At 71.6% G+C, this 56,355-nt stretch carries 51 protein-coding genes and 1 pseudogene (1 of these 52 running past the window's edge); 21 read left to right on the top strand and 31 right to left on the bottom strand.

The window, feature by feature from the left end:
* Window positions 1-499, bottom strand: partial view of a TetR family transcriptional regulator gene (locus tag ACFYW5_RS27010; protein WP_389419678.1) — the 5' portion only. 50 nt of this gene lie to the left of the window's left edge; the window shows 499 of its 549 coding nt (coding positions 1-499); its start codon is at window positions 497-499; its stop codon lies off the left edge, out of view.
* A gap of 215 nt (window positions 500-714) precedes the next feature.
* Window positions 715-2,310, bottom strand: coding sequence for a choice-of-anchor Q domain-containing protein (locus ACFYW5_RS27005; RefSeq protein WP_389419677.1), 1,596 nt, complete (start codon window positions 2,308-2,310; stop codon window positions 715-717).
* Window positions 2,311-2,828: 518 nt separating this feature from the next.
* Between ACFYW5_RS27005 and ACFYW5_RS27000 the strand changes: the two genes are divergently transcribed.
* The 13 genes from ACFYW5_RS27000 to ACFYW5_RS26940 all read left to right on the top strand — a co-directional run bounded on the left by ACFYW5_RS27000 (window position 2,829) and on the right by ACFYW5_RS26940 (window position 19,222).
* Entirely contained in the window at window positions 2,829-3,542 is a 714-nt protein-coding gene (locus ACFYW5_RS27000; protein ID WP_389419676.1) for a GntR family transcriptional regulator, read from the top strand.
* Window positions 3,539-4,780 (top strand): hypothetical protein, encoded by a 1,242-nt coding sequence (locus ACFYW5_RS26995; protein WP_389419675.1) that lies wholly within the window; start codon window positions 3,539-3,541, stop codon window positions 4,778-4,780. The genes ACFYW5_RS27000 and ACFYW5_RS26995 overlap by 4 nt, the downstream gene beginning before the upstream one ends.
* Window positions 4,777-5,718 carry an ABC transporter permease gene (locus ACFYW5_RS26990; protein ID WP_389419674.1) on the top strand — a complete coding sequence of 314 codons (942 nt, stop codon included), beginning with the start codon at window positions 4,777-4,779 and terminating at the stop codon, window positions 5,716-5,718. The genes ACFYW5_RS26995 and ACFYW5_RS26990 overlap by 4 nt, the downstream gene beginning before the upstream one ends.
* Window positions 5,719-5,729: 11 nt before the next feature.
* Window positions 5,730-6,602, top strand: a complete 873-nt coding sequence (locus ACFYW5_RS26985) for an ABC transporter permease (RefSeq protein ID WP_389419673.1) — start codon at window positions 5,730-5,732, stop codon at window positions 6,600-6,602.
* Between the two features lie 256 nt (window positions 6,603-6,858).
* Window positions 6,859-8,451: an ABC transporter substrate-binding protein gene (locus tag ACFYW5_RS26980; protein WP_389419672.1), complete on the top strand. Its 1,593-nt coding sequence runs from the start codon at window positions 6,859-6,861 to the stop codon at window positions 8,449-8,451.
* 9 nt (window positions 8,452-8,460) lie between these two features.
* Entirely contained in the window at window positions 8,461-10,374 is a 1,914-nt protein-coding gene (locus tag ACFYW5_RS26975; RefSeq protein WP_389419671.1) for a dipeptide ABC transporter ATP-binding protein, read from the top strand.
* A complete protein-coding gene (locus ACFYW5_RS26970) occupies window positions 10,362-11,525 on the top strand; it encodes a mandelate racemase/muconate lactonizing enzyme family protein (protein WP_389419670.1) in 1,164 nt (387 codons plus the stop codon). Before ACFYW5_RS26975 ends, ACFYW5_RS26970 begins: the two co-directional genes overlap by 13 nt.
* Window positions 11,522-12,376: an SDR family NAD(P)-dependent oxidoreductase gene (locus tag ACFYW5_RS26965; RefSeq protein ID WP_389419669.1), complete on the top strand. Its 855-nt coding sequence runs from the start codon at window positions 11,522-11,524 to the stop codon at window positions 12,374-12,376. The genes ACFYW5_RS26970 and ACFYW5_RS26965 overlap by 4 nt, the downstream gene beginning before the upstream one ends.
* 11 nt (window positions 12,377-12,387) lie before the next feature.
* On the top strand, window positions 12,388-13,125 hold the full coding sequence (locus ACFYW5_RS26960; protein ID WP_389419668.1) for a ribonuclease activity regulator RraA: 738 nt from the start codon (window positions 12,388-12,390) through the stop codon (window positions 13,123-13,125).
* Window positions 13,126-13,208: 83 nt separating this feature from the next.
* The gene (locus ACFYW5_RS26955; RefSeq protein ID WP_389419667.1) at window positions 13,209-15,191 is read left to right on the top strand and encodes a hypothetical protein; all 1,983 of its coding nucleotides are present in this window, start codon (window positions 13,209-13,211) and stop codon (window positions 15,189-15,191) included.
* 52 nt (window positions 15,192-15,243) lie between these two features.
* On the top strand, window positions 15,244-16,623 hold the full coding sequence (locus ACFYW5_RS26950) for an FAD-binding oxidoreductase (protein WP_389419666.1): 1,380 nt from the start codon (window positions 15,244-15,246) through the stop codon (window positions 16,621-16,623).
* Complete coding sequence (locus tag ACFYW5_RS26945) at window positions 16,620-17,699, top strand: (Fe-S)-binding protein (RefSeq protein WP_389419665.1); 1,080 nt, start codon at window positions 16,620-16,622, stop codon at window positions 17,697-17,699. The genes ACFYW5_RS26950 and ACFYW5_RS26945 overlap by 4 nt, the downstream gene beginning before the upstream one ends.
* A gap of 38 nt (window positions 17,700-17,737) precedes the next feature.
* On the top strand, window positions 17,738-19,222 hold the full coding sequence (locus ACFYW5_RS26940; RefSeq protein ID WP_389419664.1) for an aldehyde dehydrogenase (NADP(+)): 1,485 nt from the start codon (window positions 17,738-17,740) through the stop codon (window positions 19,220-19,222).
* Window positions 19,223-19,242: 20 nt separating this feature from the next.
* On the opposite strand, the gene ACFYW5_RS26935 is transcribed toward ACFYW5_RS26940, so the two are convergent.
* From ACFYW5_RS26935 to ACFYW5_RS26880, 12 genes are all read right to left on the bottom strand, one after another.
* The gene (locus tag ACFYW5_RS26935) at window positions 19,243-20,235 is read right to left on the bottom strand and encodes a LacI family DNA-binding transcriptional regulator (RefSeq protein WP_389419663.1); all 993 of its coding nucleotides are present in this window, start codon (window positions 20,233-20,235) and stop codon (window positions 19,243-19,245) included.
* A gap of 125 nt (window positions 20,236-20,360) precedes the next feature.
* A complete protein-coding gene (locus tag ACFYW5_RS26930) occupies window positions 20,361-22,517 on the bottom strand; it encodes an alpha-galactosidase (RefSeq protein WP_389419832.1) in 2,157 nt (718 codons plus the stop codon).
* Window positions 22,518-22,566: 49 nt separating this feature from the next.
* Entirely contained in the window at window positions 22,567-24,600 is a 2,034-nt protein-coding gene (locus ACFYW5_RS26925) for a beta-galactosidase (RefSeq protein ID WP_389419662.1), read from the bottom strand.
* Window positions 24,597-25,490 (bottom strand): carbohydrate ABC transporter permease, encoded by an 894-nt coding sequence (locus tag ACFYW5_RS26920; RefSeq protein WP_389419661.1) that lies wholly within the window; start codon window positions 25,488-25,490, stop codon window positions 24,597-24,599. Before ACFYW5_RS26920 ends, ACFYW5_RS26925 begins: the two co-directional genes overlap by 4 nt.
* On the bottom strand, window positions 25,487-26,398 hold the full coding sequence (locus ACFYW5_RS26915; RefSeq protein ID WP_389419660.1) for a carbohydrate ABC transporter permease: 912 nt from the start codon (window positions 26,396-26,398) through the stop codon (window positions 25,487-25,489). Before ACFYW5_RS26915 ends, ACFYW5_RS26920 begins: the two co-directional genes overlap by 4 nt.
* A 64-nt stretch (window positions 26,399-26,462) precedes the next feature.
* Window positions 26,463-27,824: an ABC transporter substrate-binding protein gene (locus tag ACFYW5_RS26910; RefSeq protein WP_389419659.1), complete on the bottom strand. Its 1,362-nt coding sequence runs from the start codon at window positions 27,822-27,824 to the stop codon at window positions 26,463-26,465.
* 440 nt (window positions 27,825-28,264) lie between these two features.
* The gene (locus ACFYW5_RS26905) at window positions 28,265-29,128 is read right to left on the bottom strand and encodes a MurR/RpiR family transcriptional regulator (RefSeq protein ID WP_389419658.1); all 864 of its coding nucleotides are present in this window, start codon (window positions 29,126-29,128) and stop codon (window positions 28,265-28,267) included.
* Between the two features lie 217 nt (window positions 29,129-29,345).
* Window positions 29,346-30,644: a cyanophycinase gene (locus ACFYW5_RS26900; RefSeq protein WP_389419657.1), complete on the bottom strand. Its 1,299-nt coding sequence runs from the start codon at window positions 30,642-30,644 to the stop codon at window positions 29,346-29,348.
* 65 nt (window positions 30,645-30,709) lie between these two features.
* Window positions 30,710-31,948, bottom strand: a complete 1,239-nt coding sequence (locus ACFYW5_RS26895) for a M20 family metallopeptidase (protein ID WP_389419656.1) — start codon at window positions 31,946-31,948, stop codon at window positions 30,710-30,712.
* The gene (locus tag ACFYW5_RS26890; protein WP_389419831.1) at window positions 31,945-32,697 is read right to left on the bottom strand and encodes an amino acid ABC transporter ATP-binding protein; all 753 of its coding nucleotides are present in this window, start codon (window positions 32,695-32,697) and stop codon (window positions 31,945-31,947) included. Before ACFYW5_RS26890 ends, ACFYW5_RS26895 begins: the two co-directional genes overlap by 4 nt.
* A gap of 32 nt (window positions 32,698-32,729) precedes the next feature.
* Window positions 32,730-33,710, bottom strand: coding sequence for an amino acid ABC transporter permease (locus ACFYW5_RS26885; RefSeq protein WP_389419655.1), 981 nt, complete (start codon window positions 33,708-33,710; stop codon window positions 32,730-32,732).
* Window positions 33,711-33,712: 2 nt separating this feature from the next.
* Entirely contained in the window at window positions 33,713-34,660 is a 948-nt protein-coding gene (locus ACFYW5_RS26880; RefSeq protein ID WP_389419654.1) for an ABC transporter substrate-binding protein, read from the bottom strand.
* A gap of 264 nt (window positions 34,661-34,924) precedes the next feature.
* Between ACFYW5_RS26880 and ACFYW5_RS26875 the strand changes: the two genes are divergently transcribed.
* Together ACFYW5_RS26875 and ACFYW5_RS26870 are read left to right on the top strand one after the other, a co-directional pair.
* Window positions 34,925-35,983: a hypothetical protein gene (locus ACFYW5_RS26875; protein WP_389419653.1), complete on the top strand. Its 1,059-nt coding sequence runs from the start codon at window positions 34,925-34,927 to the stop codon at window positions 35,981-35,983.
* 392 nt (window positions 35,984-36,375) lie between these two features.
* Complete coding sequence (locus tag ACFYW5_RS26870) at window positions 36,376-37,542, top strand: alkane 1-monooxygenase (RefSeq protein WP_389419652.1); 1,167 nt, start codon at window positions 36,376-36,378, stop codon at window positions 37,540-37,542.
* A gap of 9 nt (window positions 37,543-37,551) precedes the next feature.
* Here ACFYW5_RS26870 and ACFYW5_RS26865 read toward each other — a convergent pair whose 3' ends face one another.
* The 8 genes and pseudogenes from ACFYW5_RS26865 to ACFYW5_RS26830 form a co-directional block, all read right to left on the bottom strand.
* Window positions 37,552-38,031 (bottom strand): MarR family winged helix-turn-helix transcriptional regulator, encoded by a 480-nt coding sequence (locus tag ACFYW5_RS26865; RefSeq protein WP_389419651.1) that lies wholly within the window; start codon window positions 38,029-38,031, stop codon window positions 37,552-37,554.
* A gap of 10 nt (window positions 38,032-38,041) precedes the next feature.
* A complete protein-coding gene (locus ACFYW5_RS26860) occupies window positions 38,042-39,103 on the bottom strand; it encodes an alkene reductase (RefSeq protein ID WP_389419650.1) in 1,062 nt (353 codons plus the stop codon).
* A gap of 118 nt (window positions 39,104-39,221) precedes the next feature.
* Window positions 39,222-40,130: pseudogene (locus tag ACFYW5_RS26855) on the bottom strand (NADP-dependent oxidoreductase).
* A 44-nt stretch (window positions 40,131-40,174) separates the two neighbouring features.
* Window positions 40,175-40,630: an LLM class flavin-dependent oxidoreductase gene (locus ACFYW5_RS26850; protein ID WP_389419649.1), complete on the bottom strand. Its 456-nt coding sequence runs from the start codon at window positions 40,628-40,630 to the stop codon at window positions 40,175-40,177.
* 418 nt (window positions 40,631-41,048) lie between these two features.
* Entirely contained in the window at window positions 41,049-41,273 is a 225-nt protein-coding gene (locus tag ACFYW5_RS26845; protein ID WP_389419648.1) for a hypothetical protein, read from the bottom strand.
* 60 nt (window positions 41,274-41,333) lie between these two features.
* Complete coding sequence (locus ACFYW5_RS26840) at window positions 41,334-41,504, bottom strand: hypothetical protein (RefSeq protein ID WP_389419647.1); 171 nt, start codon at window positions 41,502-41,504, stop codon at window positions 41,334-41,336.
* Window positions 41,505-41,535: 31 nt separating this feature from the next.
* Window positions 41,536-41,730: a hypothetical protein gene (locus ACFYW5_RS26835; protein ID WP_389419646.1), complete on the bottom strand. Its 195-nt coding sequence runs from the start codon at window positions 41,728-41,730 to the stop codon at window positions 41,536-41,538.
* Between the two features lie 272 nt (window positions 41,731-42,002).
* Window positions 42,003-43,190 (bottom strand): glutamate--cysteine ligase, encoded by a 1,188-nt coding sequence (locus ACFYW5_RS26830; RefSeq protein ID WP_389419645.1) that lies wholly within the window; start codon window positions 43,188-43,190, stop codon window positions 42,003-42,005.
* A gap of 180 nt (window positions 43,191-43,370) precedes the next feature.
* Here ACFYW5_RS26830 and ACFYW5_RS26825 point away from each other — a divergent pair, with 180 nt between their 5' ends.
* From ACFYW5_RS26825 to ACFYW5_RS26815, 3 genes are all read left to right on the top strand, one after another.
* Entirely contained in the window at window positions 43,371-43,925 is a 555-nt protein-coding gene (locus tag ACFYW5_RS26825; protein ID WP_389419644.1) for a hypothetical protein, read from the top strand.
* Between the two features lie 261 nt (window positions 43,926-44,186).
* Window positions 44,187-45,047: a SigB/SigF/SigG family RNA polymerase sigma factor gene (locus tag ACFYW5_RS26820; protein ID WP_389419643.1), complete on the top strand. Its 861-nt coding sequence runs from the start codon at window positions 44,187-44,189 to the stop codon at window positions 45,045-45,047.
* 32 nt (window positions 45,048-45,079) lie between these two features.
* Complete coding sequence (locus ACFYW5_RS26815) at window positions 45,080-45,385, top strand: DUF5133 domain-containing protein (RefSeq protein WP_389419642.1); 306 nt, start codon at window positions 45,080-45,082, stop codon at window positions 45,383-45,385.
* A gap of 105 nt (window positions 45,386-45,490) precedes the next feature.
* Here the strand turns inward: ACFYW5_RS26815 and ACFYW5_RS26810 are convergent, their stop codons facing one another.
* Window positions 45,491-45,850 (bottom strand): STAS domain-containing protein, encoded by a 360-nt coding sequence (locus ACFYW5_RS26810; protein WP_389419641.1) that lies wholly within the window; start codon window positions 45,848-45,850, stop codon window positions 45,491-45,493.
* Between the two features lie 261 nt (window positions 45,851-46,111).
* Between ACFYW5_RS26810 and ACFYW5_RS26805 the strand changes: the two genes are divergently transcribed.
* A complete protein-coding gene (locus ACFYW5_RS26805; RefSeq protein ID WP_389419640.1) occupies window positions 46,112-46,765 on the top strand; it encodes a beta-glucanase in 654 nt (217 codons plus the stop codon).
* A 32-nt stretch (window positions 46,766-46,797) separates the two neighbouring features.
* Here ACFYW5_RS26805 and ACFYW5_RS26800 read toward each other — a convergent pair whose 3' ends face one another.
* Window positions 46,798-47,079 carry an amphi-Trp domain-containing protein gene (locus tag ACFYW5_RS26800; protein WP_389419639.1) on the bottom strand — a complete coding sequence of 94 codons (282 nt, stop codon included), beginning with the start codon at window positions 47,077-47,079 and terminating at the stop codon, window positions 46,798-46,800.
* A 193-nt stretch (window positions 47,080-47,272) separates the two neighbouring features.
* Here ACFYW5_RS26800 and ACFYW5_RS26795 point away from each other — a divergent pair, with 193 nt between their 5' ends.
* The gene (locus ACFYW5_RS26795; protein ID WP_389419638.1) at window positions 47,273-47,794 is read left to right on the top strand and encodes a MarR family winged helix-turn-helix transcriptional regulator; all 522 of its coding nucleotides are present in this window, start codon (window positions 47,273-47,275) and stop codon (window positions 47,792-47,794) included.
* A gap of 85 nt (window positions 47,795-47,879) precedes the next feature.
* On the opposite strand, the gene ACFYW5_RS26790 is transcribed toward ACFYW5_RS26795, so the two are convergent.
* The 6 genes from ACFYW5_RS26790 to ACFYW5_RS26765 all read right to left on the bottom strand — a co-directional run bounded on the left by ACFYW5_RS26790 (window position 47,880) and on the right by ACFYW5_RS26765 (window position 53,816).
* Window positions 47,880-49,700, bottom strand: coding sequence for a PP2C family protein-serine/threonine phosphatase (locus ACFYW5_RS26790; RefSeq protein ID WP_389419637.1), 1,821 nt, complete (start codon window positions 49,698-49,700; stop codon window positions 47,880-47,882).
* Window positions 49,684-50,760 (bottom strand): ATP-binding SpoIIE family protein phosphatase, encoded by a 1,077-nt coding sequence (locus ACFYW5_RS26785; protein WP_389419830.1) that lies wholly within the window; start codon window positions 50,758-50,760, stop codon window positions 49,684-49,686. The genes ACFYW5_RS26790 and ACFYW5_RS26785 overlap by 17 nt, the downstream gene beginning before the upstream one ends.
* Window positions 50,757-51,203, bottom strand: coding sequence for an ATP-binding protein (locus ACFYW5_RS26780; RefSeq protein ID WP_389419636.1), 447 nt, complete (start codon window positions 51,201-51,203; stop codon window positions 50,757-50,759). The genes ACFYW5_RS26785 and ACFYW5_RS26780 overlap by 4 nt, the downstream gene beginning before the upstream one ends.
* On the bottom strand, window positions 51,200-51,619 hold the full coding sequence (locus ACFYW5_RS26775) for an STAS domain-containing protein (RefSeq protein WP_389419635.1): 420 nt from the start codon (window positions 51,617-51,619) through the stop codon (window positions 51,200-51,202). The genes ACFYW5_RS26780 and ACFYW5_RS26775 overlap by 4 nt, the downstream gene beginning before the upstream one ends.
* The gene (locus ACFYW5_RS26770; protein WP_389419634.1) at window positions 51,616-52,506 is read right to left on the bottom strand and encodes an STAS domain-containing protein; all 891 of its coding nucleotides are present in this window, start codon (window positions 52,504-52,506) and stop codon (window positions 51,616-51,618) included. The genes ACFYW5_RS26775 and ACFYW5_RS26770 overlap by 4 nt, the downstream gene beginning before the upstream one ends.
* Window positions 52,507-52,643: 137 nt before the next feature.
* Window positions 52,644-53,816: a PP2C family protein-serine/threonine phosphatase gene (locus ACFYW5_RS26765; protein ID WP_389419633.1), complete on the bottom strand. Its 1,173-nt coding sequence runs from the start codon at window positions 53,814-53,816 to the stop codon at window positions 52,644-52,646.
* A gap of 197 nt (window positions 53,817-54,013) precedes the next feature.
* Here ACFYW5_RS26765 and ACFYW5_RS26760 point away from each other — a divergent pair, with 197 nt between their 5' ends.
* Entirely contained in the window at window positions 54,014-54,448 is a 435-nt protein-coding gene (locus ACFYW5_RS26760; RefSeq protein ID WP_389419632.1) for a MarR family winged helix-turn-helix transcriptional regulator, read from the top strand.
* A gap of 265 nt (window positions 54,449-54,713) precedes the next feature.
* Here ACFYW5_RS26760 and ACFYW5_RS26755 read toward each other — a convergent pair whose 3' ends face one another.
* Entirely contained in the window at window positions 54,714-56,087 is a 1,374-nt protein-coding gene (locus ACFYW5_RS26755) for a PP2C family protein-serine/threonine phosphatase (RefSeq protein WP_389419631.1), read from the bottom strand.
* Window positions 56,088-56,355 lie beyond the last annotated feature (268 nt).

Genomic DNA, 56,355 nt, shown 5'->3' with positions numbered 1-56,355 from the left:
CGGGATCCTCCCCCGGGAGGAGCAGATGGCTGATGGTCATCCGTACGGTGATGTCGGTCGCGAGGGCGACAAGGTCCTCGTCCCGGTCGGGGAAGCGCTCCGTGAGCCATGCGCGCAGCAGGACCTGGGCGGCGTCGAAGATCGGGTCCGCGCGTGCGGTGAGGTAGGGCAGCAGGCTGTCGGACCCCTCCCTGGCCGCCATGACCACAGCGCGGATGAGCGGGTTGCGGTGGGCCTCCGTGAGGACGAAGAAGACAGCGCTCTCCAGCGAAGCACGGGGATCCGGGAGCCCGGGGTAGAGGGTCAGGGAGACGCTGTGCAGAAACTCGTGCGTCTCCCTGATCACCAGGGCACGGCCCAGGCCCGCACGGTTGCCGAACTCCTTGTACACCGAGGGCCGCGACACCTCGGCCGCCGTCGCGACGGCGGACAGGCTCACCTTGTCCCAGCCCGAGGCGCACGTCAGGTCGCGTGCGGCGTCCAGTACGCGCTGCCTCATGTGCTTGCGCCAGGCGACGCGTGGCGGATCGGGTATCGCTCGGTCGGTGTCAACGTGCTCTGTCCTGTTCATGTGCGCCGCCATGGCCCGAGTCTGGCAGGACCACCTGGCCGCGGATGCTCCGGTGGAGGAACCCGCGGCCAGGTGGTGGGGGCCCGCTGCCCGGGCGGGGGGGGTGCCGGGGCAGCGGGGGCAGGGAGGGGATCCGGGTGCCGTCAGCTGCGCTTGCGGCGGAGCAGGAAGATGATCCCTCCGCCCAGCGCCAGCGTCACGGCGGCCAGTCCGAGGGGTACGGCCACGCCGGCACCGGTCCGGGCCAGCGGTTCGCTGTCACCGGCTGCCCGGGAGTCGTTCCCGCTGCCCGGGCTCGTCTCGTCCGAAGGGCTCCCGCCAGCCGCCTCGGTGGCCGCGGCGCCGGGTGCCTGCGAGGCGTCGGTCCCCGCAGTGGGAGCGGCTCCCGCCCCGGAGGCGGGGGCCTCGCCGGGTGCCGCATCGGCCGCCTTCGCGGCGTACGCCCCGCGGTCGGGTGCGTCGGCGGATCGGCGGGCGCCGGTGATGTCCGTGGTGACCTCGGCCAGTGGCATGCCCGAACCGATGGCGGGAGAGCCTTCGCGCAGCCGGAAGTCGGCGCCGGACCGGGCGCCGGGTTTGACGAACCCGGGGTCGGCGATGATGTCGTGCGAGCCCTTCACCTCGGGCGCCTTGCCGCCGTAGTAGACGTTGTAGTCGTAGAAGACGTCGACGTTCTTGCTTGCGGAGTTGGTGGCCTGGCCCGGGCGGCCGTAGGAGACGTTGTTGAGGAGCCGCACGTCCTTGCTGTCGTGGGCGAAGATGTTGGCGTAGCTCTCCATGCGGGTGCTGCGGCCGTTGTGGTAGGCCGTGTTGTGCAGGATGTCCACGTGCTGGCTCTTGAAGGAGTGGATGCCCGAGCCGCCGTTGTTGTAGGAGACGTTGTTGGCGACCAGGACCCGGCCCTGGTAGTCGGGGCCGCTTTCGCCGGCTTTCGACTTGTCCTTGAGGGTGTCGATGATGATGCCGTTACCGTCCGAGTAGCACTTGCAGCGCTCCCACTTCACCTTCGTCTCGTTGTCGTGGACGGTGTTGTTGGTGACGCGGATCTTGTACTTCCTGGGGTCGCCGCGGTCGATGTCGCGCGCGGCCAGGATCGAGATGCCGCTGGTGGCGAAGACGGTGTACCACGAGGTGGAGTAGACGTGGTTGCGGTCGATCGTCATGTAGTCGGCGCCGCGTGAGCCGATGCCCAGGCCGGGGCAGTGGTGGACGGTGTTGCCGACGATGTCGATGTGGTGGGGTGTGGCGCCCGACGACTTGTTCGGTTCGGCCCAGATGCAGTTGCCGTTGTACTTCCCGTCCTTGGTGCCGGCACCCCGCTCCGCGTCCGCCAGGGACATGGTGGCGCTGCTGCCCTTGACCTCCAGTCCGCGCACCACGATGTGCGCGGCACCGCTGATGCGGATGCCGTTCCACGCGGCGACGGTATGGATGACGGGGCGGTGTCCCGGGTGCGCTTGGAAGGTGATGGGTGCTCCGGGTCGGCCGGAGCGGGAGATCACCAGCACGTCCGAACCGCCCGGGCGCTCCGTGTAGGTGCCGTGCATGATGGAGACGGTGTCCCCGGGGGCGGTGCTGTCAGCGGCCTTCTGCAGGGTGCGGAACGGCTTGGCCGGCGACGTTCCCTGGTTGCTGTCGGAGCCGCTGGGGCTGACGTAATACGTACGGGAAGCGGCCTGCGCCACCGGCGAACCGGCGAGGCCGAGGGGTATCGCCGCGCCGACGAGTACTGCTGACACTGCGTATGCGCCTGTGCGTTTCATTGCTGCCTTTTCTTCGAGGATGCTCGCGCGGACGCCGCTCCGCCCCGGCCCCCACGGGACCGGCTGGAAGACCATGGGTCGCGCAAGACCTCACGAGCGGTCCGGGAAGCAACGCCGATGCACGCGACCGCGGTGCGGGGAGGCACATTGGGATGTCACACCTGGCCTGCGCATGACGATTGCGCCCCTGCGCTCCTCCGGACTCTTCTCTCAGGAGGCGCGGCAGCTCACGATCGCCCGACCGGCAGGCCCTGGCCCCGCGGTCGCGGAATGTCGGCAGCCCGATGCGTCGCCGACTGCCCACCCGCGGCGTCACTCACCCAAGTCCGCTTCGTGGGGGGTGAGTTGCGCAAGTGACGTTGGCAGACTCCGGCTCCGGACGCAAGCCGGAACGAGTTGTCAACGTTCTGACCACCTGTCAGCTCCGCACGGAATTTCACGAAGGTGACATCAAAGGGTTGCGCATTGGCATCGTGGTATACCAGCATGCCGCCATGCCAAGCATCGATTACGAGACACCGGGCACCCCGCCCCCTCCCCCCGCCGCGCTGCCCCCCTTGAGGCAGCCCGCCTCCCGCACGGACCGGGTACGCGACGCGCTGCGGCAAGCGATCCTCGACGGGGCGCTGCCTCCCGGGCGTGCCCTGGTGGAGCGGGAACTCGCCGAGATGTACGGCGTTTCGAAAACCCCGGTGCGTGAGGCGCTCAAGCAGTTGCAGTCGACCGGGCTGGTGGAGATCAACGCCTACCAGGGGGTGAGCGTCCGCAAGCCCGACGACCGGCTGGTGCGGGAGCTGTACACCGCCCGGTGCGCGGCCGAGCCCGAGGCCGTCCGGCTGGCCGCCGAGCAGCGCGGAGCCGCGGTGTATCCCGAGGCGCGGCGCGCGCTCGACGAAGCGGCCGTACTGATCGGGTCCGGGGAGACGCAGGGCCTGGGCATCGCCAACCGGCGTTTCCACCGCGAGCTGTACACCGCCTGCGACAACAGCTTCCTGTGCGGTTTCCTGGACCAGCTGCAGGACCTGACCGCCTTCGTGGCGGGACTGGGCTGGCGGCTGCGGGCGACCTTCGAGGAGGAGGCCGCCGAGCACGCGGCCATCCTGGAGGCCATGGAACAGGGCGACGCCGACCGGGCCGAGCAGCTGACCCGCGCCCATATCCGCAAGGCGCAGCAGACGCTGTCCCGCACGCTCGGGGATGAACGGTGAAGACCGAGATCTTCGCCCACCCGGTGTCGTTCCGCCGCGCACCGCAGGCCGAGGCGGAGCGGTTGCGGTCCGCGGGCGTCGACCGGGTGCGCCTGGCGTACGCCTACCACGGCGGACGCTGGCTGCTGACGACGAGCGACCCGGCGGCCGTAGTGGACTTTCCCGCCGGCCGCTGGTTCGCCCGGCGCGACGACCGCTCCGGCGACGGAACCGGGCTGTCCCTGCCCGTGCTCGGGAACGAGGCGGTGGAGGCGACCACGGCCCTGGTGGCCGCCGGTGTCGCCGTGACGGCCTGGCTGGTGGGGCTCCACCAGTCGGGCCCGGCGACCGCCCGGCCCGACCTGGCCCTGCGCAACGCCTTCGGCCACCCCTACCGGCATGCGCTGTGCCCCGCCCAGCCCGAAGTGGTCGACTACGCCCGCACTTTGGTCGCCGAAGCGGCCGGGCAGCCCGGAGTGAGCGGCCTGGAACTGGAGGCGTTCGGTTACCTGGGCTGGCAGCACCAGAGCGCGCACGACAAGTGCGGGGCGGCACTTCGGCCGGTGGACCGCTGGCTGCTCTCCCTCTGCTTCTGCTCGGCCTGCACCGACCGGTTCGCCGCGGCCGGCATCGACGCCGCCGAGACGGCCGCACGGACCCGGGCCGCCGTGCTCGCCCAGCTGGCCGAACCGCGCCCCGCCGACGGCATCGCACAGGACGCCGTCACCGCGCTGGGCCAGGACCTGCACGACACCGTCCTCGCCGTACGGGCCAACATGACCACCGACCTCGTACGGGCGGCGGCCGAGGGCTCGGCGGGGCTGCCCCTCTCCGTCCGCGCCACCGACGACCGGTACGCCTGCGACGGGAAGTCCTCCGGCGACCTGCGCGCACTGGCGTCCGCCGCCGGCTCGCTCACAGTCACGAATCTGGCCGGGGACGCCTCCGCTCTGCGACACGACATCGTCGCGGCCGGCGAGACGGGGGCCGAGGTGGCTGCCGGCTGGCACTTGGGCGCCGCACGGACCCACACCGAGGAAGAGCTCATCGACATCGCTCTGCAGGCCCGCTCCCACGGAGCCAGCGCCCTCGTCCTCTACGCCTACGATCTCGCCCCCGCACCGCGGCTGGAGTGGTTGCGCCGCCTGCCCCGGGGGCCGGTGGCCGGTGCCCCGGCCACGTACGAAAGGCGGCACGAAAGCCCCCACGACAGCCCGCACGACAGCCCGCACAACAGACAAACGGAGCCGGCAAGATGACCGGATACCTGATACGCCGCCTACTCCAACTCATACCCGTCGTCTTGATCGTGTCACTGGTGCTGTTCCTCCTGCTGCGCCTGATGCCCGGCGACCCCACTCTGGACATCCTGGGCCAGGAGGCCAGCGCCCAAGACCGGGCGGCACTCCGCGCCGAGCTGGGCCTGGACGCCCCCCTATGGCGCCAGTTCACCGACTGGCTCAGCGGCATGGCCCGCGGCGACCTCGGCGCCTCCTGGCTCACCGGCGAAGAGATCGGCACCGTCCTCGGCGAACGGCTCGCCGCGACAGCCGAACTCGGCATCATCGCCCTGCTCTTCGCCCTGTTCATCGGCATCCCCGCCGGAGTGCTCGCCGCCGTGAAACGGCGCACACCCACCGACACCGCGCTCAACTCCGCGGGGCTCCTGGCCCTTTCCGCGCCGCACTTCTACCTGGCGGCCCTGCTCATCCTCGTCTTCGGACTGTGGCTGAAGTGGCTCCCACCCTCCGGCTATGTGCCGTTCACCGAGGACCCGGTGGAGAACCTGCGGCACATGGTGCTGCCCGCGGTCACCATCGGCTCCACCATCGCGGCCGTCACCATGCGCCAGACCCGCGCCGCGCTGCTGGCCGTATTCAACGAGGACTACATCCGCACCGCGGAGGCGAGCGGACTGTCCCGTCGCCGGATCGTCGGCGTCTACGCCCTGCGCAACGCCATCGTCCCCGTGGTGACCGTCGTGGCCCTGCAGATCGGAGCCCTGATGAGCGCCACCGTGGTGACCGAGACCGTCTTCACCGTTCCCGGCATGGGCACGCTGATCGTCAACGGCATCTTCAGCCGGGACCTGCCCGTCGTCCAGGGCGCCGTCCTGATGGTGGTGGTCTTCGTCCTCCTGGTGAACCTGCTGGCCGACCTGATCTACGCGTGGCTCGACCCGCGCATCACGTACTGACAGGAGCGACGATGGCCACCGAAACCCTCACCCCGGCCGCGCGCCGCCCGGTCCTGGACCGGCTGCGCCGCGACCGCCGCGCCCAACTCGCCCTGCCGATCCTGCTGTTGCTGGCTCTGGCCGCCGCTGCCCGGCCGTTCATGACCGAGCGGATGCGGGCCACCGACACCGACAACCTCCTCGCCGGCCCCAGCGCGCAGCACTGGCTGGGCACCGACGAACTCGGCCGGGACGTCCTGGCCCGCATCACCGCCGGGGCACTGGTGACCGCGGAGGTCGCCACCGTCACCGTGGGCGCGGCCCTCGTGGCGGGAACCGTCCTCGGCCTGCTGGCCGGATACCGCGGCGGATGGCTGGACGCCGTCATCATGAGGACGTCCGACGGGCTGCTCGCCTTCCCGCTGCTCGTGCTCGCCCTCACCGTGGTCGCCGCCCTCGGCCCCGGGCTGCGCAACGCCCTCATCGCCATCGCCGTCGTGACCACGCCCCGCTTCGCCCGGGTGGTCCGCGGAGAGGTGCTGTCGCTGCGGACTCGCGAATGGGTCTCGGCCGCGCGCATCGTGGGCGTACCGCAGTCCGCCATCATGCGCCGCCACCTGCTGCCGCACCTGGCGGGCACCCTGCTGGTCTTCGCCGCGCTCCAGGTGTCCACCGCGATCATGGCCGAGGCCGCCCTCAGCTTCCTCGGCCTCAGCGTCCAGCCCCCGCAGCCCAGTTGGGGCGCCATGGTGGCCTCCGGCACCGACCATCTCAGCGCCAGCTGGTCGCTGAGCGTCTTCCCCGGCCTGGCCATCCTCCTCACGGTCGCCGCGTTCAACATGCTGGCCGACGCCCTGCGCGACGCGCTCGACGCGCATCGGCCGCAGCTGACGCCACCGCGCTGACGCGATCGCGCCGCCTGCAGAACAGAACAGCGGCCTGCGCGGTCCTACCGCAACGGAACCACACCCGTGGCGGTCTCACCGCCCACCGAAAGACCACATCCCTCACCGACGCACCAACCCGCGTCCCACCCCTCCGGCGCCCTCTGCCGCGCCTGTCGGCCCACCCGCCAGGGCCCCTAGGAGCGGGCCCCCTCCGGCCCGCCTCCCCCGCACCCCGCACCCCGCACCCGCGATCCGCACAAGGAAGTGCCCTGCCATGCCCCTTTCCTCACGTATCTCCCGGTCCTCCCTCAGCCTGCCACGCCGTGCCGTCCTCGCCGGTGCCGCCGCCACCGCGGCCACCGTCACCCTGTCCAGCGTCTCCGGATGCAGCGGCGACTCCGGTTCGTCCGGTGGCTCCTCCGGCACACTGACCGCGGGATTCGACAACGAACCGGTCACCCTCGACCCGGCGCTCAGCGCCGCCATCTCCTCCGACCGCAACGTGCTCAACCTCTTCTTCGACGCGCTGCTGCGTCAGCTCCCGGACGGAACGTTCGAGCCGGCCCTCGCCACCAAGTGGGACGCCACCGACTCCGCGGTCACCCTCACCCTGCGCGAGGGGGTGAAGTTCCATGACGGGACGCCCTGTGATGCCGAGGCCGTGGTGTTCAACCTGCGCCGGGTGATGGACCCTGCCACCCTCTCCACCAAGGCCGCCGCGCTGGCCAAGGTTGCCTCCGTCGAGGCGGCGGACCCGAAGACCGTGAAGATCACGCTCAAGTCGCCCGACCCCCTGCTGCTCACCCACCTCGCCCACGAAACAGGAATGATCGCCTCCCCCGCCGCGATCAAGAAGCACGGCGCGGACTTCAGCCGCAACCCGGTCGGCACCGGTCCCTTCACCTTCGCCCAGTGGCGGTCCAAGGTGCAGCTGACCGCTGAGCGCAACGACACGTACTGGGCGAAGGCCGCCGACGGCAGCGCCCTGCCGAAGCTGGACAAGGTCATCCTGCGCTTCGTCACCGAGGCCAAGGTGCTGCGCGCCGAACTGTCCACCGGCGGTGTGCAACTGGTGCGCGCGCTGCCCCCGGAGGAGTACAAGCAGCTCAGCGGTGACCAGCGGATCGTCATCAAGGACGGCGGGGTGCGCCGCGCCTACTACGTCGCCCTCAACGTCACCAAGGGCCCCTTCAAGGACCCTGCCGTGCGCGCCGCGTTCGCCCGCGCCGTCGACCGCCGCGCGGTGGGCAAGGCGGCGGCCGGTGACGAGTACGACATCGCCCCGTCCTTCGCGACCTCCTCGGACTGGTTCTACGACGACTCCATCGCGCCGCTGCCCCAGGACCCCGGCAAGGCGCGCCAGGCCCTGGAGGACGCCGGGCTGCGCGGCGAGGTGCCCATCACCGTCGTCGCCCGCCGACGCGCGCCCGACCCCACCATCGCCGAACTGCTGCAGAGCCAGCTCACCGAGGTCGGCTTCGCCCCCAAGGCCGAAGTGCTGGAGTTCCAGACACAGCTGGACCGCATGAAGAACCGGGACTTCGACGCGGCCCTCCTGGTGATCGACATCCCGCGCCTGGACCCGTCGCTGGCGTTCGACCCCTACTTCACCAGCGACGGATCGAACAACTGGTCCGGGCTGGACGACCGCACCCTGGACGCCCTGCTCGCGGACGCCGCCGACACCGGCGACAGGCCGGCGCGCAAGAGGGCCTACGCCGATGCGCAGCGCCGCATCATCGACAAGAACTACTGGGTCTTCCTGCACCAGGCGAAGTCGCCCCTCATCCACAGCAGCCGGCTCAAGGGCGTCCAGCTCGACGTGGACGGCCAGTGGCGGCTCGCCGAAGCCCACCTGGGTGCGTGAGGAACGCACATGTCCCTCCTCGAGATCCAAGACTTGAGCGTCACCTTCAACGGCACCCCGCCCAGTCCGCCGGTGCGCGCTGTGGACAGCGTCGATCTGCACCTGGAAGCCGGCGAAACCCTCGCCGTCGTCGGTGAGTCCGGCTCCGGGAAGACCGTCACCGCCCTGAGCCTGCTCGGGCTGAACCCTCCCGAACCCGTGTGCAGCATCACCGGCTCGATCCGGCTGGACGGCACCGACCTGCGCGCCCTCGACGGCAACGAGTGGCGGGCCGTACGGGGCCGGCGCGTGGCCATGGTCTTCCAGGACCCCAGCTCCGCGCTCAACCCACTGCTCACCATCGGCACCCAGATCGTGGACGCGGTACGGGCCCATGAGCAGCTCACCCGCGAACAGGCCCGCCGACGTGCCGTGGAGGCCCTGGAGCTGGCCCGGATGCCGGAGCCGGAGAGCCGGCTGCGGCAGTACCCGCACGAGCTGTCCGGGGGGATGCGGCAGCGCGCCGCCATCGCCCTGGCCATCGCGGCCCGCCCCCGGCTGCTGATCGCCGACGAGCCGACCACCGCCCTGGACGTCGCCGTACAGGCGGAGATCATGGCGATGCTCCGCTCCCTGTGCGTCGACCTCGGCATGGGGCTGATCCTGATCACCCACGACCTCGGTGTGGTCGCCGAACAGGCCGACCGGGTGGCGGTGATGTACGCGGGCCGGGTCGTGGAGAGCGGCCGGGCCGCGCACGTCCTGAAGCAGCCGAGGATGCCGTACACCCAGGCGCTCCTCGCGGCCACGCCCCGGCTCGACGCCGCCGCCCGTACCCGGCTGGTGTCCATCGAGGGGCAGCCGCCCCGGCTGCGGGACCGGCCCTCGGGGTGCTCCTTCGCTCCCCGGTGCCCCGTCGCCGTGGACGACTGCACGACGACCGCGCCGCCGCTGACCGTCTTCCCCGGAGACCACGCCGCGGCCTGCCTGTTCGCGGACGCTCCGGTGGAACTACCCACCGCACCGGCCGCGGTCGCGAGCGACCCCGAGCCCGTGGCCCCGGCCATCGCCGCGGAGCCGCTGGTGGAGTTCGACGCGGTCGACCTGCGCTATCCGGTCCGCGGCGGGGCCCTGCGCCGGGTCACCGGCCATGTCCACGCCGTCCAGGAGGTCAGCCTGCGGGTCGAGGCGGGCCGGACCCTGGCCCTGGTCGGGGAGTCCGGCTCCGGCAAGACCAGCCTCACGAAACTGCTCCTGCGCCTGGAGCGCCCGTCCGGCGGCACCGTCCGCTACGACGGCATCGACGTCACGCGCCCCGACGCGGCCGGGCTGCGGCGGCTCCAGCGGGAGGTGCAGGTCGTCTTCCAGAACCCCTACGCGAGCCTGGACCCCCGGCTGACCGTGCGGCAGGTCCTGGAGGAGCCCCTGCGGGTGCACGGCCTCGACGCCGACGAGGCCGTCCTCACCGGGCTGCTGCGGGACGTCGGCCTGGACTCCTTCGCCCTGGACCGCTTCCCCTCCGCCTTCTCCGGCGGCCAGCGTCAGCGCATCGCCATCGCGCGGGCCCTGGCCCTGCGCCCGCGGCTGATCGTGTGCGATGAGGCGGTCAGCGCTCTGGACGTGTCGATCCAGGCGCAGGTGCTCAACCTGCTCGCCGACCTCCAGGCGGAGCACGGCATGGCCTACCTCTTCATCACGCACGACCTGGCCGTGGTCCGCTCGGTCGCCCACCGCATCGCGGTGATGCGGCACGGCCGGATCGTCGAGGAGGGCACGGCGGAGGACATCTACGCCGCCCCCGCCCACGAGTACACCCGCGCACTGCTGTCCAGCGCCCCCGGCCGCAACGGCCCCCCGGCGTCCGCCGGCGCCCGGCAGCCCACCGCATCGATCTCGCAGAACATCTCGCAGAACAAGGAACGGAGCCCCCTGTGGCGAAGGTGACCAGGGTCAGCCTGACCTCGATCAACACCCCCCGGCACAACAGCATCACCTGCGGCCACATCCTGGTCGAACTCCACACCGACGACGACTCCCTCGTCGGCGTCGGGGAGATGTCCGACCTCCAGCACCTGCCGCGCTTCCACTTCGACGTGCCGGAACTGGAGGCCACCCTCAACGAGATCCTGGTGGGCCTGGACGCCCTCCAGCTGACCGAGGTCGAACGGCGGCTGGAGGCCAACTTCCCCCAGGCCGGCTACATCTACGACAAGAGCCGGGCCATCAAGTGCGGCGTCGACATCGCCTTCTGGGACCTGGCGGCCAAGCAGCTCGGGGTCCGGGTGTGCGACCTGCTGGGCGGTGCGGTCCGCGAATCCGTCCCCATCGCCTACCCGATCTTCCGGCAGCAGCACGAGGAGGACGTCGAGCGCAACCTCGCCATGGTCGAGCGGCGCATCGCGGAGGGCTTCGAGTTCTTCCGGGTGTACGTGGGGCGCCGGCTGGACCTGGACGAGCGGTTCCTGCGCACCGCCCGCGAACGGTTCGGCGACCGGATCGCCATCAAGTCGCTGGACTTCTCCAACCTGCTGGACGCCAAGGCGGCCTGCAATTTCGCCGAGAAGGTCGCCGACGTGGGCTTCGACCTCGTGGAGGCTCCGGCCCCCAACCACGACGTGCGCGGGCTGGTGTACGCCCGCAACCGTCTGCCCGTACCGATCAGCGAGCACGTCTACGGCTTCCGGTGGGCGCTGGACCTGGTCGCCGCCGACGCGGTCGACGTGTTCAACGTCAGTGTCATCGCGATCGGCGGCATCACCCCGGCCCGGCGCATCTTCGCCATCGCCGAGGCCGCCGGGAAGTCGTGCCTGGTCGGCACCACGCAGGAACTGTCCATCGGGACGGCCGCCGCGGCCCATGTCGCCATGGCGATGGCGCCGGTCACCGTGCCCAGCGACCCCGTCGGCCCACTGCTCTACACCCGCGACGTGGTGTCCGACCCGGTGCGCTACATCGACGGCCGGCTGCACGTGCCGTCGGGCCCCGGCCTGGGCATGCAGCTCGACCCGGAGCTGGTGAAGGCGTCGGCGGGCCCGCTCACCTGGGCCGCCACCAGCGCCGCCGCCGTCGTCGACCGGCAGGAGGTCGCACGATGACGGGCCCCGCCGCTGCAGGGCCCAGCGCGGGCGGACGGTTCGCCGGCCGGGTCGCCCTGGTCACGGGCGGGGCCCGCAACATCGGCCTCGCCATCGCCGTACGGCTGGCCGCCGAGGGTGCCGCCATCGCCGTCAACGGCCCCGACGAGCGGGAGGCCGAAGCGGCGGCGGCAGCACTGCGCGAGGGCGGGGCACGCGCTGTCGCCTGCCCGGCGGACGTCTCCGACCCGGCGCAGGTCGACGCCTGCGTCGCCCGCGCGGTGGAGGTGCTGGGCGGCCTGGACATCCTCGTCAACAACGCCGCCGCGGCGATGCTGGGGCGCGGTCGCCTGCTCGACCTGGATCCGGCGGACTGGGACCGCAGCTTCGCGGTCAACGCCCGCGGAACGTTCCTGTGCACCGTCGCCGCGGCCCGGGTGATGCCGGCCGGCGCGGCGATCGTCAACATCTCCTCCGTCGGCGCGACCCGCGCCCACCGCTCGGCCGTCGCCTACGACGCCTCCAAGGGCGCCGTCGAAGCCACCACCAGGGCCACGGCCCTGGAACTGGCCCCCGTGGGCATCCGCGTCAACGCCGTCGCGCCGGGCCCCGTCATCAACGACCGCTACGAACTGCTGGACGCCGCGCAGAAGCGCGCCCGCGTCCAGCCGGTGCCCCTCGGCCGCATGGGCGACGGTTCCGACGTCGCCGCGGCCGTCGCCTTCCTGGCCTCCGCCGACGCCTCGTTCATCACCGGCCAGGTGCTCACCGTCGACGGCGGGCTGACGGCCCAGATCAGGCCGCCCGGCACCGACCCCAGCCTCGACTCCCCCGCCACCACCCCGGCGCACGCCACCGCCGACCAGCCCTAAGGACCCGCATCATGACCGAGACGCCCCAGGCGCCGCTCAACCCCGACGACCTGGCCGCTCTCCGCGAGGCCAGCACTGCCACCATCACCACGCAGCTGTTCAAGCACGGCCTGCGCAACACCTTCCTCGCCGGCCTCACCCGCGTGACCGCCGACGCGCCGCGCATGGTCGGCGAGGCGTTCACCCTCCGGTACATCCCGGCGCGCGAGGACATCGACATCCTCGACGTGTACGACGACTACGACCACCCCCAGCGCGCCGCCATCGAACAGGTCGGGCCCGGCCAGATCCTCGTCGTGGACTGCCGGGGCGAGGGCCGCGCCGCGTCGGCGGGCAACATCCTGCTCACCCGGCTGTCCGTCCGGGGCGCCGCCGGACTGGTCACCGACGGCACGCTGCGCGACATCGAGGAGATCGGGCGCCTCCCGCTGCCCGTGTACGCCACCGGTGCCGCGGCGATGACCAACCTGGCCCTGCACCACGCCGTCGACCTCCAGGTCCCCGTCGGCTGTGCCGGTGTCGCGGTCTACCCGGGCGATGTCCTGGTCGGCGACGCCGACGGCGTGGTCTGCATTCCCCGCCACCTCGTCGCGGTGATCGCCCGTCAGGCGCGGGAACAGGAGCGGCTGGAGGAATTCATCACCGAGCGGGTCGCCGCCGGTGCACCCCTGCGCGGCACTTATCCCGCGGACGCCGAGACCCTGCGCGCCTACGAGGAGTCCCTCTTCGCCCCGTCCGCCCAGGACTGACCCACCCACTTCCCGCGGCGGGCGGAACCGCCGCGGGCCGGCCGTCCGGCCGGACCAGCCTCCGAGGAAGAAGGCAGGAACACATGGTCACCCCCTCCCCCACCGTCAGGCGGCCCTTCGCCGTCCTGATGGCCGGCGCGCTCGTCGGCGGCCTGATCTCCGTCGCCACCGCCGGTCCGGCCACCGCGGCCGACATCACCGGCGACTTCGACACCACCGCACCCGGCAGCACCCCCGCCGGCTGGCAGGTCACCGGCGCGGCCGGTGATGCCGCCGTGCAGGACGTGCCCGGCACCGTGGACCGGAGCCTGCGGCTGCGGGACACCTCCACCAGCGCCCCGGTCACCGCGAGCACCACCTTCGGCACCACCACCTCGACCGTCGTCGCGGGCTTCCGGCTGCGCGCCGCGCAGACCTCCGCGACGATCGGCGTGCACCTGGACGGCAGCGGCGGACACAGCGTCACCGTCGCCCTGGGCACCGACGGGCGCATGTACACCTACAACGCGGCCGAGCGCGTCGACCTCGGCGCGTACACGGCCGACCGCTGGTACGACATCCGCGTGGTCGCCCACCCGTCCTCGGGCACCGCCGACGTGTGGGTGGACGGCTCGCGCAAGGCCAAGGGCGTGGCGTTCCGGACCGGCACCAGGGCCCTGGGCAGCATCGCGGCCGGTACCTCCACCGCCGGCACGGGCACCGCCTGGCTGGACGACGTCCGCACCACCACCGAGAGCGCCCCGCAGGGCTGGCCCCGCCTCGGGTCCGTCGCCCCGCGCACCGCCTGGGAGGTCGGCGCCTCCCCGCTCATCGTCGGCGCCGAGACCCTCGACCGCGACTACACCGACTACCAGGCCTTCGCGCCCTACCTGGGCAAGCTCGGCGCGACCAGCACCCGGCTCCAGGGCGGGTGGGCGAAGACGGAGAAGACCAAGGGCGTCTACGACTGGACCTGGCTCGACCGGATCGTCGACGACGCCCTCAGCCGGGGCGTCAAGCCCTGGATGCAGCTGTCCTACGGCAACGGCGCCTACACCGGCGGCGGCGGGTCCGGCCTCGGCGGCCATCTGCCCACCTCCCCGGAGGCCCTGGCCGCGTGGGACGCCTGGGTGACCGCCATGGTCAAGCGGTACGAGAACCGGGTCACCGAGTGGGAGATCTGGAACGAACCCAACCTGGCGGGCATCCCCGTCGGCGACTACACCGACTTCTTCATCCGCACCGCCCGGCTCATTCGCGCCGAACAGCCCGACGCGGTGATCTACGGGCTGTCCGAGGCCGGCATCGACGTGCCCTACACCCGGGACTTCCTCGTCCGGCTCGCCGAACGGGGCAGGGCCGACCTCCTGGACGGCATCAGCTACCACCCGTACAACCCCAACCCCGACGACGCGTGGACCTACGGGCAGGTGCAGAAGATCCGGGACCTGATCGCGCAGTACGCGCCCGGGACCGTCCTGCGCCAGGGCGAGAACGGCGCGCCCAGCAGGCCGGGCAGCTTCGGCGCCCTGGGTGACCTCGACTGGACGGAACTCAGCCAGACCAAGTGGGTCCTGCGCCGCGTGCTCAACGACCTCGGACGCGACATCAGCACCAGCGTCTTCAGTATCTCCGACCTGCACTACCCCTCGAAGATCAACAGCAAGGGGCTGCTGCAGACCAACACCGACAAGAGCATCCGCTACGCCAAGCCCTCGTACTACGCCGTGCAGACCGTGGCGTCGGTCCTCGCCGGCACCAAGCCGCTGCCCGGCTACCGTTGGAGCACGACCCCCGACACCCCGCTCACCGTGCAGGCGTTCGCGAAGCGCGACACCGGCCGGCAGATCGTCAGCGTCTGGTCCGGCACGGCCAAGCCCAGCGAGAGCACCGCCCGCACCGCCACCGACCTCACCTTCACCGGCGGGGACTTCGCCGATCCGGTCTACGTCGACGTCCGCACCGGCGCCGTCCACGACATCCCGGCCGCCAACTGGTCGGCGCAGGGCAGCACGTACACCTTCAAGGACATACCGGTGTACGACTCGCCCGTGCTCATCGCGGACCGTTCCGTCATCAAGTTCTAGCGCCCAGCCGGTCCCCGCCCCCGCCGGGCGGGGACCGGCCCAGGAGGCAACCGTGCAAGCCCCTGTCCGAGCCGCGCTGAAGTCGATCGTCGGCGACGCGCACTACCGCGAGGCGGACGGCGACCTCGTTCCCTTCAGCCGGGACGCCACCCCGCTGTTCACCGCACAGCCCGACGCCGTGGTCTTCCCCGCCGACACCCAAGAGGTGTCCGCCATTCTGGAACTCGCCACCCGGCACGGCGTTCCGGTCGTGCCGCGCGGCGCCGGATCCAACCTGTGCGCCGCCACCGTCGCCCTGCGCGGCGGCATCGTCCTGGCCCTCACCCGCCTCGACCGCATCCTCGAAGTCGCCCCGGCCGAACTGCTCGCCCGCGTCCAGCCGGGCGTCACCAGCGCGGCACTCGCCGACACGGCCGCCGGGCGGGGTCTGCTGTGGGCACCCGACCCGGGCAGCCGCACCGTCGCCACCATCGGCGGCACCATCGCCACCAACGCGGGCGGTCTGCGCGGCCTCAAGTACGGCGTCACCCGCGATTACGTCCTCGGCCTGGAGGCCGTCCTGCCCACCGGAGAAGTGATCCGCACCGGCGGGCGCCTGCACAAGGACGTCGCCGGATACGACCTCACCCGCCTGCTCACCGGTTCCGAGGGCACCCTCGCCGTGATCACCGAGGCCACCCTCGCACTGCGCCCCGCACCCCGGACGTCCGGCACCGGAGTCGCCTACTTCCCCGACCTCGCCGCCGCGGGCAGCGCCGTCACCGCGATCATCTCCGACGGCGTACTGCCGGCCACCCTCGAATTCCTCGACCGGTCCTGCATCCAGGCGGTGGAGGACTTCGCCGGACTCGGCCTGCGCACCGACGCCGGCGCGCTGCTCCTCTTCGGCGACGACGGCGAACCCGACGCCGTGACCCGCGCCCTGACCCGGATGAGCGAGGCCTGCGCCGCGCACGGCGCACTGGAGGTCACCACCGCCGCCCAGGTCGCCGAGGCCGCGGCCCTGCTCGCCGCACGCCGCTGCGCCCTGCCCGCCCTGTCCCGGCTCGGCGCGCTGACCATCCTGGAGGACGCGACCGTCCCGCGCCCGCGCATCGCCGAGATGGTGGAGCGCATCGACCGGATCGCCGAGCGGCACGACGTCACCATCGCGACCTTCGGGCACGCCGGTGACGGCAACCTCCACCCCACCTGCGTGATCGGCTCCCCCGACGACACCGAGGCCATCGCCCGGGCGGAACGCGCCTTCGGCGACATCTTCGCCACCGCCATCGAACTCGGCGGCACCATCACCGGTGAACACGGCGTCGGAGCAGCCAAGTTCCCCTACCTCACCGCGCAACTCGGCTCATCACAGGTCGCGTTGCTGCGCCGCGTCAAGGACGCCTTCGATCCGGCCGGCATCCTCAATCCCGGAAAGCTGGGTTCATGACCGACTCCGTCTTCGACCCCGATCTGCTGTCGCGCTGCATCTCCTGCGGCTTCTGCCTGCCCTCCTGCCCGACGTATGCCGCGACCGGGGACGAGGCGTCCTCGCCGAGGGGCCGGATCAACCTCATGCGCGCCCTCCAGAACGGCGACCTCGACCCTTACGACCCCACACTGCAGGAGCAGTCCTCGCAGTGCCTGGGCTGCCGCGCCTGCGAACCGGTGTGCCCGGCGGGGGTCGAGTACGGGCAGCTCCTCGAACAGTGGCGCGACCACCAGTGGAAGGGCCGCAGACAGCCGCTGCCGGCGCGGGCCCTGATGCTGGCGGCCCGGATGCGTCCCGTCTTCCGCCCCCTGGGCCTGGTGCGCAGAGCAGCCCGCGGCAGGCACCGGTCGTCGAAGGCCTCCGCAGCTTCGGTGTCCCTCATGCTCGGCTGCTTCGAACGGGTCCTGTTCCCGAAGGTCAGCCGTGCGGCCCGGGCCTTGGTGCCCGGCGCCGCCGTCCCCGCCGGCCAGGGCTGCTGCGGCGCCCTGCACGCCCACAACGGAGACACGGCAGCCGGCGAACGCCTCGCGCACCGCCTCGGGGACGATCTGCCCGGCACCATCGTGACCACGTCCGGAGGCTGCGCCGCCCACCTGTCCTCGGTCCTCGGCCCGGAGCGAGTGCGCGAACTCTCCGCGCACCTGGCCGACCGCGGCGCGTCGGGCGAACTGCGCGTGGACGGACGGCGGGCGCGCGTCGCCCTCCAGGACTCCTGCCACCTGCGCAACGGCCTCGGTGTGTGGCAGCAGCCCCGCGACCTGATCGGCCAGGTCGCCGACTACGTCGAGCTGCCCTCCGCCGCCACCTGCTGCGGGGCGGCGGGCACGTACTCCCTGCTCAGGCCCCGCGAATCCCGCCGCATCCTCGACGCGAAGGTCCGGGAGATCGAGGCCGCCGGCGTCGACTACGTCGCCGCGGTCAACCCCGGCTGCCTGCGCCAACTGCGCACCGGTCTGCGCCGCGCCCGCTCCCGGGTGAAGGCCGTGCACATCGCCGAACTACTCGCCGAAGCAGCGGACAACGGGCCCCGGTGACGGGCCCCCACCTCAGTCGACCCACCGAGAGGCAGCACATGTCTTCCCGCACCACGGCGCCGTCACAGGACGCCGCCACGGCCACCGCCCGCGCCGCGGCCCAGGCCCACGCGGCCGCCCCGGCCCTCGCCGGCCTCCCCCTGCCCGAGCGAGCCGCGCTCCTGCGCGGCCTGTCCCACACACTGGGCGAGAACGCCGCCCACCTCGCGGCCGTCGCCGAGGACGAGACCCGGCTCGGGGTGGACCGCCTGCGCGGCGAAATACGGCGTACACAGGCGCAGTTGGAGATGTTCGCCGACGTGGCCGAGGCGGGCGCTTTCCTGGACGTCATGATCGACCCGCCCGACCCCTCGGCGCAGCCCGCACCCCGGCCCGACATCCGCCGCATGCTGGTGCCGCTGGGGCCGGTCGCGGTGTTCTCGGCCTCCAACTTCCCGTTCGCCTTCTCCGTGCTGGGCGGTGACACCGCAAGCGCGCTCGCCGCGGGCTGCCCCGTGGTGGTCAAGGCGCACGAGGGACACCCCCGGCTCTCCGACCTGACCGGTGAACTGGCCGCCGAAGTCCTCCCGGCCGGCGTCCTGTCCGTCGTCCACGGCCGCGAGGAGGGCCGGAGCCTGGTCACCCATCCCGCCATCCGCGCGGTCGGCTTCACCGGCTCCACCGCCGGTGGCCGCGCCTTGTTCGACCTGGCCGGTAGCCGTCCAGACCCGATCCCCTTCTACGGCGAACTCGGCTCTGTGAACCCGGTGGTGGTCACCCCGGCGGCCTGCGCGGCACGCGGCGCGGACATCGTCCGCGAGTACATCGCCTCGGTCTCCCTGGGCCAGGGACAGTTCTGCACCAAGCCGGGCCTGCTCTTCCTGCCGGCCGAGCACGCCTTGGAGGACCATCTCCGCCGGGCCGTCGCGGCTGTCCCCCCGGCCCCCCTACTGGGCTCCTGGATCAGCACCGCCTACCGCGCGACCCTCGAAGAACTGGCCACGCACCCGGCCGTACGTTCCGTACACCGTGCGCCAACCCCGGACGACGCGAGGGCGTCCGTCCCCGCCCTCCTCGCCACCACGGCCGAGTCCGTACGGGCGCACCCCGAACTCCTCCAGGAGTGCTTCGGCCCGGCCTCGCTGATCATCACGTACACCACGACGGAAGACCTGCTGGCCACCCTGCACACCCTGCCAGGCAGCCTCACCGCGACCGTCCACGGCCAGGAACACCAGGACGAGCCCCTGGCCCGTCTCCTGGCAGCCGCCCTGCACACCGGACGCCTGATCTGGAACGGCTGGCCCACCGGCGTCGCCGTGACGCCCGCCATGCACCACGGCGGCCCGTGGCCGGCGACGACCTCCCCCCTGCACACCAGCGTCGGCAGCAGGGCCATCACGCGCTGGATGCGCCCGATCGCCTATCAGAACATGCCGGAGCAGCTGCTGCCGGCCCCGCTCCAGCGCGCCAATCCCTGGAACGTCCCGCAGCAGGTGGACGACGCCCGGCGTACCGTCCCACCAGGACGCGCGGCCTCCTGACGGGGGCCGCGGCCGGGGGCTCACACCGACGCGCGTGCCACGAACTCCGCCTTGACGTGCACCGTCTTGTGCACCTTGCGGCCGTCGAGGCGCTCGGTGAGGAGCCGCGCCGCCGCTCGGCCGACCTCGGCCGCCGGGTAGCGGATGGTGGTCAGCTGGGGGCGCACCAGGGACGCGAAGGAGGCGTCGTCGTGGCCGATCAGGGCGACATCGCCGGGGATGTCGATGCCGAGTTCGTGCGCCTTGTCCAGGGCGCCGACGGCGATCACGTCATTGCCGCAGAAGACCGCGTCGGGGCGGTAGCGGCGGTTCATGAGCTCGCCGAAGCCGGCCGCCCCGGCTTCCCGGGTGTGCTCGCCCCTGACCACCAGGTCGTGGGGAAGCGACATGCCGAACTGCAGGGCCACGGCGCGCAGGTGCTGCAGCCGGGGATCCCCGCCGGTGGCGTCCCGGGGACCGGCGATCATGGCGATGCGGCGTCGCTGCGCCGCGGCCACCCGTTCCAGCGCGCGCCGGGTCGCCACGCGCGCGTCGGGCGTGACGAGGTCGATCGGGCCGAAGGAGACGTCAGCGCTCACGACGACGGGCATACCGGCGTCGACGAGCGGCTTGAAGTCGTCCGGGTTGAGCCGGAACGGGGTGATGATGACACCGGCGAAGCGCTGCTGGAGCGCCTCGGCCAGCAGGGCGCGCTCCTCGTCCTGGCGGGCGCGGGTGTTGCAGACGACGACGTGCAGTCCGAGGCCGCGCAGTTCTTCCTGCAGGGTGGCCGCGAGCTGCGCGAAGAAGGGGTTGGCGATGTCCGGCACGATCAGTGCCACCAGGCTCGACCGGCCGGTCCGCAGACTGCGCGCGGTGACGTCGACGGTGAACGACAGCTCCTCGATCGCCGCTTCCACCGCGGCCCGGGTCTCGGGCGCCACCGGCCGCTTGCCGGAGAGCACGTAGGAGACCGTGGCCGACGACACTCCTGCCGCACGGGCGACATCGGCCATCGTGACCCGTTCTCGCACCACTCACGCTCCCTTCGACGGACACCCTACTTCACGTGCGGTTCCGTCGAGAGAGCGCTCTCCGCGGGGTGGTCCGGCCGACGATTCCGGCCCGCTTTCGTCAGCCCACCACGCCCCGCTTCTCGTCAGCCCGCCACGCGCCGCAGCCGGACCAATGCGCTCGCGCAGTCGCCCGCCGACAGGTCGGGCAGCGTCAGGCCGAAGCCCATCAGCGTGGCCCCCGACCACTCGCGCCCGGTGTCCTCGTCGCGGTAACGGGCGGCGTCTGCCAGCCCGCGCAGCCGCAGCGGCGCCTCCGGCGGACCGAACGCGGTGCTGGGCCGCCAGACCAGGACAGCCGCCCGGTCACCGTCGAGATACTGCACGGCCGTCAACGGCCCCTGGCCGGGCGCCAGGAGACGGAACTGCTCGCCTCGCTGCACCACGGGACGGATGTCCTTGTAGACCTCGATCAGTTCGGCGGCCTCGGCGAGTTCGGCGTCCGTCCAGCGCGTCAGGTCCCCGCCGATGCCGAGCACCCCGGCCATGGCGCTGTGGAAGCGGAACCGCAGCGGCACCGCCCTGCCGGTCAGCGGGTTGGGGCTGTCCGTGACCCAGGCCGACATCACGTGCGCCGGGTACAGCTGGCTGAAACCGTGCTGGATGCGCAGGCGGTCCACGGCATCGGTGTTGTCGGAGGTCCACACCTGGTCGGTGCGGGCCAGGATGCCCGGGTCGACGCGTCCGCCACCACCCGCGCAGGCCTCGATCCGCAACCCCGGGAACTCCGCCCGCAGCTGGTCCAGCACCCGGTACAGCCCCCGGGCGTGCTCGACGTGCACGCGGCGGGCATCGGGGCCGCCCCCGGCGTGACCCGCTTCGGTGAACGAGCGGTTGAAGTCCCACTTGAGGAAGTCGACCGCGTGGTCGGTCACCACCTGACGCAGCCGGCCGAGGGCCCACTCGGTCACCTCCGGCCGGGAGAAGTCGAGCACCAGCTGGTGCCGCAGCTCGGTGGCGGTGCGGTCGGGGAGGTGCAGGACCCATTCCGGGTGGGCGCGGTACAAGTCGCTGTCGGCGTTGACCATTTCGGGCTCCACCCACAGCCCGAACGCCATCCCCAGGCGGTGCACCTCGTCGGCGAGCGGCCGCAGGCCCCGGGGGAACTTCTCCGGATGGGGCGTCCAGTCGCCGAGTCCCGCCCGGTCGTCGTCGCGGCCGAGGAACCAGCCGTCGTCGAGCACGAACAGCTCGGCGCCGATGGCGGCGGCACGGCGGGCGAGAGCGATCTGGTTGTCCTCGCTCACGTCGAACCCCGTGGCCTCCCAGGAGTTGTACAGCACCGGCCGCACCTCCTCCGGGTGGGGCAGGACGTGCGCGCGCAGGTGGCGGTGGAAGGCCCGGCTCGCATCCCCGAAGCCGCCGGTGGTGTGGAGGGCGAGACTGACCGCGGTGCGGTGCCGTCCACCGGGCGGCAGGCGCAGCTCGGCACTGTCGTGGCCCTCGTTCGCCAGTACGCCGGTCCGGCCGGCGGCCGTGCGCTGCGCGGTGAGCCGCCAGCTCCCGCTCGCCGCGAGCGCGACGACCCAGACCTCCCCCTGTTCCTCGCCCGCGTCCCCGGCGTCGAGTGCGGCCCAGGGGTTGGCGTGGTGTCCGGTGTGGCCGCGCCTGCTGCCCAGCGCCGTCTCGCCGACCGGCAGCTCCGACCGCTGGAGGCGGCCCTCGGCGGACCAGCCCCCGTACACGGAGCTGAGCCGCCAGTCCGGCCGCTGCGGGAGCGGCCAGTGCGCGGAGGCGTACCGGACCAGCAGCACGTCCCCGTCCCGTGCCGTGCCGGTGTGCGCGAACTCCACCCACCGCTCCACCACGTCACCGTCCGGCGGGACGCGGTAGTGCAGCTGCCAGGCCAGCGGCCGGGTGCGGTCCCGCAGCTGGACGACCACATGGTCTTCCTCGACCAGGACGACGTCCCGCACGGTCGCCTCGACGGGACTGCTGCCGTCGGCGAAACGTACCTCGAAGGCGGGCACGCCGAAGCGGGCTCCGCCGTCGACCGGGTACTCCTCGGTTCCGTCCCAGCGGCCGGCGAAGCTGTTGTCGTGCTCGCTCCAGGGCGGCAGCGCGACCGCGTCGGCGAGCGGCAGCGCGGCGCCCCAGTGGAGGTGCCGCACGATGCCCGCGGCCCGGTCCACCCGGAACACGTAGGCGCCCTGAGCGGTGCGCAGCAGCACGGTGCCGCTGTCCTCGTCCAGCTCCACGCGGCGGGACGCACCGGTGGACGACGGGACCGGGCGGGTGGGCATGGTGGTCACGTGACCCTTCCTCGCAGGTTCTCGCGGATCCGACAGCAGGTCAGTCCGGGGTGGACGACAAATCCTCGCGTACGACGACCACTCCCCCGGGCGGGACCACGGCCCGGCCGTCGGTGACGTCGGCGTCGCCGAGGCCCACCCCGGTGACGGGCACCGTGACGGTCTGGTCAGTGTGATTGATCAGAAACAGATAGGAGTACCGCTCCCCCACGCGCCGCGCCGCCTCCAGCCCGGGCGGTGCCTCGACGACCGGGGTGAGGCGGGCCTGCTCGCCCAGCGCGCGGATCACGTCACGCAGGGCGGGTACGGGCAGTCGGCCGGCCGCGTACCAGGCGGTGCCCCGGCCGAAGCCGTGCCGGGTGACGGCCGGGCCGCCGCGGGCCGGGCCGCCGTCCGCCGAGTCCTCGTACCGCACCACCGTGGTGCAGCCCCGCGGTTCGACGCGCTCCACCCACTGCACGATGTCCGTTCCGTCGTCGAGCCGGGCCCGTTCGCCCGTCCGCAGGGGCAGGAATTCGTCCACGACGAGTCCGAGCACCTCCCGCAGGGCTCCCGGATGACCGCCCGGCCGCACCCGGTCGGAGTCGTCGACGACCCCGCTGAAGCAGCCGACCGCGAGGTGGCCGCCCTGCTGCACGTACTGGGTGAGGTTGTCGGTGTCGTCGTCGGAGAGCAGGTACAGGTTGGGGGCGACGACGGCCCGGTACGGTGTCAGGTCGGCGCCGGGGGGCACGAGGTCGCAGGTGATGTTCATGGTCCACAGCGCCTCGTACCAGTCGCGGACCGCGTCCAGGTAGCGGAACTGGCCGGAGGGCCGGGCCTGCAGTTCCAGGGCCCACCAGTTGTGCCAGTCGAAGAGCACGGCCACCTCGCTCTGCACCCGGCTGCCGGTGACCTCGGCCAGGGAGGCCAGCTCCGCGCCGAGCGCACTGACCTCCTTCCAGACCCGGCCGTCGGTGCCGGCGTGCGGGAGCATCGCGGAGTGCCACTTCTCGGCGCCGGCGCGGGACTGCCGCCACTGGAAGAACATCAGCCCGTCGGCGCCGCGGGCCAGGTGGGTGAGGCTGTTGCGCCGGGTCTCTCCGGGCCGCTTGGCCACGTTGACGGGCTGCCAGTTGACCGCGGACGTCGAGTGCTCCATGAGCAGCCAGGGCCGGCCGGCGGCCATGCCGCGGGCGAGGTCGGCGTTGAGCGCCAGGTCGATGTGGCCGTCGCGGTCGGCGGCGGGGAGGTAGTGGTCGACGGAGACCAGGTCGCACTCGGCGGCGAAGGCGTAGCCGTCGACCTTCTTCTCCAGGGTGCCCATCACGTTGGTGGTGATCGGCACCTGCGGAGTGGTACGGCGCAGCACAGCCGTCTCGGCGAGGTGCCGGGTGAGCAACGCGTCGGAGGAGAAGCGGCGGTAGTCGAGTTCCTGGCCCGGGTTGCGGAAGGCGGTGGTGTCCCGGGGCGGGTCGATCTCCTCCCAGTCGCCGTAGCGCTGGCTCCAGAAGTCGGTGCCCCACACGTCGTTGAGCGCGTCGAGGGTCTTGTACCGCTCCTTCAGCCAGGTCCGGAACGCGGCCGCGCTGGTGTCGCAGTAGCACAGGGCGTTGTGGTTGCCCCACTCGTTGTGGACGTGCCACAGGGCGAGGGCGGGATGGCTGCCGTAGCGGGCCGCCAGCTCGGTGACGAGGGCGTCGGCCGCTTCGGCGTAGGCGGGGCTGCTGGGGCAGAAGACCTGCCTGCTGCCGTGCGCGAGCCGGGTGCCGGAGGCGGTGACCGGCCGGGCCTCTGGGTGCCGGCGGGTGAACCAGGGGGGCGGTGCGGCGGTCGGCGTGGCCAGGTCGACGGCGATGCCGTGGGCGTGCAGCAGGTCCAGGACCTCGTCGTGCAGGCTCCAGTCGTACGTGCCGGGCCGTGGCTGGATGCGGGACCAGGAGAAGACACCGACGGTGACGAGGTTGACGCCCGCTTCGCGCATCAGGCGGGCGTCCTCGCGCCAGACCTCGCGCGGCCACTGCTCCGGGTTGTAGTCGCCGCCGTAGGCGATCCCGCCGAGTCGGCGGGTCACTTCGGCGAGGGGGTGGTTCACGATTTCACGGCTCCAGCGGCGAGTCCGGCGCGCCAGTAGCGCTGCAGGAGGAGGAAGGTGAGCACGATCGGCACGACCGAGACCAGGGCGCCGACGATGGTGAGGGTCTGCAGTTCGGGCAGCCGGCTGGTCTGCGACTGCCAGGTGAACAGGCCCAGGGTGACGGGGTAGAGACGCTCGTCCTGCAGCATGATCAGGGGCAGCAGGAAGTTGTTCCAGATGACGACGAACTGGAACAGGAAGACGGTCACCAGCGCGGGTGCCATCAGGCGCAGTGCGATGGTGCGGAAGATGCGGAACTCGCTCGCTCCGTCCATGCGGGCGGCCTCCATCACTTCGTCCGGGACGGACGCGGCGGCGAAGATGCGCGAGAGGTACACGCCGAACGGGCTGACGATGCTGGGCAGGAACACCGACCAGAAGGTGTTGGTGGCGTCGAGCTCGGCGAACATCAGGAACAGCGGCAGGGCGAGCGCGGTGGCCGGGACGAGGACTCCGCCGAGGACGACGGAGAAGACCGCCTCACGGCCGCGGAAGGCGTACTTGGCGAGCGCGTAGCCGGCCGCCGCGGCCAGCAGGGTGGCGACGGCGGCTCCCGCGCCCGCGTACAGCAGGCTGTTGAGCAGCCAGCGGGCGTAGACGCCGTCCTGCTGGGCGAAGAGCGAGGACAGGTTGTCGCCGAAGTGCCATTCGGCGGTGCGGAAACCGGGGGTGCTGACCAGGTCGCTCTGGCTCTTGGTCGAGGACACGAGCAGCCAGTAGACCGGCAGCAGCATGTAGCAGGCGACCGCGATCATGAAGGTCACGGCGGCGGCGGTGGACAGGCCGGTGCGCGGCCTGCGGCCTGCGGAGGGGGCGTGGGCGCCCTCGGTGCGGGTGAGGAAGCTCATCCCTGCCTCCTGGAGGTGAAGCGCAGGAACGCGAACGACAGGACGAAGGTGACGAGCGCGAGGACGACCGACAGGGCGGCGGCCTCGCTGTAGTTGTCGCCGGAGGCGAGCGAGTACGCGGCGAGGTTCGGGGTGTACGTGCTCGTCACGCTGGTGGAGATGGACCGGAAGACCTGCGGCTCGGTGAACAGCTGGAAGGTGCCGATGATGGAGAAGACCCCGGTGAGGATGAGGGCCGGACGGATGATCGGGATCTTGATGCGCAGGGCGATGGTCCAGCCGCTCGCCCCGTCCACCCGGGCCGCCTCGCCGATGTCGGCCGGCACGGCCTGCAGGGCGGCGTAGATGATCAGCATGTTGTAGCCGGTGTACGTCCAGGTGACGACGTTGGCGATGGACCACAGGATCGCGTCCGGGCCGAGCAGGTCGACATGCATACCGGCCGACCGCAGCAGGTCCACCACGGGCGACAGCCGCGGGTCGTACAGGAACGCCCACATCAGGGCGGCGACGACGCCGGGGATGCCGTACGGCACGAAGTAGACGAGCCGGAAGAACCGCTTGGCGCGCGCGACCGCGGAGTCCAGCAGCAGCGCGAGGACCAGGGCCAGCAGCAACATCACGGGGATCTGCACGAGGGCGAAGCCGAGGACGCGCAGCAGGCTCTCGGTGAAGTAGTCCTCCTGAAGGACCCGTCCGTACTGCTCGAACCCGGCGAATACCGTCTCGGTGCGGCCGAAGGTGCCGCCGGTGCGTTCGGTCTTGTGCAGGCTCTGCCAGAAGGCGTACCCGACCGGGACGAGGGTGAACAGGACGAAGGGGATGAGGAAGGGTGCCAGGAAGGCGTAGGGGATGAGGGTCCGGCGCGGTCGACGGCGCGCCGGGGCCGGGGCGTTGGTGGATGTCACGGGCAGCCTTTGAGGTGCTGTTCCCCGCCGCCCGGGGGCGGCGGGGAGGCCGGGGAGGGACCGATCACTCAGCCACGTCGAGCGACTGCTTGCGCAGGGACTCGGCGCTCTGCGCGCCGGTGTCCTCGAGCACGTCGCCGAGGGTGCTCTTGCCGGCGATGGCGTTGGCCGTGCCGTCGCTGAGGAAGCGGTAGGTGTCCGTCATGGTCGGACCCCAGGTGAAGTCGGTGTCCACGTTCGCCGAGGCCTCGGCGAAGACGTCGAAGATCTTCTGCTTGCCGTAGAAGTCGACCGGCTGCTTGAGCGCCGGAAGGTCGAGACCGGCCTTGGCCGCCGGATAGAGCCCGCCCTCGCGGTTGAGGATCTCCAGCGCCTCGGGGTCGCTGTTCAGCCACAGGGCGAACTTGGCGGCCTCCGCGGGGTGTTCGGTCCCGGCCATCACCGTGGTGGTGGAGCCGCCCCAGTTGCCGGCCTGCTCCTGGCCCTCCTCCCACTGCGGCATGGGGGCGACCGCCCACTTGCCGTCGGTGGACTTGGCGTTGTCGCGGATGGTGCTGTAACCCCAGGCGGCGCTGACCCAGGTGACCACCTCGCCGGTGTTCCAGGCCTTGTACAGCGCCGGGGAGAAGCCCTGGAGGCCGGTGGCGACGAGCTTGTCGTCGATCAGCTTCTGCCAGTAGTCGGCGACCTGGCGGCTCTCGGGCCGGTCGACGGTGACCTTCCAGGTGTCGCCGTCACGCTCGAACATGGTGGCCTGGTTCTGCCACAGCAGGCCGGTGAACCAGTTGGGGTCGGTCTGGGAGAAGTGGGTGATGTACTTGCCCTCCTTCTTCAGCGTGCGGGCCTGCTCCGCGTACTCGTCCCACGTGGCGGGGGCCTTGAGACCGAGCTGGTCGTAGATGTCCTTGCGGTAGAACAGGGCCATGGGGCCGGTGTCCTGCGGCACCGCCCAGACGCCGTCCTCGCCGTCGGCACCGAACTCCACCTGCGACCAGGTCCAGTCGACGAAGGTGTCGCCCGCCTCCTCGACGCCGGGGCAGGACGAGATGTCCGTCAGCCCCTCCTTGAGCCGGAAGCTCGCCAGGGAGTCGTACTCGACCTGACCGAGGTCCGGCGCCTTATCGGCCTTCAGGGCGTTGGACAGGTTCTGGTACGTGCCGGCGTTGCCGGAGGGGGTCGTCTTCAGCTTGACCTGGATGTCGGGGTTCTTGGTGTTCCAGGCGTCGACGGCCTTCTGCATGCCCGGGACCCAGGACCAGTAGTCCAGCGTGACCTTGCCCGAGGCCGGCTTGCAGGACGCCTCACCTCCGCTGCCGGCCTTGTCGCCCCCGTCACCTCCACCGCAGGCGGTCAGCGCCGTGAGGGCCAGAACCGTTCCGCCGATCACGCAGCGTCCGACCAGTGATGTGCGATCACGCATCGCCATGGTTGCTCCTTGCACCGGGATCCGCTCCGATGAAGCGGTGGGCACAAGAGACATCCGAAATCAACGAAAGTCAACAGGCTCAGGCGAACTCATGACGCTCACGCACACTTCGTAATCAGTTCGAAACCTTACACTGAGCCGCAAAATGCCCTGTGACCTGCGCTTTCATGGAGCATGGCACAGAATCCGTGCAACGATCTCGCTCTGCGGAATCGATTACGCTACGGTGCCCAAGCGCACCGACAAGAGAGCGGCGGCGCACTCCGGGGGCGGGGCACTGCGGCACCCCGCCCCCACCTTCAGTCACTTGACGGGGCGTCAGAACGCTGACGCGGTGTCACCTCGTGCGCTGGTCAGGGAGCCGTGGGGAGGTGAACCCGCCACATGACTGTCCGGCTTCGCGGACGACCTCAACGCCGCGCTGACGCGTCAGTGACCGGTCACACCAACCCGGTACGACGGGCGACGTCCTCGGTGTGCCGCATGTGCTGGTGCGCGTCGTCACCCAGCTCCGTGATGAGGCCCGCGACGACGGTCTCGATGACGGCGAGGGTGGGCACCAGGCTGTCGTACGGGGACGGGGTGGTCACCTGGCTGGGCAGCACCACCTCGGCGTGCGCGCTGGTGGGCGACAGCCAGGTGTCGGTGAAGACGACGACCTTGCCGCCCTGATCCTGGACGAGCTGGGCGAGGGCGGTCTTGTCGCTCTCGTAGCGGCGGTAGTCGAAGACGACGAGGACGTCGCGGCGGCCGAGCCGGGCCAGGGCGGCGGCCCGTTCGACGTCCCGTTCCGGCAGGATGTGGACGTCGTCGCGCAGCTGCATCAGGTGCAGGGCGAGGTACTGGGCGAGCAGGTGGGTGAACCGGCCGCCGACCAGCGTGATGCGGCGCTTGCGGTCGGAGAGCAGGGTGATGGCCCGTTCCAGGTCGTGCGGTGGGGTCTCGGCGAGGGTCTGGGCCACGGCGGTGGTGAACAGCCTGCTGCTGCGGGCCATGAGGCCCGCGGCCGTGTCGTCGCCGGGGACGTCCTCCGTCTCCTCGTACAGCGACAGGGGCGAGGCGTTGCGCTGGTCGAGCTCGGCGCGCAGGGCGGCCTGGAACTCGGGGAACCCGCTGTACCCGAGGCGGGCGACGAAGCGCAGGACCGTGGGAGCGCTGACGGCGGCGCGTTCGGCGATCGTGGCGACGGTCTCGAAGCCCGCCGCGGGGTAAGCGGCCAGGAGCACCCGCGCGACCTTCCGCTCGGCGGGGCTGAGGGTGCCCAGCTTGAGACGGATGTCGTCGGCGAGGGTGCCGGAGGCCATGAGGGCTCCTTTCGGATCTTGCGGTGCGCCGGTGCCGAGCCTAGTGCCCGTGCGGGGGGGGGGGGGGGGGGGGGGGGGGGGGGGGGGGGGGGGGGCGGCGGCGGGGGGGGGGGGGGGGGGGCGGGGGGGGGGGGGGGGGGGGGGGGGGGGGGGGGGGGGGCCCGGGGGGCGCGCCGCCCCCCCCCCCCCCCCCCCCCCGACGGGGTGTCGAGCGGGGTCACCGGGGGGTGATGTCGATGCGCAGTCCCACGAGGGATCGCGCGGTGGCGCCGTCGCTCGTCCAGGCGGTGAAGCCCGGCCGCTTGGTGAAGGTGACGGTGAAGCGGGGAGCGCTCTCGTAGGTGGTGGCGGTGGCGGTGCGCTGGGTGCGGGTGGCGGCGAGGGCCGCGGCGGTGCTCAGGAAGGAGTACGGGACTCCGGCCGGGTTGTCGGCCGAGTAGAAGACGTCGCCGTTGGCGGGGACGGGGGACGTGCCGCTCGGGGTCAGCGGGCGCTTGCCGGGACCGGGGCGGGCGGCCCAGTGGCGGGCGTCGTAGTGGTCGCCGTCGGTGAGGTGGGTGTACCGGGCTCCGGTCAGGGTCCAGCCGGCCCGGGAGGTGCGGGCGTGGGCGTCGCGCAGGTCGAGGATGCCGACGCCGTTGGTGCCGAGGACGGTCATGGTCTCGGAGGGTGTTCCGGGACGGTCGACGACGAGGGCGCTGTTCTCCTGGAGGGCGTAGACGCGGTCGTGGCCGGTGTCCGCGGCAAGGCGCAGGGCTCGGCCCTCCCTGCCGTAGGCGCCGGTGTGGGTGTCGACGAGGCCGGAGCGCAGGAAGCCGAACCCGCCCTCCGGGAGGTGGCCGAGCCGGGTGGGGTCGTCGAAGTAGCCGGGCGCGCTGCCGTCCCGCAGGCCCTGGTAGGACTCGCCGCCGGTGACCATGTTGGCTCCGGCGGCGATCTGGGCGCCCGCGGAGGTTCCGGCGACGACCGCGCCGTCGGCCAGCTTGGCGCGGATGGCGGCGAGCACCTTGGAGTCGGTGTGCCGGTCGCCGTGCAGGAGGGTGGTGACGTACCGGTACTGGTCGCCGCCGCCGAAGAAGAATCCGGTCATGGAGTTGATCCGGTCGACCACAGCGTCGGAGTCGGCGTTGGCGATGTGGTCGAGGTCGACCGGGATCCACTCGGCGTCGGCCGCGCCATGCTTCTCGAACAACCCGGCGTAATAGGCGCCGTTGCAGGCCGAGTTGCTGCACCGCTCGGGGTCGTTCGCGTGCGGGTCCTGGCTCTCGGGTACGGAGGCGGCGGTGAGGACGCCGATACGGGCTCGGGAGCCGCCGGCCCGTTCGATGATCTCGCCGTACACCTGGGTGTTGCTCTCCTTCAGGGCGCCGCCGATCAGGACCAGGGAGCCCGCCGCCGGGCCGGTGCCGGGGTGAGTGGTCGCCTGGGCGGCCGCCGGAGCGGCGGTGAGGGTGAGGACGAGGGCGGTGGCGGCGGCCAGGAAGTGACGCCGACCGGGTCGAGGGCGCTCGCGCATGGTCTCTCCATGAGGTGTGGTGGGGCCCGGGAGGTCCGGGTGCGGTACGGCCGGGGGCCCGGCGCTCATACGTCGCCGCCGCTGTCGCCGAGCGCGACGATCAGCGAGGCCAGCAGGGCGACGCGCTGGGGCACGCTCGCGGTGTCCAGCCACTCCTGCGGGCTGTGGTCGGCGCCGCCGACCGGACCGAGCCCGTCCAGGACCGGAACGCCCACGCCGGCGATCAGGTTGGCGTCACCGACACCGCCGGTGGCCGTGGCGCCGAGGGTGAACCCGATTGCGTCCGCCGCCCGTTCGGCCGCGGCGAACATTCGGTGCGACGCCTCGGTCGCCTCCATCGGCGGGCAGTCGTCGAGCTGCTCGACGGTCACGGCGGTGCCGGGGACCGCGGGGCATGCGGCGGCGTCCTCGATGGCCCGCCGCACCTTGCGTACGTCGGCGGCGGTCGCCGCGCGTACCTCCAGGCGGAGTTCGGCCTCGGCGCAGACGATGTTGGGGCGTTGGCCGGCCCGGACGACGCCGACGTTGACGGTCACGCCGTCCCAGCGCCCGTTGAGTGCCTGCAGAGCCACGACGAGGTGCGCCGCCGCGAGGGCCGCGTTGGCGCCGCGCTCGGGTTCGATGCCGGCGTGGGCGGCGCGGCCGGTGACGGTGAGCCGGAAGTCCGCGACGCCCTTGCGGGCGACCACCAGGTCGCCGTTCTCGCGCGCGCACTCCAGTCCGAGGGCGTAGTCGACGCCGCGGGCGACCTTCTCGGTGACCGCCCTGCTGACCGGGGAGCCGATCTCCTCGTCCGGGGTGGCCAGGAACACCAACTCGGCGTATTCCGACACGCCTTGCTCCTGCAGCAGCCCCAGGGCGGTCAAGCCGGCCAGCAGACCGCCCTTGTCGTCGCTGACTCCGGGCCCGTGCGCCCGGGTGCCGTCCAGGGTGAAGGGCCGCTCGGCTGCGGTCCCGTCCTCGAACACGGTGTCCATGTGGGCCGCCAGCAGGATCCTGCGCCCGCCGTCCGCTGCAGCGAGGCGGCCCGCCTTGCGGGCGACCAGTACGTCTCCGGTACGGAGGGCGTCGGAGGGTGGACCGTCCGCGGCAGGCGGCCGGATCCGCTCGACGGCGAATCCGAGCGAGGTGAGGGACGCCTGCACCCAGTCGGCAACCCGGTTGACTCCATCGGGGCTGTACGAGCCGGAGTCGATGGCGACGAGGCGGGCAAGGTCATGCAGGTAGCGCTCAAGACGGCTGCGGGCCGGGCCGAGCAGGTCGGCGGGGCGGGGCCGGGGCCGCTGCCGCGAGGGGGCGCTCACAGAACCTTGGACAAGAACGCGCGGGTGCGTTCCTGTTCGGGGTCGACCAGGACCTGCCGCGGATCACCGGCCTCGACGATGACTCCCTCGTCCATGAAGACGGCCGTGTCACCGACTTCGCGGGCGAAGCCGATCTCATGGGTGACGACGACCATCGTCATTCCGTCGGCGGCCAACTGGCGCATCACGTCCAGGACATCGCCGACGAGTTCCGGATCGAGGGCGGAGGTCGGCTCGTCGAACAGCATCAGTTTGGGTTTCATGGCGAGGGCGCGGGCGATGGCCACGCGCTGCTGCTGGCCGCCGGAGAGCTCTGCCGGGTAGTGCTCGGCGCGGTCGGCGAGACCTACCCGCTCCAGCAGCTGCCGTGCTTCCTGGCGGGCCTGTGCTCTGGGCACGCCGGCGACCCGGACCGGTGCTTCGATGACGTTCTCCAGTGCCGTCATGTGCGGGAAGAGGTTGAAGCGCTGGAACACCATGCCGATGTCGCGGCGCCGCTCGGCCACTTCCCGTTCCCGCAGTTCGTGCAGCTTGCCGCCGTGCTGGCGGTAGCCGACGAGGTCGCCGTCGACGGTGAGCCGGCCGCCGTCGACCTTCTCGAGGTGGTTGATGCAGCGCAGGAAGGTGGACTTGCCCGAACCGGACGGCCCGAGCAGGCAGCACACGCTGCCCCGCCGGACGGTGAGGTCGACGCCCTGGAGGACCTCCAGCTTCCCGTAGTGCTTGCGCACGCCTTCCGCGTGCACCATCGGCACGCCTGCGTCGTGCACGGTCGGGGCGCTCACCGGCCGGCCTCCTTGTTCTTCACTTGCGCGTTCTTCATTTGCGCGGGCCGGGTGACGCCGCCGAGCAGGCGCCGAAGGGGGGACACGTGCTGGGAGCGGGCGGTGCCGCGACCGTAGCGGCGCTCCAGCCATGCCTGCGGGACGCCGAGCACGGTCACCAGGGCGAGGTACCACAGGCTCGCGACGACGAGCATGGGGATGACCTGGTAGTTCTGGGCGTACACGTCCTGGATGTTGGACATCAGGTCGTGGGCGGAGATCACGGAGACCAGGGCGGTCATCTTCAGCATGTTGATGGTCTCGTTGCCCATCGGGGGGATGATGACGCGCATCGCCTGGGGCAGCACGATGCGGCGCATGGTGAGGGCGGGACGCATGCCCAGCGAGTGGGCGGCCTCGGTCTGCCCCGGGTCGACGGACTGGATACCGGCGCGCACGATCTCGGAGGCGTAGGCGGCCTCGTTGAGCCCGAGGGCGAGCAGGGCCGCGACGGCCGGTGTCAGCAGGGAGTTCGTCTCGGCCCGGAAGAAGGTGACGTCGGTGAACGGGATGCCGATCAGCACGTACTGGTACAAGGCCGCGGCGTAACCCCAGAAGATGATCTGCACGAGCAGCGGCGTACCGCGGAAGATCCACACGAAGAAGGTGGCCAGGCCGTAGAGGACGGGGCTGGTGGACAGTCGCATGACCGCGATGAGCGTGCCCAGGGCGAGCCCGAGGACCATGGCGGCCGCGGTCAGCCACAGGGTGGTGAACAGGCCGTCGAAGATGAGGTCGGCGAAGAGGTACTCACCGACGATGTCCCAGCGCAGGTTGTCGTTCTTGGCGAGCGAACCGGCCAGCCCGACCAGGGCGGCCAGGGCCGCCGCGGCAGCCACCCAGCGGCCGTAGTTGCGCACCGGCACGACGACGAGGTCGTCCGCCGCGAGCCCGTGGGCGGGCGCGGTGGTGTTCCGGGGTGTCTTCAGCTCGACCATGCTCAGTCGACCGCCGCGTTCCTGGTGGCTTCCTTCACCGCGATGGAGGCGACACCGTACTTGTCGAAGATCTTGGTGGCGGTGCCGTCGTCGATGAGGGCCTGGAGGGCCTTCTGGATCGCGTCGGTCAGTTCCGGCAACTCCTTGGTGACGGCGATGCCGTTGGGTGAGGCGTTGTAGCCGCCGGGGGCGGCGGGGTCCTCGACGAGGTCGAAGGTCTTGCCTCCGTCGGCGGTCTTGGCGGTCCAGCCGGCGGCCGGCTTGGTCAGCAACTGAGCGACGACCTTGCCGGAGCGCAGGGCGAGTTGGGCGTCGGAGTCCTTGGGGAAGGTCTGGATGTCGATCCGGCCGCCGCCGGCCTTCTCGCACGTGGCCTGGTGGCTCTTGAGCAGATCGAGCTGGTTGGTGGCCGCCTGCACGGCCACCTTCTTCCCGCACAGGTCGTCGAGGGTGGCGAGCTTGTCGGGGTTGCCCTTGGCGACGAGGATGCCGGAGCCGGACTGCGAGTAGTCGACGAAGTCGACGACCTGCTGCCGCTCCTTGTTGTCGGTGATGGCCGACATCGCCACGTGGAACTTGCCGGCCTGGATGGCCGGGACGATCCCGTCGAACTTCTGCGGGGTGAAGGCGAACCGCACCCCCAGCTTGGCGCCGAGGGCCTGGCCGAGGTCGTAGTCCAGGCCCGTCAGCTCGCTCTCGCCCTCCTTGACGTACATCTCGAAGGGCGGGTACGGGACGTCGGTGGCGACCTTGACGGTGCCCGCGTCCTTTATCTCCCCCGGCAGCGCGTCGTGCAGCGCGGGATCCTTCTCGATCTTGACGCCGGCGACGGTGACGCTGCCGCTCGCGGCCGGTGCGGTGTCGTCACCGGTGGAGCAGGCGCTGAGGGCGGTGAGGGCGGTGGTCACTACGGTGGCGGTCGCCAGACGGCGGACCGTGCGAGCGTTCATGGCGGGTCGGACCTCTCGGAAGCCTTGGTCGGCGGAGACGCCGCCGACTGCCCTCCGGAAATTACAGAACGCTAGCAATCTTGGCTAGATGTATCGCGCGTTACGTTCACGTAACGAGCGTCGACATCGCCCCTGACCCGCGACAGACCGCCATTCACCTGCTCTTTCCACATGATCCCAGGCCGATCGTGCGGTACATCTTCCAGCCACAGCCGACCAGTTGTACCGTCCGGTAGCACACCACATCTCAACTCCGGAGGATCCATGTCCCTACGCCTGAGACGCCGTTGGGCGACCGCCGCCGCCCTGGCTCTGCTCTCCCTCACCGCCACCCTCGGCTCCGCCGCCCCCGCCCAGGCGGCGGCCGACCGGATCCGCCTGGGCAACGCCGCCGACGCCGACCGCGCCGACTGGCAGGGGCCGGCGTTCACCATGAACGGCGACGGCTCGGTCGTCCCCGGTTCCATGAGCCGCGCCATCGACACGATCCGCGGCAACACCGGCTCCCTCGACGTCGTCGTCCTCGCCGGCTCCGCACCGTCCTCGGGCAGCAGGACCCCGGAGTGTGACACCGTCATGCGGCTCGCCGGGGTCAACTCCTGCACCACGTGGACGCTCACCCGCGCCGCTGACGGCAACAACACCCAGGCCAACGCCGACATCCGCAAGGCCGAGTTCGTGTACTTCGCGGGCGGCGACCAGTGCCGGTACGTGCGCTGGAAGGGCACGGCACTGGAGGCCTCGGTCGAGTCCGTGGTCGCCAAGGGCGGCGGGGCGGGCGGGGGCAGCGCGGGCCACCACGTCAGCAGCCCCGTGGTGTACGACGCGTGCGGCGGCAGTGCCACCAGCGCCGACGCCCTGGCGGACCCCTACGACCGCTCCATCACCTTCACTACCGGCATGTTCGAGTGGCCCCACTACGCCGGGGTCGTCAACGACTCCCACTTCAGCGCCCGTGATCGCATGGGCCGCACCATGGCCTTCGTGGCCCGTGCCGTCAAGGACGGCCTGACCCCGGGCGGTCGGGCCTGGGGAGTAGGGGTCGACGAGAAGGGCTCGCTGTTCATCGACAGGAACGGCCTGGCCACCCAGTACGGGGCGAACGCCTACGTCGTCCTCGGCGACCACCAGCCCGAACGGGCCGTCGCGGGCCGGCCGCTGACCTACTCCGACTACAAGATCTGGCGGCTGACACCGGGCACGACCTTCCACTTCGCCGACCGTCCCACGTGCGGTTACTACCGCCGCAGCGTCACCAACGGAGTTCCGGACGCGAACCTGTACAACGGCACCCCGGAGAGCTGCGCCACGAGCGCGCCCTGACCCGGCCGCCACCTGCATGCGGCACAGGTCCGCCCGCAGGAGCGCGTCCGTGCCGCCACGGCGGGATCTGTCAGCGGCGGCACGGGCGCGTTACCTGCTCGGCGGACATACACACGGGGAATCCGCCGACGGCCAGCGTGCCATGACGGTCAGGCGCCGCCCAGGGTGACTCGGCGTCAACGTTCTGACGCCTCGTCAGCGGGCCTGTGCTCCCCGGGAGGCACGGCACAACGCGCTCGCCGCCTCGGCGGTGAAGGCGGCCTGCGAGGGCACGGCCGCTAGTTGACGTAGCGTTAGAATATTGACACCACGCCCCCGATTGTCAGCGACAACCGTCGGTGCCACCCTCTGCCGAGTCTCCGGATCCTGAACGCCCCCAAGGAGCTCAGCAGATGACGGCACCGTCGACGACGCCTCCCGCATCCCCCGCCGGCACACCCTGGCGCGACCGCAAGCGCTACGCGTGGCTGCTCGGCCTGGCGGTCCCCACCCTCCCCTTCCAGGCCACGGCGCTGGTTGCCGTAAGCGGCTGGCAGGCGCTGTGGTGGTGGGGGCCTTTCTTCGCCTTCGTCCTCATTCCGCTGCTGGACGCGCTGATCGGCCCGGACCAGGAGAACCCTCCCGACGAGGCCATACCGCTGCTGGAGGAAGACCGGTACTACCGCTGGTGCACCTACCTGTACCTGCCCCTGCAGTACGCCGGTCTGCTGTACGCGTGCCTGCTGTGGTCCGACGGCATGAGCGTGCCGGACGCGCTGGGCCTCGCCGCCACGGTGGGCGTCGTCGCCGGTGTCGCCATCAACACGGCGCACGAGCTCGGGCACAAGCGGGAGACGGTCGAACGCCGTCTGGCCCGCCTCGCGCTGGCCCAGTCCGGCTACGGCCACTTCTACGTCGAGCACAACCACGGTCACCACATCCGTGTCGCGACCCCCGAGGACCCCGCCAGCTCGCGACTCGGGGAGAGCCTGTGGGCGTTCCTGCCCCGGACGGTCACGGGGAGCGTGCGCTCGGCCTGGCGCCTGGAGACCCGACGCCTCGACCGGCGCGGGCACCGCACCTGGTCGTACCGCAACGACGTACTGACCGCGTGGGCCCTGACCGTCCTGGTCTTCGCCACGCTCGCCGCCGTCTTCGGACCGGTGGTCCTGCCCTACCTGCTCGTCCAGGCGGCATGCGGCATCCTGCTGCTGGAGACCGTCAACTACCTGGAACACTATGGCCTGTTGCGCGAGCGGCGACCGGACGGGCGGTACGAGCGGGTCGCCCCACGCCACAGCTGGAACAGCAACAACACGACCAGCAACATCTTTCTGTACCAGCTGCAGCGCCACTCCGACCACCACGCGAACCCGCTGCGCCGCTACCAGACCCTGCGCCACTTCGACGAGGCCCCCCAACTGCCCTCCGGCTACGCCTCCATGATCGTCCTGGCCTGGGTGACCCCCCTGTGGCGCCGCGTGATGGACCCGAAGGTCTTGGCGCACTACGACGGCGAGGCGGGACGAGCCAATCTGCATCCTCGGAGGGCGAAGCGGTATGGGACGCCTTCCTGGTGACCCTTCCTTCTACGCTCCGTCCCGGCGCGCCGCTTCGCGGGTGCTGATCGCGTTGGCGATGGTGTACGCGTCGCGGACGAAAGACTCCGCCTGCTCCTTGGAGAGGTCGCGGACGGAGGCCTCTTCCAGGGTCTTCCACATGGCCACGATGGGCTCCCGCATGCCGCGGCCCTTGTCGGTGAGGTGGACGACCATGACCCGCCGGTCGTGTTCGGCCGGCTGGCGGGTGAGCAGGCCCGCTTCCTGCATGCGGCGCAGGGACTTGGAGACGGTGGAGTGGTCCAGGCCGACGCTTTCCAGCAGTTCGGACTGGGTCTGGCCGTCACGGTCCAGAAGCTGCATCAGCAGCAGTTCCTGACCGGGGTGCAGGTCCATGTCGCGGAGCATCGCGGCGGCGTAGCCGCGGTGGGCGCGGGCGAGCTGGAAGATCGCGTAGCTCACCTGCCCACCGCTGACCGTGGAGGGGATGGGGGGCGTGGGGGCGGGCATGGTCTGGTCCTCAGGCGGTGTAGGTCGGGTAGTCGGTGTAACCGGCCGCGCCGCCGCCGTAGAAAGTGGCCGGGTCGGGGGTGTTGAGCGGCGCGTCCGAGCGTAGCCGGTGGACCAGGTCGGGGTTGGCAAGGGCGAGGGCGCCGACGGAGACGAGGTCGGCCGTGCCGTTGTCGACGTCCTTGGCCCGGGTGGCCATGTCGGTGCCCGCGCGGTTGAGGATCAGCGTGGTCGGCCATGCCGCGCGCAGGGTGTCCAGCAGGGCCTCGTCGCCGGCGTGGAGGAGGTGGAGGTAGGCGAGGCCGAGCGGGGCGAGGGCGTGTACGAGGGCGGGGTACACCTCCGCGGTGTCGGTCTCGGCGATGTCGTTGAAGGGGTTGCCGGGAGAGATGCGCAGGCCGGTGCGGTCGGCGCCGATCTCGTCGGCGACGGCGGTGGCGACCTCGATGGCGAAGCGGATGCGGTTCTCCATGGAGCCGCCGTAGTGGTCGGTGCGCTGGTTGGTGTTGGCGGACAGGAACTGGTGGATTAGGTAACCGTTGGCGCCGTGGATCTCGACGCCGTCGGCGCCTGCGGCCATGGCCGCGGCGGCCGCGCGGCGGAAGTCGTCGACGGTCGCCGCGACTTCCTCGGTCGACAGGGCGCGGGGCGTCGGCATGTCCTGGGGTCCGGAGGCGGTGAACATCGCGCCCTGGGGGCGGATCGCCGAGGGCGCGACCGGCTGCCGGCCGTGGGGGGTGTTGTCGGGGTGGGAGATGCGCCCGACGTGCATGAGCTGGATGACGATCCGCCCGCCGGCCGCGTGGACGGCGTCCGTCACCGTGCGCCAGCCGGCGATCTGCTCATCGTTGTGTATGCCGGGGGTGAGGAGGTAGCCCTGGCCGTCGGCGGAGGGCTGGGTGCCTTCGGTGATGATGAGCGCGTGCGAGGCGCGCTGGGCGTAGTACTCGGCGTTCAAGGGGGTCGGCACGCCTTCGGGGGTGGAGCGGTCCCGGGTCATGGGGGCCATGACCAGGCGGTGCGGGAGGGCGAGGGCGCCGACGGTTGTGGGGGTCCACAGGGGGTTGAGCATGGGTGTTCCTTCGGTGTGGTGGTGAGGGGTGGTGCGACGAGGCTGGGGTGATGAGGGGTGATGGCGATGCGAGGCGATCGCGAGGCGGGGTGGCGAGTGGGTGGTGGTCCCGTGCGGGTCAGCCGACGGTGAGGACGAGCTTCCCGCGGACGTGACCGCGGTCGCTGACGTCCTGGGCGGCGGCGGCCCGGGCGAGGGGGTAGGTGGCGCCGACGGCGGTGACCAGCTTGCCGGTCGCGGCGGCCCGGGCCAGGGCATCCAGGCGGTCGGCCGAGCGCTGCTGCGAGCCGTTGGCGAAGGTGATGCCGAGCTGGTGGGCGCGGAAGTCGGCGAGGGTGATGATGCGTTCGGTTCCGCCGCGCAGGGCGATGGAGTCTTCCAGGGCGCCCTTGCCTGCGGCGTCGAGCACGGCGTCCACGCCGTTGGGGGCGAGGGCCCGGACCCTGTCGACCAGGCCCTCGCCGTAGGTGGTCGCGGTGGCGCCGAGGGCGGTGAGGTAGTCCTAGTTGCCGGGGCCGGCGGTGGCGATGACCCGCGCTCCGCGGCCGGTGGCGAGCTGGACGGCCAGGGTTCCGACGCCGCCGGCCGCGCCGTGGATCAGCAGGGTCTCCCCCGCTGCGACGTCGAGCAGGTTCAGGGCCCGCTCGGCGGTCTCCCCCGCCACCGGAAGGGCGACCGCGTGCTCCCAGCCGAGGTCGGCGGGCTTGGGGGCGACGGTGGTGGCCAGTGCGTACTCGGCATAGGAGCCGGTGTCCGACCAGCCCAGCACCTCATCGCCCACGTTCACGTCCCGCACCCCCTCCCCGAGGGCGTTGACCACACCGGCGACCTCCAGGCCGGGCACGGCCGGCAGCGGCGTGGGGAAGACGGCTTCGAGCGCTCCGGAGCGGATCTTGCCGTCCAGGGCGTTCACTCCTGCCGCCCTGACCAGGATGCGGACCTGCCCGGGACCCGGCTGCGGGACCTCGATGTCCGCCTCGTGCAGAACCTCGGTGCCGCCGAAGCGGTCGAAGACGATGGCCTTCATGGGAACTCCTCATCCTTGGGCCCGCCACTTATGTGGCTGGACACCTAAAAGCTAACACCGAATCTGTGGCTAGCCAAGTATTTCGGCTGGGTCAATCGAGCACGGCACGGACCGCGGGGACGACCTCCGTGGCGAACGTACGGATCTACTGCTCGTGGTCGCGTTCGAGCCACAGCACGAACCCGTTCATTCCCGGCCGTGTGCACGGAGATGTTGTAGACCTTCCGGATCGACGCTGGATCACGCCCCGCCTTCGCGGGCACCTCGCCGATGCGGCGCACCGGCGCGGGCAGGGCGTCCAGGCCGAGATAGGCGTACGACGGAAGCCAGCCGTCGGCCTTGGCCCCGGTCACGGTCAGCATCCGGGGGCCGTAAGCGCCCAGCCAAAGCCTCAGCCCCGGGCTCGGCACGGCGCGTGATGTGGAACGGTGAACGCAATGCCCGTGTGTGCGGTGAGCACTACCGGCTCGCCGGGGTCCGTCCCGGCCCCAGCCTCCCAAAGGGCGCCGGTTATCGTCGATGACCTCGGCCTGGACCTGCTCACCATCCAGGCCTACCCCCTATCACTTCCCCTGCGTCCGCCCGCCGTCCCGGCCAAGGCAGCCGCGACCCTGGACCGGCTGTCTGGGGCGCGCATTCAGCTCGGGGTCGGCTGGGCCTGTTCGAGGGAGCGGCCGGAGGGGAGGGCAAGCGGGTCGACGTTCGCGCCGAACAGGACGGGCAGTGGGGGCATGTGGGCCTCGTTGGGGCCGAAGGGAGCGGGCGCGGGGCGGAAGTTGGGGGCGGGTGACCGCCGTAGCCGGTAGGCGCGGGGCACGGCGAGGGCCCGGACAGGCAGTCACCGATAGCCGATAGGCGTCGCGCGGCGGGAGCGCGGACAGACGGTCACCGGTAACCCGTAGGGACCGGTGAAAGGGCTCAGCGCGGAAGGCCGACGACGGCGGCGTACAGCTCGGCGGCCTCCGCGATCAGTGACTTGGGGATCTCGAAGCCGTCGGGACGTGGCGTGGTGAGGTCGCATCCGGCGTGACGGCCCTCGATGCCTCCCGGGGCGGCGATCATGAGGAGGTCGGAGCGCTCGGAGGTGATGCGGCAGGAGTGCGGGATGTTACGCGGCAGGTAGACGATCCCTCCTTCGCGCACCTGCGGGCGGGCGGGAGCGGCCAGCGATGCCGCACCCCGCCCGCGTCCAGGCCTACGGCCTCAGGACCCCTCGCGCAGGTTCTCCGGGCTGAGCCCGGCTTCCTCCATCGCCTCCCGCATGGTGCGGCCGGTGGCGCCGTTGCCCTGTTCGCCGGTCCCTGCCTCCTCCGGCGTCCGTACGACGTCGTCCGTGGACGTCGTCTTCGGCCGGTTCTCCTCCGGTACGGTCACGACTTCTCCTTGCTCATCCGTGCGGGCGGGTTCATGCGGGGTGGTCCGGCTGCTGCTCGGGAGGCGTACCGCCGCCTTCCCCTCCGCCCTTGTTGCCCCGGTCCGTCCCATGGGCGTGGCCGCCGCTCCCGTGGGCAGGCTGTGCCGCCTTGCGGGCCTGGCTGTCCTGAGGGGTGCCCGCTCCCTTGTCACTGCGCCGCAGTTCGGGCTGTTGCGGGTTCGACATCAGCTTCCTCCTTGCTTCCCCTGCGCACCGAAACGCTTACCGATCACTCGGGTGACTCATGAGCCCCGTCCGAAACGTGCCGGGAGAAATCCACACCGCCGCGCTCGCCGTCGAGCGCCTCGACCAGGGTCCTCGTCACTCAGGCGGAGCCCCCAGCGGGCTCGCGGCCGGCGCTCGTGCGGTGCCGTACAGAGCCGGAGAGGCGTAGCCATCGACGACCGGCACGGCACCTCCAAGCAGCGAAGAAGGTGTCACGCAGTCCGGTCGGAAAGCTACGCCGTGACACCCGAGATGAGGTGGTCGACGACGTCGGCAAGGCGCCCACGGCGGCGGTGGACGGCGCGTTGCGCCTCGGCGCGGCTGCCGTGGCTGCGCAGGCCCGACCAGAGCCGGTGCACGAGTTCGGTGTCGCCGTGGTGATCGAGTGCGGGACGCAGGCGGGCCAGGAGGCCGTCGACGTGGCTGATGGCCGGGGTCAGCCGGCCGGTGGCCGGATCGATGAGGTCACCGGCGAGGCCGTCGCGTGCGGCGCGCCAGCAGGCGGCCCGCAACAGGTCCGGAGCGGGCCGCGGGACCGGCTCCTTCGCGTCGATGGCGCTCAGGGCCGCGGCGGTCATCGCTCTGACGAGTCCGGCGAGCAGGACGGTGTCGTCGGCGGTGGCGGTGGCGTCGGCGGCCCGGAACTCCAAGGTGGGCAAGTGGTGGGAGGGCCTGATGTCCCAGTACAGGCCACCGCGGTCCATGATCGCGCCGGTGGCGAGATGGCCGGCGACGACATCCTCGTAGTGCGAGGGGGACTCGAAGTACGGCGGCGGGCCGGCGACCGGCCAACGTCCCCAGGTGGTCGTGCGCCAGCTGGCGTAGCCGGTGTCCCGGCCCGCCCAGTAGGGCGAGTTGGCCGACAGGGCGATGAGTACGGGGGTCCAGGGCCGCAGATGGTTGCTGATCTCGAGGGCGGTGGCGAGGTCGGGGACGCCGATGTGGATGTGGCAGGCGCAGGCGATCTGCTCGTCGTCCAAGGCCCGGAACTGGGCGGCGCTGCGGGTGTAACGGACGTCGTCGGTCAGCGGCGGCGGCCCGGGCGGGGCGATGACTGGTGTGCCGGAGGAGATGATGCGCAGGCCTCGGCGTGCGGCGGCGCCGCCGAGGCAGCGGCGGGTGGTGCGAATCTGGTCGGCGAAACCGGCGAGGCTGCTGTGCGGGACGGTGCGGGTCTCGACCTGGTAGCGGGTGATTTCCGGGCCTACGCGGTCGCCGAGCTCCTTTGCCGCCTCAGCCACCACCGTCTCGGCCTCCGCACGCAGTTCCCGGGAGACGGGGTCGACCAGCAGGAACTCCTCTTCGGCGCCGAGCGTGAGCGGGGGAAGCCCGGATGCGAAGGCGCGGCCTCGGCCATGGCCGGGACAGGGACCCGGATCGGGTGATGGCGTGACGGCCGGCGTGTGCCCTGTACTCGTCATGCCGGTCATGCTGACACGAGCACCCGCTGCTGGGCAGAAGGCCAAAGGCGTCAGCACCTGACGGGGACCGGCAGGAACAAGAACGCGATTTGGGCGGAAAGCCCTCCGCATGCAGCGGTTGGCCACGGCAGACGGGGCACTCGGCATCCATCGACACCGTTCCGATCCCGGAGGCAGCTCATGAGTGCCACAGCCCCCCGCCCCGGCGGCGCGCCCACGCCGCAGCGCATGCTCGCCATCTATCTCAATGACCACCTGGCCGGCGCGACCGGCGGCGTCGGACTGGCCCGGCGCATGGTCCAGGAACACGGCGAGTCGGCGCACGGCAAGGAACTGCGCGCCCTGGCCTCCGCCATCGCCGAGGACCGGGCAACCCTGCTGCGCCTGATGTCCGACCTGGAGGTCACCCCCAGGCGCTACAAGATCTACGCGGCCTGGCTGGGCGAGAAGGTGGGCCGGGCCAAGCCGAACGGCCGACTGCTGCGCCGCTCCGGCCTGACCCTGCTGGTCGAGCTCGAAGCCATGCGGCTGGGGGTGCAAGGAAAGGTTCTCCTGTGGCGGACCCTGCACCGCGCCGCGGCAGTGGATCCCCGTCTGGACTCCGACGAGCTGCTGCGACTGCTGAGCAGGGCGGAGGACCAGCTCATATCCCTGGACTCCCTCCACGCCAAGGCCGCGGCGGCGGTGTCTCCCCTTGTCGACGCCCGGCAGCAGGTCTCGGCATCCACCCCGTGACAGGCGAGGCATGCACCGAGCGGAACGGATTTTGAGAACTACGGCGAACCTGGTGTTTGTGGGCAGAGACGGGGGGCAGGCGGAATCTTGTGCTTCGGACCGGAGGCGCGCCCAGCGGGGAGCAGTACGTCCGCGCGGGCCCGCTGTCGGCGGGTCCCGGCCTACTCCTCCTCGCGGCTGACCCTGGCATCCCCGTTCAGGCCATGACCCGGGACTTTTGTTCCGATCGTGCCTTGAAAACACGCTCAGGAGCGATTCCGCATGCTCATTGACACTCCCACGTCCACCCCCCACACCGCTCCGTCGGACACCGCCAACGCCACCGCTACCCGCGCCCGGCGCAACCACGACGACGCCCCGGACACCGCCGAGCGCTTCGCCCGGCTGGCGGAACTTGAGGACGGTCCCGAGCGATCCGCACTGCGCGACGAACTCGTCGCCGTCTGGCTGCCCATGGCCCACCGCATCGCGTCCCGCTTCCGCGACCGCGGCGAGTCCATCGAGGACCTGCGCCAGGTCGCCGCGCTCGGCCTGGTGAAGGCGGTCGACCGGTACGAGCCGGAACGCGGCGCGTTCGAGAGCTACGCCGTCCCGACCATCACCGGTGAGGTCAAGCGGCATTTCCGCGACCGGATGTGGGCCCTGCGTGTCCCGCGCCGGGTGCAGGAGCTGCGCAACAGGGTGCGGGTGGCCCGCAGGGAACTCACCCAGAACCCCGGCAGCGGCGAGCCCACCATCGCGGACGTCGCCGAGCACACCGGGCTCACCGAGGACGAGGTGCGCGCGGGGATGGAGGCGCTGGAGAGCTTCAGCACCCTGTCGCTGGACGTCGAACTCGCCTCGAGCGACGACGGCTACAGCCTGGCCGACACGCTGGGCGCGCCCGACGCCTCGTACGACCGCATCGTCGACCGCGAGGCCGCCAAGGCGGGACTCAGCAGGCTCTCCGAGCGTGACCGGGCCATCCTCTACATGCGCTTCTTCGAGGACATGACCCAGAGCCGCATCGCCGACCGGCTGGGCATCTCCCAGATGCACGTCTCCCGGCTCATCAACCGCAGCTGCGCCCGCGTCCGCGACGAGGTCATGACCCAGCGGTCCGGCAACCGGTCCGCTCAGTGAGCCCCGCTTCCGCGTCCCGAGGAGTCCGTCCGATGCTGATGCCCCTTCCCGCACGGCTGCACGCGCTCGTCAGCGAATACGAGGCTCTCCTCGTCGAGGAGGAGGGCCGTACCGGAGCCGACGCCCCCAGTCAGCGCCTGCGGGACCTCGCCTACACCCTGTGCGTGTCCACCGGCACCCGCGACATAGAGCAGGCCCTGGAGGCCGCTCACACCTATCTCGGCACGGCGGCCGCCTCCCCCGCCGCACCTCCCGCCAGGGCTACCGGCTACGCGCTCGGCGTGCCCCGGCGCCCGGTCGAGGACGTACGCGTCCGTCGTACGACAGCTGATGCCTGACGGTCCGCCTCGCCGGACCTGGCTCTCCCCCACGTGCTGAGCGCCGGGCCCGGCGCCGCGGGAAGGCAAGGGAGAATCCCGCAGCGCCCCCTCTCCCCCGTCCCGCTATTCCGTTCCCTCGGAGTGGGCCGCAAGGGCTTCATCGACGCTGTCGTGCACGCGTATCACTCGGTCGGCACCGGTGAGGGTCATCAGCCGCAGGGTCTGGGAGGGTGGCGCGGCCACGGCGAGCCAGCCGTCCTCCTCGCTCACCGTGTGGTGCAGCTGCAGCAGCATGTTCAGCCCCGAGGAGTCACAGAAGGTGACCCGTGACAGGTCCAGCACGAGCCGTTGATGGGCCCCTGCCAGTTCGTAGGCTCGCGGGGCGAGGTCGGTGAGGGTGTGGTGGTCCAGTTCGCCGGCCAAGGCGGCCACGGCCAGGGGCCCGCGGGTGTCCACTACCGTCAGCTGGGCGTCGGCGCTCATGAACCCATACTCTCCTGTCCAGGGGTGATCAGGGTTTCCATCATGCTCGAATGTAGCGGTCTCCGGCAGACCGGCAGCCACCCGGTTCCTCTGCGGCCGTAGATGGCTCGGTTTGAGCCCCTCAGCGCACCGCGGCGGACGTTCGCATCACCCGTTCGCATGAAAGAAGGGCCGTCCTCCCACGTGTCGGCATGACGCAATCAGCGGCGGGGATCACCGCATGAGCGCGTGATGTGCGATCGAGAAGAAGGAGCCCCCGGCGTGAGTGCTGTCGTGTTCGTCGCTGATTTCACTTCCGAACGCCAGTGGGTAGCCGGGCGGTCCTGGGCCTATCCGGACGGCGGCCCCACCAATCCGGGCGACGACAAGCTCGACCACCTCACCCCGGATCCCTCCTACTGCCGTGACGGCCTGTTCCGGGCCACGCGTCGGCCCGACGGGCTGTGGGACGCGGGCCTGCTCACGACCGAGGAGAGCGCGGAGGCCTTCATGGTCCGGACCGGCGACCGGCTGGAGACCAGAGTGCGCCTCCCGGTCGGGGTGGGGGCCTGGCCGGCGATCTGGACCTGGCGGGACGGCGGCAACGAGGTCGATGTCTTCGAGTACCACCCGGACAACCCGGACCTGCTGGAGTTCACCAACCACGTCCGCCGGAGCAGCAGTTACGTCCGCGACAGCGCGGTCACTCCCGGCGCCGTGATCAGCCTGAGCGTGACGTTCGGCAGGAACAGCGTGGTCTGGCTGCTGAACGGCGAGCAGGTCTTCGCCGACCGACGCGGCGTCGGCTCGGACTGGCACGCCTCCCTCATCGTCAACCTGTCCGTCTGCGCGGGCCGCTATCACCCGCGGCCCGACGACGCCGTGAACGAGCTGTCGTACGGCGTGGAGAGCCTGGTCGTGCACCGCGCTGCGTAGCGCCACCTGCAAGCGGGCTCACGTCCGAGTTCTCAGCTGCCCTTCGCCGCCGTACGCCTTCGCTTGGTGGTCGCTGCCGTCTTGCGGGCCCGTGCGGACCTCGCGGCCGACTTCGCCGGTGCCGGCTCCGGTTCCTCTGCCGTGTCGGTGTCCGCGGAAGCCGACGCGCCCATCGGCCAGGTCAGCTCGATCTCCAACTCGATCTCGCCGCCGCCGACCTCGACTTCCACCTCGGTTCGCAGCTGGTCAAGAATCCGGAGGCTGAGCACCCCGCGGCCCACGTCCAGCTCGGCCTCGACGGACGTCCTCCGCACCGAGAATTGGAACCGACCCAGAACGCACTTATTGTCCGGTCTGTCTTCGTCCCTGGCATCTCGACCACCCGATTCCCGGCCCAACTGCCTACGATGGCTCGACCGGCGGTGCTTGGTCGGCGGCTCTTCGGGTACCGCGCTTGTATGAGGGTGGTATGCGCATGGGCAGGCGATTGCTGGAAGTGATGGATGCGTGACGCGTCTCGGAGGCTTCGGAGACGGCCAGGCGGGCGGACGGGGCGAGGAGCTGCGGTCCCTCGCGCTGGCGATCTTCGATGCGGTGGACGACCTTTCGACCCTGTGGTCGGAGGCGGCCCAGCAGGCCAGCCTGCGGCTGTCGCCGCACCAGCTGCGGGCTCTGCGGGTCCTGGAGCTGGAGCCGGGGCTGAACCTGACGTCCTTGGCGGAGGGCATGGAGATAGGGCTTCCGACCGCCAGCCGACTGTGTGACCGGTTGGAGGCGGCCGGGCTGGTGGAACGGGTGCTGCACCCCCGCAAGCGCCGCGAGGTGCAGCTCAGTCTCACCGGGCACGGTCGGCAGGTGCTGGGAGAAGTGGCCTTGCACCGGTCGCAGGCGCTCGCCGCGGTCCTGGCGGCCATGACCCCTGCCGAGCGAGAGGCGCTGAGCCGCGGCATGCAGGCGTTCCTGTCCGCTCAGCACACGGCCCGGCGGGCCCCCGGTGGACGGCACTCCGGGCCCTCGGCCGCCCCGTGACCTCTTGCCGGACCTGGGCCCATGGCCCCGGGTACCGACGCGCAGCCGGCCCGGTGAGCCGTCGCCAAGCCTTACCCCTGCCGCCTCAGCGCGTGCCGCGCGCCCCGTAGCCGTCCCTCGTCCTGCCGGAGAGCTGGGCGGGAAGGGACCGCTTCGGAGCCAGCGCCCGCTCCCGCTCCGAGGGCACGACCGTATGGCACAGCAGCACGCACACATCGTCGTCGCGTTCGGAGTCGTGCAGGAGGTGCTTGAGCAGGGTGTCGGCGGCCGTGCCCGGGTTCTGCTCCAGTTCCGGGGCGCTCAGCCCTTCCAGGGCGCGGCCGAGGCGCCTGATGCCGCCGTCGATGCCCTCGGCCCGGCGCTCGACCAGCCCGTCGGTGTAGAGCACCATCGAGGAGCCGGCCGGCAGCTCGGTCCGGTGGTCCTTGTACTCGCAGTTCACCGGGATGCCGAGCATGACGCCGGGCTGGGCGTCCAGGATCCTTACGGTGCCGTCGGCGCCGCGCACGACGGCGGGCGGGTGGCCGGCCGACGCCCACACGACCTCCGGCTCGTCCGGGCGGAAACGGGCGATCATCGCCGTGGCGTACAGCTCCGGCTGCAGGTGGCGCAGCATGCGGTGCAGCCGGGTCAGGATGTCGCCCGGGCTGGTGCTCTCCACGGCGTAGGCGCGCAGCGCCGTCCGCAGCTGGCCCATGACGACGGCGGCGTGCAGTCCGTGCCCGGTGACGTCCCCTATGACGGCGAGCAGGCTGCCGTCGGGCTGGAGGAAGGCGTCGTACCAGTCGCCGCCGATGTTCATGCCCCAGGTGGCCGGGAGGTAGCGGGCGGCCAGGAGCAGTCCGGAGAAGTGGGGCAGGTCGGTGAGCTGGGCGCGTTGCAGGGCCTCGGCCGTGTCGCGGTACCGCTCGTAGTTGCGGGCGTTCTCCAGTGCGGTGGCGACGCGGCGGGCGAGTTCCACCAGCATCACGGAGGTGTCCCGGTCGAAGCGGGGCCCGGGAGCGGCGAGGGTGAGGACCCCCAGCAGGCGGTGGGCCACCAGGGGAATGGCCAGCAGCGGTCGTTCCGGGGACAGGGCGGAGGGGGGCAGGTCGTCCACGCCCGGCAGGCCGCCGGGATGCTCGGCGGCGTGCTGCGGGCGGCCCGTACGGGCGGCGGCGACCGCGGCGGCCGAGTGGTCCCGGGCGCGCTGCGGGGTCGCTTCCTCGCTCTCGCCGTCCTCCTTGTCGAAGAGCCAGATGTCGAGCTGCGCCGCGTAGTCCGGGACGAGGATGTCGTTGAGGCGGCGCAGGATGTCGCTGCGGCTGAGCGTGGCCGCGGTGGCGGCGCTCGCGTCGGCGAGGAAGGTCAGCAGGCGCCGGGCCCGCTCGGCCTCGGCCCGCGCGATCCGCTCCGATTCCAGCAGCTCCTGCTGGACCTCGGCCGCGGCCTCCAGCTCGGAGTGCAACGCCAGCACGCCCTGGTTGGTCTGGTGCAGTTCCTCGCGGTGCAACTCGACGAGGTCTTCCTGCTCGTCCAGGAGACGCAGTACGGCCGCGGTGTTGTCGTCGGCGCGCAGCAGGGCCTCGGGCAGCGGCGGGGCGGCACGGTCGTCGACGGGGGCCGGCCGGTGCGGCAGCGGGCAGGTGAGGGTGGGTGCGTCGGGGCGCTGAGCCGAACCTGCCGGACCGAGGTAGGCGTCCAGCCGGCCCTCGTCTCCGGCGGTGGCGGCACTGAGGTGGAGCCGCAGTTCCCACTCCCCGCCCTGGCCGAGGCAGTGCCGCAGCTGTTCGGACAGAGAGGTGAGGAAGCGGGCCCGGTCCCGCGGCGGCGTCCGGCCGTCGGCGGTGATGCGCTCCACGGCGGCGCGTGCCCGGGCGGCGTCGGTGATCGACGTCAGTTTCCAGACGTCAGGGGTGTCTGTCATGGACGTCCGTCCGGTGATTCGGGGCCAGTACGGCCACGCTGGTGTCGTCGCGCTGCGGCCGTGCGGCGCTGCCGGCGTCTCGCATGATAACCGCGGCGACCACGGCCGGGTCGTGCGCGGGGAGCCGGGGGTCCTCGGGTGGCACCCAGCGGCTGGGCAGCCCGTCGCTGTGCAGGACGAGCAGGCTCTGCGGGTGCCAAGTCGACTGGTGCAGGGGGACGTTGGCGGGGAAGTGAGCGCCCACGATGCCCGGGTGCGAGATGAGCGCCCGCCATGCGCCGTCGAGGTACAGCCGGGCTCCGATGTTGCCGACACCGGCGTAGGAGAGCCGGCCCTCGCTCTCGTCGAGCTGCGCGACGCCGATGGCGGCGCCCCGGGTGGCGCGCAGGGCACCGTGCAGGAAGCGAAGTATCTCGGTCGGCCCCAGGTGCGCGGTCCGGTGCAGGCCGTCGATGGCGGTGGTGGACGCATCGGCGGCCTTGCTGCCGTGGCCGAGACCGTCCGTCAGCAGCAGCGTGACCAGGGATCCGGAGCGTACCCAGGCGAAGCCGTCCCCGGAGTGCTCGGCCTGGGCGAGCGAGGTGTTGATCCCTCCGGCCCGGACGCCTGCCGCAGGCGGGCGGGTCCGTGCGTGGTGCGACCCGGCGGGGCAGATACGGGCCACGGCCACGGTGCCCCGGCCCGGCCGGCTGTGCAGGTCGAAGTCGGTGGCCAGGCGCCGACAGGTGCCCAGCCCCGCGCCCAGGGAGGAGGCCGACGTGGTGTAGCCGTCCCGCAGGACCGTAGCGACGTCACGGATGCCGGGGCCGTGGTCGATCGAAGCGATCTGCACACACGGAGGCGCGTCGGCGGGAACGTCGGGGCGGCCGACCAGGTTGATCACGATCCGGCCGCCACTGGCGTGCTTGACCAGGTTGGTCGCCAGCTCCGTGGCCACCAGCGCCGCGGCGTCGGTGGTCCTGTCGTCCAGTCCTACCCGGGCGCAGGCGGCTTCCGCGGCCACGCGCACATCCCGGACCCGGGTGCTCTCGGGGACCGGAATGTCCCAGACCCAGCTCATGTCGCTCCGGAACGCGGCGAGGGCAGGCCGGAGAGCCACTCGGTGACGGTGATGGTGGTGCCCTCCCCGACCCGGGTGTCCAGGGTGAACTCCTGGACGAGCCGCTTGGCTCCGCTCAGCCCCAGGCCCAGGCCACCACCGGAGGTGTAGCCGTCGGTCATGGCCAGGTCGATGTCCCGGATGCCGGGGCCCCGGTCGACGAAGCAGAGCCGCACACCGCGGTCGGCGCCGCTGCGCAGGAGCGTGATGTCCACATGTCCCCCACCGCCGTGGACCAGGGCGTTGCGGGCCAGTTCACTCGCCGCGGTCACCAGCTTCGTCTGCTGCACCAGACCGAAGCCGAGGTCGGCGGCGATCTGGCGCACCTGCTGGCGTACCAGGGCGAGGTCCGTGTCCGAGCCGATGGTCAGACGCGTGGGCGAGACGAGTGGGGCAGACATCATGCACCCGCTTCCGGGCGGTCGGCCGCCCCCGACGGAGGCGTGCGCCCCAGCAGGGACAGGGCGCTGTCGACATCCAGGGCCGTCTGGAGGCCGGGCAGGGTCAGGCCCAGCTCGACCAGGGTGATGGCCACGGCCGGACGCATACCGGCCAGCACGGTCCGCGCGGCCAGCAGGCGCGCGCTTCCGGCGATCTCGGCCAGGATCCGGCCGAGGAAGGAGTCGACGATCTCCACTCCGGAGATGTCGATCACGACGCCGCTCACCGGTGCGGGGCTGTTCGCGATGCGATGGGTGATGTCCTGCTGGAGTCGCTCGGACACCTCGTCGTGCAGCGCGCCTTGCAGAGTGACCAGGAGGACGTCTCCCAGCGCCAGCACCGGCACCATGTCCGGGTGCGGTGCGGAGGTTCCGGTCACCGCGGGGTCTCTCCCGCCGTCGACAGGGGCGAGACGCCCACACCCTGCTGGGCGAGCGCGTAGGCCAGGGCGTCGGCGAGGCCGGCCCGCGTGATGATCGTGCCCAGGTCGATGCCGAGGTGGACGATGGTCTGCGCGATCGCCGGCCGGATACCCGACACGATGCACTCCGCGCCCATCAGGCGGGCCGCGGCGACCGTCTTCATCAGGTGCTGGGCCACCAGCGAGTCGACGGTCGGGACGCCGGTGATGTCGAGGATGGCGTACCGGGCCCGCTGGGCGACGATGGCCTCCAGCAAGCTCTCCATCACCACCTGGCTGCGCGCGCTGTCCAGGGTGCCTATCAGGGGTACGGCGACGATGCCCTCCCACAGCTGGATGACCGGGGTGGCCACCTCCAGCAGCTGCTCGCGCTGCCGGGCGATCAGCGCCTCGCCCGAGTTGACCGTGGTGTCCATCACCACCACGCGCAGGGTCCCCATCAGGATCGTCAGCGCGACCAGGCAGGCATGGGCGTCCTCGTCGGTGTCATCCGCGAGCTCCGCGCTCAGCACCGCGGTGATCGGCTGCCGCAGCCCGGCGACCTCGTCCGCGATGTGCGACGACCTGAACCCGGCCTCGGCCCGGGAGAAGGCCATCCGGCCCAGCTGGTCCCGCACGGTGTTGAAGCCGGGGGCGTCGACGTCCTCCAGGCGCCCGCTGCGGGCCACGTCGGCCAGGGCGTCCACGACTGCCTTGCACGCCTCCACGGCCTCGTCCCGGGAGACGGTGAAGATCGTGCGGAACAAGGCGGCGTCCGCCCACCGCTGGGCGATCTGCTCCTGGCGCCGCTCCAGGAAATCTCCCAGCTTCTGCGCCACTTCCGGGGCCGTGTAGTGCTCCGCCACTTAAAACAGTCTCCCTCTTGCGGGCCCCTGCACCGCCGAGGGGCAAGGCACCCACCAATTGTTGCTGCATGGCAAATGTTAGCGCGCGGGTGCAAGGCGAACAACACGTGATCGCCGCCTCTCGCCGCGGGCTCCGATTACCCTTCCCCCTGTCTCCCGCGCCAGTCCAGGCAGACGACCAAGGCGTCGTCGTCCGCCGAGGCCTCGCCCCGGTGAGCAGTCAATTCACGCAGGATGGCACGCGGCACGTCCGCGGCCGGCAGCAGGCGGGTCGCCTGGATGGCGCGGTCGAGCGGGGCGTCTCCGTACGTCTCCCCCTTCGGGGAGGAGACGGCATGCACGCCGTCACTGACGAAGACGAGCCGGTCGCCGGGCTCGACCTGGAACTCCTGCGCCACGTAGTCGGTCTCCTCGAACATGCCCAGGGGGAGTTGCGCCTCGAAGAGAACGTGCTCCACGGCCCCGCCGCGCAAGCGCAGCAGTTGCGGCGAGCCCGCGTCCACCACCTTCGCCCGGCCGGTGGCCAGATCGAAGTCGAACATAAGCACGGACAGATAGCAACGACCCTGATAGTGGGCGTAAATGGCCTGGTCAGCCAGGGCAGCCTGGTCCTCGATGCCGATCCCGGCCCGGCGCGCGTTGCGCAGCGCGTTGATGCCCAGGTTCGTCAGCAGGGACGCCTCTATGCCCTCGCCCATGCCGTTGGTGACGTACAGCATCAGCCGGTCCCCGGTGGCGGACCAGTCGAAGTTGTCGCCGAAGATGGCGTAGGCCGGTTCCAGCTGGGCCGCCAGGTCGTACTCGTCACGGGAACAGGAGCGGCCGGGCAGCAGCTGCCACTGCATCTCCGCCGCCAGGGTCAGCCGTTCCTTGCGCCGGGCCTGCAGATACACATCGGTGTCCCGCTCGGCCACCAGCACCTCGTGCCCCAGCACATCGGCCACCTCGGCCAGCTCCGACTCCCACCGGCGCGCGACCTCGGCGCCGGGCAGGGTGACGGCCAGCACACCTAGCCGGTCGCCGCGCACACTGACCGGCAGCAGCAGCCGGATCCGGCCGTCCCGCCGTTCCTCGTGGTACGGCCGCTGGGAACCGAACGCCCTGCCCTCCGGCGTGTTGTGCACCGACAGCGGCTCCAGGGTGTGCGGCAGCACGGACACCGGCTGGAGCACGGTGAGGCTGTAGTCGGCGACGAACAGCTCGACGTCCTCCGCGCCGTACTGATCGGTCAGTACGGCGCGGATGGCGTCGAGCAGCTCGTGAGGAGCCGCCGTGCGCAGCGCGCGTTCAGCGGTCACAAATCTGTTCATCGCGAGAAATACACCTGTCTTTCGCCGGGCAACGTGGATACCTTTCCCCTGCAATGGGCCCGCACGGCCCGCCTGCCTTCGGGGCCGTCCCTTGATTCGGCAGGCTCCCCTAGTACGCTGACAGGCGCCCGAGCGCCTGCGAGAGTGTGACTGTGACTGCCTTCCGCCGCCATCCAGAGCCCGCCGAGGTCGCACGTGTGACGACCACGGCCGCCGAGCTGCTGGAAGTCGTGTGGGGCCGGGCCTCGACCGCGCCCGCCTCGGCGTCCCAGCTGCGTGTACTCCACATCCTTGAGCACAACGACGGGATCAACCTGCGCTCGCTCGCCGAGTCCCTGGCGTCCACCCCGCCGTCCACCAGCCGGCTCTGCGACCGGCTGCACGCGGCCGGGCTGATCGAGCGAGCGGTGAGCGCGGAGAGCAAACGCGAGGTACGGCTGCACCTGAGCGGGCGAGGGCGGACCTTCCTGGCCGAACTGCGCACCCGCAGGGAGCGGGAAGTGCGGAGGGTGCTGGCGGATATGCCCGCCGCCAAACGGATTGCCCTGCTGGAAGGGCTGGAGGCGTTCTGCGCCACCGCGTCGACCCAGATACACCACAACGCCTCGGATCCGAGCAGCCGTACCGCCTGACCGTTGGCCGCCGGCGTCGGTGTCTCCGCTGCCGTTCGGTGATGGCGACCAGTACACGGGCCGGTCTCCGCCCACCGGAGCATTCCCAGATCCTTCCCACGCATGTCCGACAGTGGTAACTCTGTTGCCTCGCAACTACTGTTGTCAAACGACAACAATGCGCGAGCTCAACTACCCCTGAATGCGGGTACCCAGATGTACCCGGGATGTGCGCGCGCGGTGAAAATTTCTCGCCGGTTCACCGCCGCCGGTTCACCGCCGCCGGTCACTCCGGCCGGTCGCGGTGCGTTTCGTGGCGCAGTACCAGAAGGGCGATGTCGTCGGTGCGCCGGCCGCTCGTGTCGGACGTGCTCAGCAGGTCGTCGATGAGGAGTCCGAGGTCACGGTCGTCGGCGGCGGCCAGGTGGTGTGCGAGCCGGGTGATGGCCTCTTCCAGGTCGGCGCCGGGGGTTTCGACGAGGCCGTCGGTGTAGAGGACGAGCAGCGTGCCCTCGGTGAGGGGGATCTCGGTCACGGGGAAGTCGGCGGCGGGATCGGCGCCGAGCAGTGGACCGGGCGGCACGGCGAGGAGCCGGGTGTCGCCGTCGGGCAGGCGCAGCAGGGGCGGGGGGTGGCCGGCGCTGGCGAGGGTGGCGCGTTGGCGCGCGAAGTCCAGATGGGCGTAGAGGCAGCTGGTGAGCAGGTCGGGGGTGATGTCGGTGAGCAGCCGGTTGGTGCGGTGCAGGACCTGGTCGGGCGGTGTGCCGAGGGTGGCGTGGGCGTGGACGGCGGTCCGGACCTGGCCCATGAGCGCCGCGGCGGCCGCGTTGTGGCCCTGGACGTCGCCGATGACGGCCCCTGCCGCGGTGTCGCCGAGCCGGATCAGGTCGTAGAAGTCCCCGCCGATCTCCATGCCCCGCGTGGCGGGCAGGTAGCGGGCGGCGACCCGCAGGCCGGTGATCTCCGGCAGGCTGCGCGGGAGCAGCGCCTGCTGGAGGCTGTGGGCGAGCTCGTGCTTGGTGTCGTACAGGCGGGCGCGGTCGAAGGCCTGGGCGATGAGCCCGGCGAGCGAGGTCAGGACGGCGCGTTCCTCGGCGGGGAACGCGTGGGGGGTGTCGTAGGACAGGATGCAGATCCCGACGGGCCTGCCGGAGATGACCAGGGGCAGGAACGCCCAGGCCTGCTTGCCACTGACCAGGGGCGCCTCGGGGTAGGTGCGCCGCATCTCCTCCGGGTCGGCGAAGAACGCCGGAATGCCGCTGCTGAGGGCCTGCCCGGCCGGGGTGAAGGACGTGTCGAGCGGGAGGCTGTCCAGCCGCCGGATGGTCTCGGAACTGTAGCCGCGGTGACCGGTGATCCGCAGCCGGCCGCCCCTCGCGGTGGACAGGACCAGGCCCTGGGCTCCGAAGGCGGGCATGATCTGGTCGGCGACCAGATCCACGACGTCCTGGACCCCGACGACCTCGGTCAGCGCGGCGGCCAGATGCGTGAGCTGATAGAGCTGACCGGCCCGGGCCGGGGGGACGGTGCCCGGGGACCGGCGGGGCGCCGGTGCGGGCGGCGGGTGCCCGCCGCGGGGGATGATGCGGGCGCTGATGCCGCTTGCGTCCGGGTACAGATGGAAGCCGCTCGACGAAGTCGGCGACGGTCCTGTCCCCACTCGGGGAGCGGGCCCCGGTTCCCGGGCTGACGAGGCGTGGCTGGCGCCGACGGGTGGCGCCACCGCCCCGCTCGGCGGCCTCCTCCAGCAGCCGGGCCAGACGCCGGCAGCCGGCCGTGATGTTGCCCCGCTCCCGCTGGGTCATGTACGGCGGCCGGGTGGCCGGCCACATCAGCAGCAGGGAGCCCCACGGCCGCACCCCGCTGACCGGCGCGGCGGCCAGCGCCAGCGGGTAGGGCAGCACGATGGCGGTGCGCGGGTAGGAACG

The sequence above is a fragment of the Streptomyces sp. NPDC002779 genome (assembly GCF_042888685.1).
Taxonomy (GTDB): domain Bacteria; phylum Actinomycetota; class Actinomycetes; order Streptomycetales; family Streptomycetaceae; genus Streptomyces.
This window is presented reverse-complemented; position numbering and strand designations above follow the sequence as displayed.

Bases quoted from the DNA above. Each gene is read 5' to 3' on its own strand.
- ACFYW5_RS26985 (WP_389419673.1), top strand. From the start codon at position 5,730: ATGGCCACCGAAACCCTCACCCCGGCCGCGCGCCGCCCGGTCCTGGAC.
- ACFYW5_RS26955 (WP_389419667.1), top strand. From the start codon at position 13,209: ATGGTCACCCCCTCCCCCACCGTCAGGCGGCCCTTCGCCGTCCTGATG.
- ACFYW5_RS26820 (WP_389419643.1), top strand. From the start codon at position 44,187: ATGCTCATTGACACTCCCACGTCCACCCCCCACACCGCTCCGTCGGAC.
- ACFYW5_RS26780 (WP_389419636.1), bottom strand. From the start codon at position 51,203: ATGATGTCTGCCCCACTCGTCTCGCCCACGCGTCTGACCATCGGCTCG.
- ACFYW5_RS26900 (WP_389419657.1), bottom strand. From the start codon at position 30,644: ATGCGCGAGCGCCCTCGACCCGGTCGGCGTCACTTCCTGGCCGCCGCC.
- ACFYW5_RS26790 (WP_389419637.1), bottom strand. From the start codon at position 49,700: ATGACAGACACCCCTGACGTCTGGAAACTGACGTCGATCACCGACGCC.
- ACFYW5_RS26835 (WP_389419646.1), bottom strand. From the start codon at position 41,730: ATGTCGAACCCGCAACAGCCCGAACTGCGGCGCAGTGACAAGGGAGCG.
- ACFYW5_RS26960 (WP_389419668.1), top strand. From the start codon at position 12,388: ATGACCGAGACGCCCCAGGCGCCGCTCAACCCCGACGACCTGGCCGCT.
- ACFYW5_RS26980 (WP_389419672.1), top strand. From the start codon at position 6,859: ATGCCCCTTTCCTCACGTATCTCCCGGTCCTCCCTCAGCCTGCCACGC.
- ACFYW5_RS26880 (WP_389419654.1), bottom strand. From the start codon at position 34,660: ATGAACGCTCGCACGGTCCGCCGTCTGGCGACCGCCACCGTAGTGACC.
- ACFYW5_RS27000 (WP_389419676.1), top strand. From the start codon at position 2,829: ATGCCAAGCATCGATTACGAGACACCGGGCACCCCGCCCCCTCCCCCC.
- ACFYW5_RS26975 (WP_389419671.1), top strand. From the start codon at position 8,461: ATGTCCCTCCTCGAGATCCAAGACTTGAGCGTCACCTTCAACGGCACC.
- ACFYW5_RS26890 (WP_389419831.1), bottom strand. From the start codon at position 32,697: ATGGTGCACGCGGAAGGCGTGCGCAAGCACTACGGGAAGCTGGAGGTC.
- ACFYW5_RS26885 (WP_389419655.1), bottom strand. From the start codon at position 33,710: ATGGTCGAGCTGAAGACACCCCGGAACACCACCGCGCCCGCCCACGGG.
- ACFYW5_RS26875 (WP_389419653.1), top strand. From the start codon at position 34,925: ATGTCCCTACGCCTGAGACGCCGTTGGGCGACCGCCGCCGCCCTGGCT.
- ACFYW5_RS26930 (WP_389419832.1), bottom strand. From the start codon at position 22,517: ATGCCCACCCGCCCGGTCCCGTCGTCCACCGGTGCGTCCCGCCGCGTG.
- ACFYW5_RS26765 (WP_389419633.1), bottom strand. From the start codon at position 53,816: ATGAACAGATTTGTGACCGCTGAACGCGCGCTGCGCACGGCGGCTCCT.
- ACFYW5_RS26830 (WP_389419645.1), bottom strand. From the start codon at position 43,190: ATGACGAGTACAGGGCACACGCCGGCCGTCACGCCATCACCCGATCCG.
- ACFYW5_RS26990 (WP_389419674.1), top strand. From the start codon at position 4,777: ATGACCGGATACCTGATACGCCGCCTACTCCAACTCATACCCGTCGTC.
- ACFYW5_RS26905 (WP_389419658.1), bottom strand. From the start codon at position 29,128: ATGGCCTCCGGCACCCTCGCCGACGACATCCGTCTCAAGCTGGGCACC.
- ACFYW5_RS26865 (WP_389419651.1), bottom strand. From the start codon at position 38,031: ATGCCCGCCCCCACGCCCCCCATCCCCTCCACGGTCAGCGGTGGGCAG.
- ACFYW5_RS26870 (WP_389419652.1), top strand. From the start codon at position 36,376: ATGACGGCACCGTCGACGACGCCTCCCGCATCCCCCGCCGGCACACCC.
- ACFYW5_RS26785 (WP_389419830.1), bottom strand. From the start codon at position 50,760: ATGAGCTGGGTCTGGGACATTCCGGTCCCCGAGAGCACCCGGGTCCGG.
- ACFYW5_RS26940 (WP_389419664.1), top strand. From the start codon at position 17,738: ATGTCTTCCCGCACCACGGCGCCGTCACAGGACGCCGCCACGGCCACC.
- ACFYW5_RS26815 (WP_389419642.1), top strand. From the start codon at position 45,080: ATGCTGATGCCCCTTCCCGCACGGCTGCACGCGCTCGTCAGCGAATAC.
- ACFYW5_RS26810 (WP_389419641.1), bottom strand. From the start codon at position 45,850: ATGAGCGCCGACGCCCAGCTGACGGTAGTGGACACCCGCGGGCCCCTG.
- ACFYW5_RS26945 (WP_389419665.1), top strand. From the start codon at position 16,620: ATGACCGACTCCGTCTTCGACCCCGATCTGCTGTCGCGCTGCATCTCC.
- ACFYW5_RS26910 (WP_389419659.1), bottom strand. From the start codon at position 27,824: ATGGCGATGCGTGATCGCACATCACTGGTCGGACGCTGCGTGATCGGC.
- ACFYW5_RS26965 (WP_389419669.1), top strand. From the start codon at position 11,522: ATGACGGGCCCCGCCGCTGCAGGGCCCAGCGCGGGCGGACGGTTCGCC.
- ACFYW5_RS26920 (WP_389419661.1), bottom strand. From the start codon at position 25,490: ATGAGCTTCCTCACCCGCACCGAGGGCGCCCACGCCCCCTCCGCAGGC.
- ACFYW5_RS26860 (WP_389419650.1), bottom strand. From the start codon at position 39,103: ATGCTCAACCCCCTGTGGACCCCCACAACCGTCGGCGCCCTCGCCCTC.
- ACFYW5_RS26825 (WP_389419644.1), top strand. From the start codon at position 43,371: ATGAGTGCCACAGCCCCCCGCCCCGGCGGCGCGCCCACGCCGCAGCGC.